The sequence below is a fragment of the Shewanella sp. DW31 genome, assembly GCF_015767295.1.
In the GTDB taxonomy this organism is placed as follows: domain Bacteria; phylum Pseudomonadota; class Gammaproteobacteria; order Enterobacterales; family Shewanellaceae; genus Shewanella; species Shewanella oncorhynchi.
This window is the reverse complement of sequence record NZ_JADWMP020000016.1, coordinates 1-57,671: the sequence shown is the minus strand read 5'-3', so window position 1 is coordinate 57,671 and position 57,671 is coordinate 1. Positions and strand designations below refer to the sequence as shown.

51 protein-coding genes, 1 other RNA gene and 1 pseudogene (1 of these 53 running past the window's edge) are annotated in these 57,671 nt (G+C 45.8%); 18 read left to right on the top strand and 35 right to left on the bottom strand.

Annotated features, from left to right (window positions below; all coding sequences use genetic code 11):
- A pseudogene (locus GWI56_RS14130) lies at window positions 1-284 on the top strand (transposase); it begins 257 nt to the left of the window's first position.
- Between the two features lie 127 nt (window positions 285-411).
- On the opposite strand, the gene GWI56_RS14125 reads toward GWI56_RS14130, so the two are convergent.
- From GWI56_RS14125 to GWI56_RS14100, 6 genes are all read right to left on the bottom strand, one after another.
- On the bottom strand, window positions 412-1,017 hold the full coding sequence (locus GWI56_RS14125; RefSeq protein WP_198573238.1) for a hypothetical protein: 606 nt from the start codon (window positions 1,015-1,017) through the stop codon (window positions 412-414).
- Window positions 1,018-1,112: 95 nt separating this feature from the next.
- Entirely contained in the window at window positions 1,113-2,150 is a 1,038-nt protein-coding gene (locus GWI56_RS14120; RefSeq protein ID WP_105250503.1) for an acyltransferase, read from the bottom strand.
- Between the two features lie 2 nt (window positions 2,151-2,152).
- Window positions 2,153-3,550: a hypothetical protein gene (locus tag GWI56_RS14115; protein WP_198573237.1), complete on the bottom strand. Its 1,398-nt coding sequence runs from the start codon at window positions 3,548-3,550 to the stop codon at window positions 2,153-2,155.
- A 193-nt stretch (window positions 3,551-3,743) separates the two neighbouring features.
- Window positions 3,744-4,094 carry a YkvA family protein gene (locus GWI56_RS14110; protein ID WP_113941434.1) on the bottom strand — a complete coding sequence of 117 codons (351 nt, stop codon included), beginning with the start codon at window positions 4,092-4,094 and terminating at the stop codon, window positions 3,744-3,746.
- A gap of 49 nt (window positions 4,095-4,143) precedes the next feature.
- A complete protein-coding gene (locus GWI56_RS14105) occupies window positions 4,144-4,902 on the bottom strand; it encodes a helix-turn-helix transcriptional regulator (RefSeq protein ID WP_198573236.1) in 759 nt (252 codons plus the stop codon).
- Between the two features lie 24 nt (window positions 4,903-4,926).
- Window positions 4,927-5,469 carry a YbhB/YbcL family Raf kinase inhibitor-like protein gene (locus tag GWI56_RS14100; protein WP_198573235.1) on the bottom strand — a complete coding sequence of 181 codons (543 nt, stop codon included), beginning with the start codon at window positions 5,467-5,469 and terminating at the stop codon, window positions 4,927-4,929.
- A gap of 908 nt (window positions 5,470-6,377) precedes the next feature.
- On the opposite strand from GWI56_RS14100, the gene speF reads away from it, so the two are divergent.
- From speF to GWI56_RS14080, 3 genes are all read left to right on the top strand, one after another.
- On the top strand, window positions 6,378-8,540 hold the full coding sequence (gene speF / locus GWI56_RS14090; protein ID WP_198573234.1) for an ornithine decarboxylase SpeF: 2,163 nt from the start codon (window positions 6,378-6,380) through the stop codon (window positions 8,538-8,540).
- A gap of 86 nt (window positions 8,541-8,626) precedes the next feature.
- Entirely contained in the window at window positions 8,627-9,946 is a 1,320-nt protein-coding gene (potE, locus tag GWI56_RS14085; protein ID WP_105250509.1) for a putrescine-ornithine antiporter, read from the top strand.
- 124 nt (window positions 9,947-10,070) lie between these two features.
- The gene (locus GWI56_RS14080; protein ID WP_198573233.1) at window positions 10,071-11,225 is read left to right on the top strand and encodes a porin; all 1,155 of its coding nucleotides are present in this window, start codon (window positions 10,071-10,073) and stop codon (window positions 11,223-11,225) included.
- A 454-nt stretch (window positions 11,226-11,679) separates the two neighbouring features.
- Here GWI56_RS14080 and GWI56_RS14075 read toward each other — a convergent pair whose 3' ends face one another.
- Window positions 11,680-12,240 carry a gluconokinase gene (locus GWI56_RS14075; protein WP_198573232.1) on the bottom strand — a complete coding sequence of 187 codons (561 nt, stop codon included), beginning with the start codon at window positions 12,238-12,240 and terminating at the stop codon, window positions 11,680-11,682.
- 85 nt (window positions 12,241-12,325) lie between these two features.
- Here GWI56_RS14075 and gntU point away from each other — a divergent pair, with 85 nt between their 5' ends.
- Window positions 12,326-13,669 carry a gluconate transporter gene (gene gntU, locus GWI56_RS14070; RefSeq protein ID WP_198573231.1) on the top strand — a complete coding sequence of 448 codons (1,344 nt, stop codon included), beginning with the start codon at window positions 12,326-12,328 and terminating at the stop codon, window positions 13,667-13,669.
- A 74-nt stretch (window positions 13,670-13,743) separates the two neighbouring features.
- Here gntU and gntR read toward each other — a convergent pair whose 3' ends face one another.
- From gntR to GWI56_RS14055, 3 genes are all read right to left on the bottom strand, one after another.
- Complete coding sequence (gene gntR, locus GWI56_RS14065; protein WP_113941439.1) at window positions 13,744-14,742, bottom strand: gluconate operon transcriptional repressor GntR; 999 nt, start codon at window positions 14,740-14,742, stop codon at window positions 13,744-13,746.
- A 221-nt stretch (window positions 14,743-14,963) separates the two neighbouring features.
- Entirely contained in the window at window positions 14,964-17,381 is a 2,418-nt protein-coding gene (locus tag GWI56_RS14060) for a YgiQ family radical SAM protein (protein ID WP_198573230.1), read from the bottom strand.
- Between the two features lie 215 nt (window positions 17,382-17,596).
- Complete coding sequence (locus GWI56_RS14055; RefSeq protein ID WP_198573229.1) at window positions 17,597-18,007, bottom strand: MAPEG family protein; 411 nt, start codon at window positions 18,005-18,007, stop codon at window positions 17,597-17,599.
- Between the two features lie 157 nt (window positions 18,008-18,164).
- Between GWI56_RS14055 and GWI56_RS14050 the strand changes: the two genes are divergently transcribed.
- Complete coding sequence (locus GWI56_RS14050) at window positions 18,165-19,385, top strand: threonine/serine exporter family protein (protein ID WP_105250515.1); 1,221 nt, start codon at window positions 18,165-18,167, stop codon at window positions 19,383-19,385.
- A 191-nt stretch (window positions 19,386-19,576) separates the two neighbouring features.
- On the top strand, window positions 19,577-21,223 hold the full coding sequence (locus GWI56_RS14045) for a hypothetical protein (protein WP_131525393.1): 1,647 nt from the start codon (window positions 19,577-19,579) through the stop codon (window positions 21,221-21,223).
- A 65-nt stretch (window positions 21,224-21,288) separates the two neighbouring features.
- Here GWI56_RS14045 and GWI56_RS14040 read toward each other — a convergent pair whose 3' ends face one another.
- Entirely contained in the window at window positions 21,289-21,993 is a 705-nt protein-coding gene (locus GWI56_RS14040; RefSeq protein WP_131525394.1) for a DJ-1/PfpI family protein, read from the bottom strand.
- A gap of 243 nt (window positions 21,994-22,236) precedes the next feature.
- Between GWI56_RS14040 and GWI56_RS14035 the strand changes: the two genes are divergently transcribed.
- Window positions 22,237-22,869 carry a TetR/AcrR family transcriptional regulator gene (locus GWI56_RS14035; protein WP_131525395.1) on the top strand — a complete coding sequence of 211 codons (633 nt, stop codon included), beginning with the start codon at window positions 22,237-22,239 and terminating at the stop codon, window positions 22,867-22,869.
- Window positions 22,870-22,897: 28 nt separating this feature from the next.
- Here GWI56_RS14035 and GWI56_RS14030 read toward each other — a convergent pair whose 3' ends face one another.
- From GWI56_RS14030 to rsmI, 5 genes are all read right to left on the bottom strand, one after another.
- Window positions 22,898-23,152: a hypothetical protein gene (locus GWI56_RS14030; protein WP_113941445.1), complete on the bottom strand. Its 255-nt coding sequence runs from the start codon at window positions 23,150-23,152 to the stop codon at window positions 22,898-22,900.
- Between the two features lie 11 nt (window positions 23,153-23,163).
- Window positions 23,164-23,667 carry a hypothetical protein gene (locus tag GWI56_RS14025; RefSeq protein ID WP_131525396.1) on the bottom strand — a complete coding sequence of 168 codons (504 nt, stop codon included), beginning with the start codon at window positions 23,665-23,667 and terminating at the stop codon, window positions 23,164-23,166.
- 9 nt (window positions 23,668-23,676) lie between these two features.
- Window positions 23,677-24,000, bottom strand: coding sequence for a DUF883 C-terminal domain-containing protein (locus GWI56_RS14020; protein ID WP_131525397.1), 324 nt, complete (start codon window positions 23,998-24,000; stop codon window positions 23,677-23,679).
- Window positions 24,001-24,361: 361 nt separating this feature from the next.
- Window positions 24,362-24,713, bottom strand: an RNA gene (gene rnpB / locus GWI56_RS14015) — RNase P RNA component class A.
- 65 nt (window positions 24,714-24,778) lie between these two features.
- Window positions 24,779-25,621 carry a 16S rRNA (cytidine(1402)-2'-O)-methyltransferase gene (rsmI, locus tag GWI56_RS14010; protein WP_105250522.1) on the bottom strand — a complete coding sequence of 281 codons (843 nt, stop codon included), beginning with the start codon at window positions 25,619-25,621 and terminating at the stop codon, window positions 24,779-24,781.
- 88 nt (window positions 25,622-25,709) lie between these two features.
- Between rsmI and GWI56_RS14005 the strand changes: the two genes are divergently transcribed.
- The 4 genes from GWI56_RS14005 to dolP all read left to right on the top strand — a co-directional run bounded on the left by GWI56_RS14005 (window position 25,710) and on the right by dolP (window position 29,193).
- Window positions 25,710-27,605: a penicillin-binding protein activator gene (locus GWI56_RS14005; protein ID WP_131525399.1), complete on the top strand. Its 1,896-nt coding sequence runs from the start codon at window positions 25,710-25,712 to the stop codon at window positions 27,603-27,605.
- On the top strand, window positions 27,602-27,928 hold the full coding sequence (locus tag GWI56_RS14000; RefSeq protein WP_105250524.1) for a YraN family protein: 327 nt from the start codon (window positions 27,602-27,604) through the stop codon (window positions 27,926-27,928). Before GWI56_RS14005 ends, GWI56_RS14000 begins: the two co-directional genes overlap by 4 nt.
- A gap of 108 nt (window positions 27,929-28,036) precedes the next feature.
- Window positions 28,037-28,630, top strand: coding sequence for a phosphoheptose isomerase (locus GWI56_RS13995; RefSeq protein ID WP_105250525.1), 594 nt, complete (start codon window positions 28,037-28,039; stop codon window positions 28,628-28,630).
- Entirely contained in the window at window positions 28,627-29,193 is a 567-nt protein-coding gene (gene dolP, locus GWI56_RS13990) for a division/outer membrane stress-associated lipid-binding lipoprotein (protein ID WP_105250526.1), read from the top strand. The genes GWI56_RS13995 and dolP overlap by 4 nt, the downstream gene beginning before the upstream one ends.
- A 72-nt stretch (window positions 29,194-29,265) precedes the next feature.
- On the opposite strand, the gene GWI56_RS13985 is transcribed toward dolP, so the two are convergent.
- Window positions 29,266-30,150, bottom strand: coding sequence for a DMT family transporter (locus GWI56_RS13985; RefSeq protein ID WP_131525400.1), 885 nt, complete (start codon window positions 30,148-30,150; stop codon window positions 29,266-29,268).
- A 119-nt stretch (window positions 30,151-30,269) separates the two neighbouring features.
- On the opposite strand from GWI56_RS13985, the gene GWI56_RS13980 reads away from it, so the two are divergent.
- The gene (locus GWI56_RS13980; RefSeq protein WP_181800902.1) at window positions 30,270-31,142 is read left to right on the top strand and encodes a LysR substrate-binding domain-containing protein; all 873 of its coding nucleotides are present in this window, start codon (window positions 30,270-30,272) and stop codon (window positions 31,140-31,142) included.
- 61 nt (window positions 31,143-31,203) lie between these two features.
- Here GWI56_RS13980 and trpS read toward each other — a convergent pair whose 3' ends face one another.
- From trpS to rpe, 3 genes are all read right to left on the bottom strand, one after another.
- Window positions 31,204-32,202, bottom strand: coding sequence for a tryptophan--tRNA ligase (trpS, locus tag GWI56_RS13975; RefSeq protein ID WP_198573228.1), 999 nt, complete (start codon window positions 32,200-32,202; stop codon window positions 31,204-31,206).
- Between the two features lie 68 nt (window positions 32,203-32,270).
- The gene (locus GWI56_RS13970; RefSeq protein WP_198573227.1) at window positions 32,271-32,948 is read right to left on the bottom strand and encodes a phosphoglycolate phosphatase; all 678 of its coding nucleotides are present in this window, start codon (window positions 32,946-32,948) and stop codon (window positions 32,271-32,273) included.
- A gap of 2 nt (window positions 32,949-32,950) precedes the next feature.
- Entirely contained in the window at window positions 32,951-33,625 is a 675-nt protein-coding gene (rpe, locus tag GWI56_RS13965; protein WP_012090481.1) for a ribulose-phosphate 3-epimerase, read from the bottom strand.
- Between the two features lie 276 nt (window positions 33,626-33,901).
- Between rpe and GWI56_RS13960 the strand changes: the two genes are divergently transcribed.
- Window positions 33,902-34,267: a hypothetical protein gene (locus tag GWI56_RS13960; RefSeq protein ID WP_198573226.1), complete on the top strand. Its 366-nt coding sequence runs from the start codon at window positions 33,902-33,904 to the stop codon at window positions 34,265-34,267.
- On the top strand, window positions 34,267-34,452 hold the full coding sequence (locus GWI56_RS13955; RefSeq protein ID WP_105250532.1) for a DUF2970 domain-containing protein: 186 nt from the start codon (window positions 34,267-34,269) through the stop codon (window positions 34,450-34,452). Before GWI56_RS13960 ends, GWI56_RS13955 begins: the two co-directional genes overlap by 1 nt.
- An 18-nt stretch (window positions 34,453-34,470) precedes the next feature.
- Here the strand turns inward: GWI56_RS13955 and GWI56_RS13950 are convergent, their stop codons facing one another.
- The 9 genes from GWI56_RS13950 to GWI56_RS13910 all read right to left on the bottom strand — a co-directional run bounded on the left by GWI56_RS13950 (window position 34,471) and on the right by GWI56_RS13910 (window position 43,491).
- Window positions 34,471-35,310 (bottom strand): Dam family site-specific DNA-(adenine-N6)-methyltransferase, encoded by an 840-nt coding sequence (locus tag GWI56_RS13950; protein ID WP_131525404.1) that lies wholly within the window; start codon window positions 35,308-35,310, stop codon window positions 34,471-34,473.
- A 48-nt stretch (window positions 35,311-35,358) separates the two neighbouring features.
- On the bottom strand, window positions 35,359-36,795 hold the full coding sequence (locus tag GWI56_RS13945; protein ID WP_173248106.1) for an AAA family ATPase: 1,437 nt from the start codon (window positions 36,793-36,795) through the stop codon (window positions 35,359-35,361).
- A gap of 18 nt (window positions 36,796-36,813) precedes the next feature.
- Window positions 36,814-37,890 (bottom strand): 3-dehydroquinate synthase, encoded by a 1,077-nt coding sequence (gene aroB, locus GWI56_RS13940; protein WP_198573225.1) that lies wholly within the window; start codon window positions 37,888-37,890, stop codon window positions 36,814-36,816.
- Window positions 37,891-37,899: 9 nt separating this feature from the next.
- Window positions 37,900-38,415: a shikimate kinase AroK gene (aroK, locus tag GWI56_RS13935; RefSeq protein WP_006083542.1), complete on the bottom strand. Its 516-nt coding sequence runs from the start codon at window positions 38,413-38,415 to the stop codon at window positions 37,900-37,902.
- A 216-nt stretch (window positions 38,416-38,631) separates the two neighbouring features.
- Window positions 38,632-40,683 carry a type IV pilus secretin PilQ family protein gene (locus GWI56_RS13930; protein WP_113941458.1) on the bottom strand — a complete coding sequence of 684 codons (2,052 nt, stop codon included), beginning with the start codon at window positions 40,681-40,683 and terminating at the stop codon, window positions 38,632-38,634.
- A 21-nt stretch (window positions 40,684-40,704) separates the two neighbouring features.
- Window positions 40,705-41,220, bottom strand: a complete 516-nt coding sequence (locus tag GWI56_RS13925; RefSeq protein WP_105250537.1) for a pilus assembly protein PilP — start codon at window positions 41,218-41,220, stop codon at window positions 40,705-40,707.
- Window positions 41,220-41,843 (bottom strand): type 4a pilus biogenesis protein PilO, encoded by a 624-nt coding sequence (locus GWI56_RS13920; protein ID WP_173496129.1) that lies wholly within the window; start codon window positions 41,841-41,843, stop codon window positions 41,220-41,222. The genes GWI56_RS13925 and GWI56_RS13920 overlap by 1 nt, the downstream gene beginning before the upstream one ends.
- Window positions 41,840-42,424, bottom strand: coding sequence for a PilN domain-containing protein (locus tag GWI56_RS13915; protein WP_105250539.1), 585 nt, complete (start codon window positions 42,422-42,424; stop codon window positions 41,840-41,842). The genes GWI56_RS13920 and GWI56_RS13915 overlap by 4 nt, the downstream gene beginning before the upstream one ends.
- Complete coding sequence (locus GWI56_RS13910; RefSeq protein ID WP_105253014.1) at window positions 42,412-43,491, bottom strand: pilus assembly protein PilM; 1,080 nt, start codon at window positions 43,489-43,491, stop codon at window positions 42,412-42,414. Before GWI56_RS13910 ends, GWI56_RS13915 begins: the two co-directional genes overlap by 13 nt.
- 188 nt (window positions 43,492-43,679) lie before the next feature.
- Here GWI56_RS13910 and GWI56_RS13905 point away from each other — a divergent pair, with 188 nt between their 5' ends.
- Entirely contained in the window at window positions 43,680-46,202 is a 2,523-nt protein-coding gene (locus GWI56_RS13905; RefSeq protein ID WP_198573224.1) for a PBP1A family penicillin-binding protein, read from the top strand.
- Window positions 46,203-46,302: 100 nt separating this feature from the next.
- Here the strand turns inward: GWI56_RS13905 and argH are convergent, their stop codons facing one another.
- The 5 genes from argH to argC all read right to left on the bottom strand — a co-directional run bounded on the left by argH (window position 46,303) and on the right by argC (window position 51,789).
- On the bottom strand, window positions 46,303-47,670 hold the full coding sequence (gene argH, locus GWI56_RS13900) for an argininosuccinate lyase (RefSeq protein WP_198573223.1): 1,368 nt from the start codon (window positions 47,668-47,670) through the stop codon (window positions 46,303-46,305).
- A 108-nt stretch (window positions 47,671-47,778) separates the two neighbouring features.
- Window positions 47,779-49,017: an argininosuccinate synthase gene (locus GWI56_RS13895; RefSeq protein ID WP_173496126.1), complete on the bottom strand. Its 1,239-nt coding sequence runs from the start codon at window positions 49,015-49,017 to the stop codon at window positions 47,779-47,781.
- Between the two features lie 59 nt (window positions 49,018-49,076).
- Window positions 49,077-49,982 carry an ornithine carbamoyltransferase gene (locus tag GWI56_RS13890; RefSeq protein ID WP_105250543.1) on the bottom strand — a complete coding sequence of 302 codons (906 nt, stop codon included), beginning with the start codon at window positions 49,980-49,982 and terminating at the stop codon, window positions 49,077-49,079.
- Window positions 49,983-49,994: 12 nt separating this feature from the next.
- On the bottom strand, window positions 49,995-50,777 hold the full coding sequence (gene argB / locus GWI56_RS13885) for an acetylglutamate kinase (protein WP_106649098.1): 783 nt from the start codon (window positions 50,775-50,777) through the stop codon (window positions 49,995-49,997).
- 31 nt (window positions 50,778-50,808) lie between these two features.
- Window positions 50,809-51,789: an N-acetyl-gamma-glutamyl-phosphate reductase gene (gene argC, locus GWI56_RS13880; RefSeq protein ID WP_198573222.1), complete on the bottom strand. Its 981-nt coding sequence runs from the start codon at window positions 51,787-51,789 to the stop codon at window positions 50,809-50,811.
- Between the two features lie 885 nt (window positions 51,790-52,674).
- Between argC and ppc the strand changes: the two genes are divergently transcribed.
- Both ppc and GWI56_RS13870 read left to right on the top strand, forming a co-directional pair.
- Window positions 52,675-55,344 (top strand): phosphoenolpyruvate carboxylase, encoded by a 2,670-nt coding sequence (ppc, locus tag GWI56_RS13875; protein ID WP_105250546.1) that lies wholly within the window; start codon window positions 52,675-52,677, stop codon window positions 55,342-55,344.
- Window positions 55,344-55,889 (top strand): DUF1439 domain-containing protein, encoded by a 546-nt coding sequence (locus tag GWI56_RS13870; RefSeq protein WP_198573221.1) that lies wholly within the window; start codon window positions 55,344-55,346, stop codon window positions 55,887-55,889. Before ppc ends, GWI56_RS13870 begins: the two co-directional genes overlap by 1 nt.
- 126 nt (window positions 55,890-56,015) lie before the next feature.
- Here GWI56_RS13870 and GWI56_RS13865 read toward each other — a convergent pair whose 3' ends face one another.
- Window positions 56,016-57,290: a CinA family nicotinamide mononucleotide deamidase-related protein gene (locus GWI56_RS13865; protein ID WP_198573220.1), complete on the bottom strand. Its 1,275-nt coding sequence runs from the start codon at window positions 57,288-57,290 to the stop codon at window positions 56,016-56,018.
- Between the last annotated feature and the right edge of the window lie 381 nt (window positions 57,291-57,671).

Sequence of the window (57,671 nt, the reverse complement as noted above, 5' to 3'; positions counted from 1 at the left end):
GCATAAGAGCATCCCAATAACTTAGCGGTCAGTAGGCAAAAGCTTCATGGCTCAAATAAGCAATAGAAGAAACTGTACAGTTATCGTCGCCGGTCATCTCAAAAAGCGCCATGTACAGGATAAAGTATCTGCGAAGTGTTACTTTGAGGATGCGAAATGATAACGCTCAGGAGGGAGAGACTTACACCATGATAAGGGCTCTGAACAAGCTTATAGTGCTGGTTATGCCTGAAACCCAGCATATCGTCCAATATTTAAACAGCCATAAAAGTTCTGTTCACTGAATCGCTTTAGGAAACAATGATTTGACTGGGTTTAATGCAAGGCTGAGCCCGCGTAGTGTCGTTATCCACATAAACGGGCAACATAAGCAGGTGATGAACACAATTTTGAGCTAGCTTAATAACAACACTAGTCGTGTCCCCAAGGTTTGGGTGGTAATGCTACTGGCTGAGTAAGATCAAAATCGACTTTGAAATCGCGATTTTCGCGTGTAAGTTGATAGCTAAACGTTGTTGGCGTAATTTCCATGTGCCACACATTCGTGATCGACTGGGTTAGCCCATTCTTAACGAAGTTATCGATAGATTCCCTATCGATTGGAAATGATTGTTTCTGTACTGTCCCATCATTCATAGTGTCGCCGCCATACATGGTTACAGCATCTTCACTTCCATCCTGATGGCGATGGTCGTGCTTCAACTTAAGTCCTTGCTGCGTTTTAGTCAGCACCCAAGTACGCGAGTGGTCATCACCCACATGGAACGGGATCTTAAGCTCAGTGTCGCTACATTCACGCACGTGCATAATTAACGACTTGCCGCTAAAGGCCGAATCGGCACTGTCACCCGATACCACTTTTCCCGCAAAGGCTTGGCCACAATGGGCCGCAATTTGTGCGAAAAAAGTATTCTGCGTCTTGGTGGATAGCGACTCAACTTGAGCGGCGATGGATGGCAACGCGATAAAAGACAAACTGATGAGCCCGAGGCTCGGTAGGGTAATGTTGGGATTCATTATGTTCTCCACTTTTTTAGATGAAAAACACCCTAACACTAGGAAATAAATTCAAACTGAATTTCACCTAGTGTTAGTGATGATAAGCCAAGTGATTACCAGCCGATATAAGTACGCGATCGATTACCCAGACGCTTTTTGATAAAGCGAGCCGTCATAATACTGCCTACCATCATGAAAATGAAAATCCCAGCGGAAAAGAGCACGCTAGTCACAGCAGAACCTGGTGGAAAGCGGAAACGCATTACGGTTGCAGCTGTGTTAAATAGCATATCGAAGAGTGGATGAATAAAGAAAATTGCAAAACTCATCTCAGCGACTTCGACTAACCAAGGCAAACGACTTCGTCCCGACAACCATTCACAGAAATTCAGTACTAATACACATAAACAAAGTTTCTGAATAAACTGCCAATCGATACCGTTGTAATCAAACGGTGCCTTATGATAGTTACCAATATGCTGCACTATGTAAGTTTGTTCGACTAAGCTCACCACTAAAAAAATCATCGCTAGTGCGGTGAAAATAGAGCCAAAGCGCGTCACAATATGTTCATCTTGCGAATATAAAATACCAATCAAGTAGAAAGGTACAAAATACACGACTGAGTGGATGAAATTGACGTTACCTATAGGTCTATGCAATAGAATCGCTACCACACAGCTCAGTACAAATAGTGTCCAACGCATCTGCTGCGAGCAACGGATAAACCATAAAAAAATCGGCGAGAATAAAAACACCGCCATGATGAAGGGAATGTACCAGTGCGGATACAGAATATAACCGTTACGCACAGTATAAAAAATACTCAGCAAGACATTATCGAGCGGCTGATGCTCCATAAATATCCAGCGCAAACACAAACAAAATAGACCAATCAATGACACAACTAAAAAAGGATAAAGTACGTTTTGTACTTTGTTCTTCATAAACTTGCTGTAGTCGAAATCCTTATAAAAAATGCGATGGAAAAAGTATCCCGAGATAAACACAAATAACGCCGTGCCACCACGCAATAGATTTTCCAGCAACAGCGGGAAACCTTCACCAGAGTTGTAAATACTGTGGCCAAGCACGATAAAGATAATCGCAATGCCACGCATGTAGGTAAATTCGAGCTGATTTTTTCTCATTATTAATTCATCGCACAGTAGAGGGTTCTTCCATCAACAACACTCGCAGAAACCCTAATAGTTCCATGGACTTCCGCTTCGTTGAATACCAGATACTGACCCTCACGCTGAAAGGGGAATGCTAAAGGTAACAGAGTTGCCGCCTCAATGCCCTCACAAAAATTTTGTACTGGAACATCGAGTAATGGACTGCCACTCACTGACAAGTTACTAAATTGCGCGCTCATCCCTAAATAAGCTTGAGTCATTTCCTCTTGATAGGGCACTACATAAAAGCCAGAACGTACGTCACCCACATCAATAAAACTGCTACTATCGCTCACGCTCGGCATAACCAATAACGGCACTTTTGGATCCTGCACATTCAACAACAATTGAGACAGTTTTGCTTGAGTGGCAGGGTAATACGCTAGCATCTCCTGCAGCTGTTTCTTTTGTTTAGTGTCTTTCTTGTCTAACGGGGATACTGGCTTTACGCGGTTCAGTAGTAAATCCACAGGCAACATACCCGACATGACCGACTCTTTCCATACATAAGGGTCTTGAGTGCTATCCAACAATATGCCCGCCAGAGCGCCAATATTTGCCGCCTCAGCCGTCCAACCAACCCACATCTTCTGCTGTTGATAATAGTCATACACATATTTTGTCAGTATTTGCTGATAACCAAGTAAAGTTTGATTTTGACTCAATACACGCGCACCAGCGACCAATTCCACATACTTAGCGCTGCCTTCAACTAGATCATTGATGTAACCGACTCTATCTTCATTCGGCGCAATTTGGCGCCATTGCTGCAACCAATAGGCTGCATAGCTAAGGTGTAATGACTGTTGCTCGGGTTGTGCCAGCGCCGCCATTAAGGCATCAAATAACTGTAAACGATAATAGCGAGCATCGAAGTTGAGCGGAAAGACCTCACCCTCATAACGCTTACCATCTTCCAATACTCGCCATTCGGATTGGGCATAAAAATGGAAGGCTTCATGCAAGCCATTGCTCGCCCAGATTAAAAAAGCTAAATCCGTAGGCTTAGTGTCGCGAGTAAATTGGATGTTCGGCACTTCGAGCTGGATCAATACGCCTGGCTGGCCATTATATTGCGGAAAGCCGAAACTCACCGATAGACCAGAGTGCAGATTGACCGACTCTAACACACTGTTATCTTGGATTATTTCGCCACCAGGCTGTCGAAGCCAGACATTACCACCATAACTAAAGAGATGTACTTTATCTTCAAGGCGAAAACCGGGCCACAAAGCTTCGCTCTGGCGACTATTCTGTGCCATAAAATCGAGGTAAAGACGGGCGAGTTGTTCCGGAGAGGCCTCATCGGCAAACGCGGGGGTAGCGGCAGAGACACCTAAAAGCCATAGGATCACTACCATAATATTTTTCATTTATCTGCCTAAACAAACACAAGGGGTTTACAAAACAGCGCTAGCATATAGCGCAATCAAGCAATAGTGAAACATTTGCAAAAAAATATTTTTACCCCAGAAAATCTCAGTCAAAACCAAATCAACGACTCCTAATGAAATCATATTTTTAGCACAATTTTGCATCACTCAGGCGATTGCGTTCGCTATAGGCTTAAGTCTTAGGTTCGCTCGGCTTATCTCCAAACCACAGTGCGAGTTTATCCGCCGCAAGGGATTTCACTTCATCATCGATATATAAGGTCACCATAGTCAGGGCAGCGGCAAGGGCACCTAAATCATCGGTAAAGCCAACTAAAGGAGTCAGATCGGGAATCGCATCTAAAGGCAAAATAAAATACGCTAACGCGCCGTAGATGACTGACTTAGCCCACTTAGGCGTATTGGGTTGTTGCGCTGCATAATAAAGCCATAGTGCCCGCTCGATGACCTCTCTACCTGCTTGACGGCTAAAGAGTTTGATCTTGTTCCAAAATCCGCTGTCAGTAAATTGCTCATCCGCCATCATATTTCTCCAATACCCTAAAGTTGTTTGGGTATACACCCATGCCACTTCACAGTGTACGACGATAAGCCGCAGGGGTCAGGCCAAATTGTTGCTTAAAACGTAAGGAAAACTTTTCCGCAGATTGATAACCACAGGCCAAAGCCACTTGTAATACTGGCTCACTCGAATTCTGCAACATGGCTAAACCATGACAAAGCCGCACTTCTACCAGTAACTGCCTAAAACTGGTGTCTTCTAAGGCCAATTTACGCCTAAGGCTTGCCGTGCTCATGTGTAACTTGTCGGCAATATCCTCCTGCTGCCATGACGCCGAAGGACTCACACTCATCAAGGCCAAGGCCGCTTGAGTCACGCTGCGTTGGGTGTGTCCATACAACCAGTTCACACTGCGTTTATCTGGCAAACTTAACAGTAATGCAGCCAAATAATGCAGTTGAACAGGATCGGCCAGAGACAAGGTCAAACTCTGTAATAGCGCATTCCAAGCTAAGTCCACAGCGCGTGATACGTTTTGGACTGGCATAGGGTCACGCCAATCGGTAGCGTTTGATAAAATACCTTGGGGTAAATCGTGGGGGAGTAATAACTGCACCGCCCGATAACGCCCAAGAAAAGGTCGATTAACAAAACTAATATGCGAACCAGCAGGAATTAACAGTAACTGCCCTTGGCCTACTAAAACAGATTCATCTTGCCAGAGCAGAGACTTTTCACCATAGATAACCCGAATAATCGACGGCTGATGTACAGGGACTTGAGATAAAGATTGTGCCTGCTTCGAATCATATTCAAACATACGGATCATGACACCAGCCTAATTATCAATGGATTATCGATTATATACCGCAGTCAACTTGGCGTTGCCGAGCGCTTGTGCCCTGAGCATAAAGCCCAATAAGGCAGGGCTAGCATCCTTTGGCAATTCTAAAGCACTGGGTAATGCCCACACAGTAAATTCATACCTGTGAACGCCATGACCTTGGGGCGGGCATGCGCCACCAAAATTTGTAGTGCCAAAATCGTTCTTCAAGGCAATAGCACCTTTTGGTAGTGCATCAACATGCGAGCCCGCACCTTGTGCGAGCGAAGTTTGCGCTACGGGTAAGTTATATACGGCCCAGTGCCACCAACCGCTGCCCGTTGGCGCATCAGGATCATAAGCTGTCACTGCAAATGCTTTAGTTCCTGTGGGCACCTCAGTCCAAGTCAGTTGCGGCGAAATATTTTCCCCTTGGCAACCAAAGCCATTAAACACTAATTGCGATGTCAGTTTATTGCCCTCGCTCATATCTTTGCTCGTTAATGTCATAGCACTTGCTTGTCCAACGAATAACCCAAGCACTAAACTCGCCCCTAACCACCCTTTATTCATGTCTATCTCCTATTCATGTTCGACCTGACTCACTTTACGTCAATCAAAAAAATAACATCTGCCCTAAAACGACAACTTTCTGCCCCAAATGCTCAAATGTGAGAAAAAAGTTATCATTTTTGCATTTTTCAAGCAGAAGGATGATTTTGTAACGAAAATATCTGCATAACAATGCAAATATGTAATGCGGTATAAATCAGAATGATGATTACAGCAGCCTTTAAATTAAGATTAGATATTTGAAATAAGATATTTTATGCAAATAATATTATTTAAATAATGCTGACAATATTTACTTTCATAATTTAGATAAAGATACTTAAGCATGATTGACTCCATTTAATATTGATAAATTAAGTTAAATTGACGTGCTAATTATTTAAAAATAAGACATAGGTCATGATTTTATTTATAACTCGCATATAAACTTCATTACGTAATAAAAACCTAACCATTTTCTCTAAGTCATAATGGAGTCGTATATGAAGAGGAAATCTAAAATTATGGCGCATATCAGGCGCACACGGCATATCATGATGCCTAGTCAACGTGACTATTTCGATCACTCCTTTATCTTCCTCCGCTAACCTTAGCGTAGGTAGTAGGCCAATTAACAGGTCTAAAGTGCTATTGCTCTAATAGGCGCAAACACTTATCGTACTGTTTTCATTTGGTTTATTATCTAACACCTTAATCAAAGCATTCTTTTATCAGTGCAGTTTTACTGCGGCTAAGCTATTCATACGCTCAATAAATATATTTCTACTTATATTTATTTCGTAACTTTGGCATAACCACATTTAATCTGCGCACGGAATAGCTATATCTAATTTTCATACCATTAATATTTTTAATTAGGTATAGGCACACTTGTATCTATTTTTTATAAAGTAAAAGGGAAATTAACTATGAAATCATTAAAAGTAGCCGCTAGCTTATCTGTTAGATCTTGTTTCGATATCGACAGAGAAGTTGTCAATGTATTAACCACAGATTTTTGCGATGTGGGCGCGGCTGTCGTCTCTGTTGATGATGTTAGAAATGGTATTGTTGAAAAGATTAAAAACACCGGATTGAAACTGCCCATTTTCGTTTCAGTTTGCTGTGAAGAAACCTTCCCTGATGATGTTTGCTCATCGATTACAGGGGTATTTGAACTCTGCGGTGATAACACTGACTTCTACGGAAAACAGGTTGAGACTGCAATAAGTAAATATGAACAAGCGCTATTGCCACCTTTCTTCGGTACTTTAAAAAAATACGTCGAAATGGGTAACTCTACCTTTGCCTGTCCTGGTCACCAAGGCGGACAATTCTTCCGTAAACACCCTGTGGGTCGCCAATTCTTCGACTTTTTTGGCGAAACAATTTTTCGCGCGGATATGTGTAATGCCGACGTGAAACTGGGTGATTTACTGATCCATGAAGGCGCTCCACTGGAAGCACAGAAATACGCTGCCAAAGTTTTTAATGCCGATAAAACCTATTTCGTACTTAACGGCACTTCGTCATCAAATAAAGTCGCGACTAATGCGCTGTTAGCGAAAGGCGACCTCGTGTTATTCGACCGCAATAACCACAAATCAAACCACCATGGCGCATTAATTCAAGCAGGTGCTACACCTGTTTATTTAGAAACGGCACGTAATCCCTTCGGATTTATTGGTGGCATTGATGCCCACTGTTTCCAAGAGTCCTATTTAAGAGAGCAAATTCGTGAAGTCGCGCCAGAAAGAGCCAATGAAAAACGCCCATTCCGCTTGGCGATAATCCAACTCGGCACCTATGACGGCACCATCTACAATGCTCGACAAGTGATTGATAAAATTGGCCATCTTTGTGACTACGTCTTATTTGACTCAGCTTGGGTGGGTTATGAACAGTTCATCCCTATGATGAATGACTGCTCACCACTCTTGCTCGAACTAACTGCTGAAGATCCAGGCATTATCGTGACTCAGTCGGTGCATAAACAGCAGGCCGGTTTCTCACAAACCTCGCAAATCCATAAAAAAGATAAACATATCAAAGGCCAAGATAGATATTGCAACCATAAACGCTTCAATAACGCCTTTATGATGCATGCCTCTACCAGTCCCTTCTATCCTTTATTTGCGGCGCTAGATGTAAACGCGAAAATGCATGAAGGCGCGAGTGGTCGTTATCTGTGGCGCGAAGCGGTAAAAGCGGGTATCGAAGCACGTAAGCTATTGCTCAAAAAGTGTAAATATATCAAACCATTCGTGCCAACAATGATCGACGGCCGCCTATGGCAAGACTATGAAACCGAACAAATGGCCGATGACTTACGCTTCTTCGAATTCGAACCTGGTCAGAAATGGCACTCCTTCGAAGGTTATGAAAAAGGCCAATACTTTGTTGACCCTTGTAAGTTCTTATTAACAACACCGGGCATAGATGCTGAAACAGGCAAATATACCGAATTTGGTATTCCAGCGACTATTCTGGCTAACTTCTTACGGGAAAATAATATTATTCCAGAGAAGTGCGACTTGAATTCGATTTTATTCCTGATGACACCTGCGGAAGATATGGCCAAGATGCAACATCTGGTATCACAAATATCTCGTTTCGAGAAATTAGTCGATGAAGATGCGCCATTATCTGAAGTATTACCTAACGTTTATAATGCCAATAAAGCCCGTTATAAAGACTATTCTATCCGTCAACTCTGCCAAGAAATGCACAATCTTTATGTCAGCCATGACGTAAAACAACTGCAGAAAGAAATGTTCCGTAAAGCACATTTCCCTACAAAAGTGATGGACCCGCAGGAAGCAAACCTAGAGTTTATTCGTGGCAAAGTAGAATTAGTTCCACTCTCGCAAATTGAAGGAAGAATTGCAGCAGAAGGCGCGCTCCCTTACCCACCAGGCGTGTTATGTATGGTGCCAGGTGAAATATGGGGCGGTTCTGTTCAGCGTTATTTCCTTGCCCTTGAAGAAGGCATCAACCTATTACCTGGATTCTCACCAGAACTGCAAGGTGTTTATCTCGAAAATACCGCAGACGGCAAAATTCAAGCAATGGGCTATGTACTAAATAAATAATGAAGACTGACTGCAGAGTTTATTAACCCCACTCTGCAGTCAAATTCATGCCTCCTATAATAAGTCACCTAAATTAGGTTATTAGTATGAGTAAATCAGAAAATAAAATTGGCGTCGTCCAATTAACTATTATCACCATAGTCAACATGATGGGTTCGGGCATTATTATGCTGCCAACCCAATTAGCTCAAGTCGGTACTATCTCCATTTTATCTTGGTTAGTAACAGCAGCAGGGTCAACGGCCCTCGCCTTCGCCTTTGCTAAGTGCGGTATGTTCAGTAAAAAATCCGGTGGTATGGGCGGTTATGCCGAGTATGCCTTCGGCCGTTCAGGCAACTTTATGGCCAACTACACCTATGCCGTCTCGCTGTTAATCGCCAACGTCGCGATTGCCATCTCTGCCGTGGGTTACGCAGCCGTGTTGCTCGAAGTTAACTTAAGCCCGATGGCAATTTGTCTTGCGACCATTGGCGTACTTTGGTTGGCAACCATTGCTAACTTCGGTGGTGCCCGCATCACGGGTCGCGTCAGTAGCGTGACTGTGTGGGGGATTATTCTGCCTGTGATTGGCGTATCTTTAATTGGTTGGTTCTGGTTTGACATCGACCTCTATAAAGGCGCATGGAACCCGCATGATATGCCATTCTTCAAAGCGTTAGGCGGTTCTATCGCTATGACTTTGTGGGCGTTCCTCGGTTTAGAATCGGCCTGTGCAAACTCAGAAGCCGTCGATAACCCAGAAAAAAACGTACCTATCGCCGTGATGGGCGGTACCTTAGGTGCTGCAGTGATTTATATCGTTTCCACTAACGTCATTGCCGGTATTGTGCCAAATGCCGAGCTTGCCATGTCAAATGCGCCATTCGGCTTAGCCTTCGCACAAATGTTTAATCCAGTAGTCGGTAAAATCGTGATGGCCTGCGCCATTATCTCCTGTACTGGATCACTCTTAGGTTGGCAGTTCACTATTGCCCAAGTGTTTAAAGCCTCTGCTGATGAAGGATTTTTTCCTAAAATATTCTCTAAAGTCAGTAAAGCCGATGCGCCAATTTGGGGCATGACTATTATCGTCTCGATCCAAACAGCATTATCGCTGATGACCATTAGCCCATCACTGAGTAAGCAGTTCGAAGCACTCGTTAACCTCGCCGTCGTCACCAACATTGTGCCTTATATCTTATCTATGGCCGCGCTTGGCATAATGCAAAGACAGCAAAAAGTGCCTATCAATAAAGCCCGCGTTGCCAACGTGATCGCCGTAATCGGTGCGTTGTATAGCTTCTATGCTCTGTACAGCTCTGGCGAAACCGCAGTGATGCTTGGCGCCATAGCCACCTTCTTCGGTTGGACTATTTTCGGCGTGATCTCAAACCAAGCGCCTGTTGCCGACACACGTCCAGCCTAAATACGACTAACGCATGATCGGAAACAATTAATACCAACATCCACATCAAGACTAACGATAACTCTGGGATCATAGGCCAAGCCTATGATCCCCTGGAGAATACTTGCTCATTATCGGGGGATTTATGAATAAGACTTGTCTCGCTTTAGTGTTACCTATGCTATTAACGGCCACCAGCAGTCAGGCGGTTGAACTCTATAAAGATCAAAAAAACACATTAAATTTAACAGGTTGGTTAGGGTTTGCAGCATTAAATGACAGCCACGATACTTCAGTTATCGACGACTCGTCACGCCTAAGATTCAGCTTCGAACGGAGCGAGAAAAATGGCTGGACCGCTTTTGCTACCACAGAATGGGGGATCAACATGGTCTCCAGCGACGATGGGCTAGTGATGCAAGGGGGCAAACTCGCCGCCGAAAAAACCGATGATTTTCTCTATAACCGCTTAGGTTATGTTGGCATGTCCCATGATACATGGGGCAACCTGAGTTTCGGTAAACAATGGGGCGCCTATTACGATGTCGCAGGCACTACAGATTTACCGAACGTATTTGCAGGTTACAGCGTTGGCGCTTACACCTTCGGTGATGGCAGCCTCACAGGTACAGGCCGTGCCGATTCCGCCTTCATTTACCGTAATAATTTAGGCCCAGTACAAATCGCCCTGCAATATGCCGCCAAAACCAATGGTGATGTCAGCCTAAAGAACGATGACGGTAGCGAGATGACCAACTCAGAACTGAGTTTTGACAGCAGCTACGGCGCCAGTATCACTTATGCGGCAACCGACAAATTCAAGCTACTCGCAGGCTTTAACCGCGGTGATTTTGAAGGCCACTTAGGTAATACCCAAGTCGATGAAACCAATGAAATCATCGGTATTGGTGCCATGTATGGTGACTACTACCACTATGCCGAAGGACGTGAGGCCAGCGGTCTCTATGTGGGCTTTAACGCTCACCAAAGTAAAAATAATGAACTGGTCAACGGCGATCTCTACGACGCCACTGGTGCCGAGTTGATGACTGCCTATCAATTCGACAACGGTTTTGTGCCTATGGTTGTACTCAGTTATTTAGATTTAGACACAGATGTAGCTACGCCTATTCAAGGTCAATGGACTCGCCAATTTGCCATGCTGGGGCTGCATTATCGCTACAGTAACGACACTGTGATGTTTGCCGAGATGAAGCTAGATTTCAGTGATATGGATGATCCTGCACTCGAAGCACAGGAAGACAACAGCTTCGCAGTGGGGATCAACTACTTTTTTTAGGACTAAAGGAGATGTTAGCTAAGATTTCTAAAGCGCTCATTCTACTTTGGCATTGCTTAGTCGCATGAAGCAGGACGATTTTGAGTAACAGTCTTTAGTGACAGTTCTAATCATATGTTGAGTTAAATCATGTTTAGCAGGATAGGCAGCTCGCGTCATCGCTCATATGCGTGAGCTTATTTGGGGCTGAGGTGCGGCGCACGTTCCGTCTACAAACGCTCGCCGTAACACTCATTGGATGGTACCGCAGGCTTACCATTATCTCTACGCCACTCCAAGTTAGTTTCTGGAGTGGCTTTTTTTCAATAATGAGCTGCTAGATCCACCTTTGCCACGATCTTCAGCGGTAATTGAAATCCCAACGACTGTCGTCCCGATTCCTCTTCGCTTTAAAAACTAATCTGCAACATCATGATAAAGCAGCCAAGCCTCGCATTAAGATCCAATGACTTACCTATGCTTCGCCATTTATCGCCTGAATACAGCGTTGTACGACTTCTTCGAAAGTGCCATCTATGCTCACTTGGATAACATCAGCTTCATCGGTCGCGGGCATTTCCAGCGTGTCGAACTGACTCTTGAGCAGCTCAATCGGCATGAAGTGGGCTTTTCTGGCAAACATGCGTTCTTTGACTAATTCAAAATCTCCGTATAGATGAATGAACACCAGCTTGCTGTTGTTCTGACGGATGAAATCACGATACTGGCGACGCAGTGCAGAGCAGACAATAACCCCCTGCTCCCCCTTTTGCTCAATGCTATACACAGCGTCGTTGATGCGCTCAAGCCAAGGAGCGCGATCGCTATCGTTGAGCGGTGAGCCAGATTTCATCTTGATAATATTGGCTCTAGGATGCAGATCATCACCATCAATAAATTTCGTCTCTAAAGCCTCTGCGACCGCGGCACCAATCGAAGATTTGCCACAACTAGAGACGCCCATGAACACATAGCTATTGCCTTTTTTTCTCTCAGTCACTTTGTTAACCTCATGCCAATTCTCGAATTTAGTCACTTCCCACTCTACCATATTACGGGTAACATGTTACCGGTAACCTACAAAAATGTGGACAACTTAACTAACAAGGAAAAGTCCTCTTATGTCTGATATGTTATTGATTCTGACAGCGCTGGGTTCAATTGCCCTGCTACTGTTCTTAGTGATGAAAGTGAGATTGCATGCAGTAGTATCACTGATACTAGTGTCGATCATTGTCGGCCTTTTCTCTGGTATGAACCCAGCTGATATTACCAATACGATTCAACAAGGTATGGGGGGAACACTGGGCTTTGTTGCGGTTGTGGTCGCTTTGGGAGCCATGTTTGGCCGGGTAATGGAAGAGACTGGCGCGCTAGATCAGATAGCCCATACACTGCTGAATAAATTTGGTAACGACAAAGCTCACTGGGCCATGACCTTTACAGGCTTTATCTGTGCATTACCTCTCTTCTTCGATGTTGCTGTGGTACTGCTGATTGGCATCGCCTTTGCCGTGGTTCGTAAAGGGGGCGGCAGCGTCGTTAAAATTGGTATTTCACTGCTCGCGGGTATTGCCACATGTCAGGCATTTCTCATCCCTGCACCAGGGCCTATTTTGGTCGCTTCCCAGCTCAATGCCGACTTTGGCTACATGATAGTCTTCGGTTTATTGGCATCGATTCCGGCGATGATTCTAGGCGGCCCACTCTTTGCCAGCCTCATCTCCCAAAAAGTCCATGTTGAGCCGCCTGCCCACGAGCAGCAGGAAAAAGGTGAACGAGAAGGCGGACCGATCCCCTCATTCGCGCTATCAATCAGTATTGTGGTGTTCCCACTGCTGCTTATCGGTTTAAAGACAGTGGTGTCACGCTTTATTGATGAAAAATCCGATCTGCATAATTGGCTCGCCTTGATAGGTCATCCATTCACCGCCATTTTGCTAGCCTGTTTAATCGCATTCTATGTACTGGGCGTTAGACGCAATATTCCCAATGAGCGCATCATGGAAATCTGTAGCAGTGCGCTCCAACCTGCTGGGATCATTATTCTCGTCACCGGTGCTGGCGGCGTGTTTAAGCAAGTGCTGATTGACTCGGGTGTCGGCGATGCATTAGGCAATATGTTGGCAGGTTCGGGATTACCGATTGTAATACTGGCATTTATTTTGTCGGCGTCGGTGCGCGTGATCCAAGGGTCGGCAACCGTGGCCATGTTAACGGCTTGCGGCCTTATCATCCCAATACTTGAACCACTAAACTTAGATGGTGCTCAATTGGCGGCAATTACGATTGCCATTGGCGGTGGTTCGATTGTGCTCTCGCACGTCAATGACTCAGGCTTCTGGCTCGCTAACCGTTTTCTTGGATTGTCAGAAAAACAAACACTGCAAACTTGGACCGTAATGGAGACCATTATCGGTACGACGGGCGGCATAGTCGCAGTCATCATCTCTGCGTTTCTCTAACGATAACCTGTGATGACAAACATTAGGCATTAGGCATTAGGCATTAGCCGTTAAGCGAAAGAACGAGGGGAAGTCTAGAGTGTTTCCCCTAAATCAATACGATAGCCCAGGTCGATAACCGATTCTGCTATCTCTTTGCCATTTAACCTGTCTAATAGCTCAGTAGCAGCAATTCGACCTATCTCCTTTCTCGGCGTAATAATGCTCGCCAATTTTGGCGTCATAGATTGGCCAATATCATGGCCATGAAACCCTGCAACACCAATTTGTTCAGGGATCTTGATGCCTTGTCTTTGACACTCAAATATCACTCCCGCCGCTAAGTCATCGTTGGTGCAAAAAAAGCTATCCACATAGGGATATTTCGCTAATGTTTGTTGCAATAACGACGCCCCCAAGGAAAACGACGATGCCTCATTTGTGGTCATCGCCAAAGGTGTAAGCTGAGCTTGCTGCATCGCTAACTCGTAGCCTCGCATCTTAAGCTGAGTACGAATATCCATGCGCGCGCCTAGGTAGGCAATGTGGCGATAGCCTTGTGCAATCATGGCCTTAACCATTTCACATGCGGCTGCTGTGTTATCGAAACCCACACACTGTTGAATCGAAGGCGACACGCTATCCATCATTTCGATGACCGGAATGCCCGCCGTTTCAATCATTCGCACGGTACGCGGCGTGTGGTAACTTTCGGACAAGAGTAAGCCATCGATATTGTAAGAGAGCAGTGATGCCACCCGCTCTTCTTCTAATTCGGCCTGATACCCGTAGTGAGCCAGCATGGTTTGATAACCGCGTTTGCCGGTCACATTCTCGATACCGCGCAGCACTTCAGCAAATACTTGGTTGGTTAACGAAGGCACTAACACGCCAATGGCGCGACTGGTTGCTTGCGCTAAAATTTCCGGCGCGCGATTAGGAATATAACCTAAGGTTTCTAGTGCGACAGCAATCTTCTCTTGAGTGCTTTGCGCCACCCTTGTTGGATTTTTTAAATAGCGACTCACCGTCATTTTGGTGACCCCAACTTGATCGGCAACGTCTTGAAGACTGGGTCTACGCTTTTTATTCATAGTATCTAATGTTAGTTAACGAACCGCGGATATGGGTGAGATGTATAGCTAAAATATCGAATATAAACAAATAGTAGACATAAACATCAGACAGGGATCTTATAATAGTTCGCCCAGCGATACCAGTTGAGGACTATTTTAGCGGAATGACCATGCTAGCTAGGCCACTCCAAACCATATCTGGAGCAGCCTTTAAACATTATTTGTGATGGAGAAAAGTGTTACTTAGCCTGTTGGCGACCCTGAGAGGGCTTTCCTGCAGATTTGCCACCCGTTTTTGATGGGTTTCCGCCTTTAGCCTGAGCGCCTCCGGCCTTAAAACCAGACTGGCCGAAGGGCGCCTTCGCTCCCGGACGGCTCGAATGAGCTCCGCTAGGTTTAGAGCCAGTTGGTTTAGATCCCGTTGGCTTAGCGCCATTCGCGGCGGGTTTTCCACCTTTAGCGGCCGGTTTTGATTCAGCACCAGCTTGCGCGCCGCCTTTAGCTGCACCTTTAGATTTGCCATCGCCCTTGCGATCATCAAACTGATTACCCGAGAAGCGAGTAAAGGCTTTTTGGCCTTGGTTGGCATCTTTCATCCACTTAGGTCCGCGCTCATTTCGGCCTTCTGGCGGAACTAACTGATGCGGACTATTACCAATCAAGTCTTCACGCCCCATGGCGGTTAAGCCTTCACGGATCAATGGCCAACCTGCAGGATCGTGATAACGCAGCAATGCCTTGTGCAAGCGACGTTGACGCCCTTTCTTCGGCACAGATACCACTTCGCTGGTGTGCTTGACGTTTTTCAGCGAGTTTAACTCGGTATGATAAATCGTGGTCGCATTCGCCATCGGTGACGGATAAAAGTTCTGTACTTGGTCGAGCTTGAACTTACGCTCCTTCAACCACAACGCTAAGTTCACCATGTCTTCGTCGGTCGTGCCTGGATGCGCCGAAATAAAGTAAGGGATCAGGAACTGCTCTTTGCCCGCTTCCTTAGAAAACTTGTCGAACAATTCTTTAAACTTATCATAGGCGCCCATGCCGGGCTTCATCATCTTGCTGAGCGGACCTTCTTCGGTATGCTCAGGGGCGATTTTTAAGTAGCCACCAACGTGATGCTGTACTAACTCTTTCACATAAGCTGGATCTTCGATCGCCAAGTCGTAACGCACGCCAGAGGCAATCAATACTTTCTTGATGCCAGGTACCGCACGCGCCGCGCGATACAAGTCGATTGTATGTTTATGATCTGTGCCTAAGTGGCCGCAAATCGATGGAAACACACAGGATAAACGACGACAGGTTTTTTCAGCCTTTTCGCTGGTACAACCTAAACGGTACATGTTGGCGGTTGGGCCGCCTAAATCGGAAATAACTCCAGTAAAGCCTGGCACTTTTTCCTGAATATCTTTGATTTCTTTAACAATCGACTCTTGTGAACGACTCTGAATGATTCGGCCTTCATGCTCGGTAATCGAGCAGAAAGAACAGCCACCAAAGCAACCACGCATGATGTTGATAGACGTCTTGATCATGTCGTAGGCAGGGATTTTTTCCTTGCCATAGATAGGATGAGGAATGCGCTGATAGGGTAAATCGAATACCGCATCCATCTCATCGGTATTGAGCGGCCATGCGGGCGGATTCACCCAAACGGCGCGGTCGCCATGGGGTTGGAATAACGCACGGGCACAACCTGGGTTTTGCTCTTGGTGTAAAATCCGTGAAGCATGGGCATATAAGTATTTGTCTTCAGAGACTTTTTCAAACGCTGGCAACAGCACATAGGTTTTATCCCATGGCTTAGGTTTAGGCGGTTGAACGCTAATAGGCTTAGGGGCTTCGTTATCGAATATCTTCACATCCGACGGGCCAGACAAGTTAGCACAACCCACATCATCGGCGCCGTAAGGATTCGGCAGCGGCTCTATCTTGTGCAGTTGGTCAATCTTGCGCGAGTCCATACCGCGCCATTCGGGCAGCGGCTCTTTACGGATAACGGCTGTGCCACGCACATCATGTAACGAGCTAATGGGTTCGCCGGCAGCTAAGCGGCGTGCCACTTCGACTAAAGGACGCTCGGCATTGCCGTACATTAAAATGTCGGCCTTGGCATCGAAAATCACACTGCGACGTACTTTATCCGACCAATAATCGTAGTGGGCGATACGGCGTAAACTGGCCTCAATCCCGCCAATGATCACAGGCACATCTTTAAAGGCTTCTTTACAACGCTGGGTGTACACAGTCACAGCGCGATCTGGGCGCTTACCGCCAATATCACCCGCGGTATAAGCATCGTCAGAACGTAAACGACGGTCAGCGGTGTAACGGTTGATCATCGAATCCATGTTGCCGGCGGTGACGCCAAAAAACAGGTTCGGACGACCCAATTGCATAAAGGCGTCTTTGCTCGACCAATCAGGTTGGGAAATAATGCCGACTCGGTAACCTTGGGCCTCTAACATACGGCCGATCACCGCCATGCCAAAGCTTGGGTGATCCACATAAGCGTCGCCTGTGACTATGATGATGTCACAGCTATCCCAACCAAGCTTATCCATCTCCTTGCGAGACATAGGTAAGAAAGGCGCAGTGCTATCGCCCGTGGCCCAATACTTGGGATGACTAAAGAGTGTGGATTCAACTTGCATGGATTGTGACCCGAAAACGTAATGTCGAATAAAGGCGCCACGAAAATAAGTTACGCCAATTTAGGGACGCGGAGTATAGCAGGGAATGGAGGATAGATGCGATTAAAAAAACACCAATCGAGGCATTTTCAGGGGTATTTGAGCCAGAAGCGTAATACCCCTAAATCCGCTATGGATATGGCTTAGGGCGGAATTGACCGCCCAAACCTGCGAGCCTAGAGACCCTTTCCTAAACCTTGAGCAAAATGCAACAAATTCACCAACGCCAAACTGATAATCACTATCCAAGTGAGCAATACGCCCCAAAAACGACCAAAATGGTAACCACCTTGGCCTTGAGTTAAGCCAATAGCATGGAGTAAGCGCGCCACTATCCACACGGTCCCAAAACAGTGTAAATAAAATGCAGGCAAGCCACCCGCTTCGGCCACCAGCATTAAAATCAATACGATAGGCGCATTTTCGATCAGGTTAACATGCACTCGATTAGCCAAAGTTAAGGCGCTGTTACCACCATCCCCTAGGCCGATTTTCTGACCTCGCCTTAATTTCACTACTCGATAAGCCAAAGCGACAATTAATAGCCCTGTGAGGCTAGCGTAAAGACCCGTTACCATCAAAGACATGCCTATTTCCCCCTATCAAAAAGCTGACTATAGCCCGAGCTGCAAAAAATCAGCAATTTATTTGTATTAAGGTTAAAAGCCATTAACCTTTTATAGACAAGATAGGTTAATATGCGCGCGTCATTCCCTACAACTTTTTATACAGTGAATACCCCGATTGGATAACGACGAGTTTATCGAAAAACGCAGATTTATCATAAAGCTAGGTAAAGCCTTGCATAAGTTTGGCACACCCGCTTATCGTCTAGAAACCCACTTACAAACCGTTGCTCGCACCTTAGGTATCGAAGGCTATTTCCTTATTTCTCCGACGTCGATGACCTTCGTTTTGCAACATGATACCGATCAAGAATATAACCATGCCGCTCGAGTTAAGCCTGGTGAACTCGATTTAGGCTCACTCGCCCGTACCGATGAATTGGTCGATGAGTTAACCTCGGGTAAACGTACTTTGGCCGAGGCATTAGATCGCTTAGAAGAAATTGCCAATAAACCCAATCCCTATGGCCCTGTATTAACTTGCTTTTCTTTTGGAACTTCTGCCGCCGCTTTCGCTATGCTGATGGGCACGGGTTGGAACGATGTATTTTGGTCAGGATTATTAGGCTTATTCGTCTATGGCTTGGTATACCGTGCCGAACGCTCGGCCCGCATGGCCGAAGTGCTCGAACCCTTCGCCACAATCCTTTGCGCCATCGCAGCCTGTGGCATAGCGCGTATCGATCCTAATATTAATATCCCAGTAGTGATCCTCTCCTCCATTATTATTTTTATTCCCGGCTTAGCCTTAACCTTAGGTTTAGCTGAACTCGCCGCACGGGATTTAATTTCTGGCACGGCGCGCATCATGGATGCGAGCATGCAATTATTTAAGCTGTACTTTGGCGCAGTGCTCGGCATGGCAATCGGTAAAGCTATGTTCGGCGAAGCGATTCACATAGAACCTGAGGGTTTACCTCGCTGGGCAATTTGGTCGGCGGTTCCGATTCTATCTATGGCGCTGGTTTTTATCTTCAAAGCACGGATGCAAGATTCGCCTTGGGGCGTATTGGCTGGGATAGTGGCGTTTTTCTCAGCCATGCTCGGCGGACATTATTTTGGTGATTCGGTGGGGATCTTCTTTGGTGCCTTGGCAGTAGGAATTTATTCTAACCTCTTCGCCCGCTGGATGAAGGCGCCTGCCTCCATCGCCCTGTTACAGGGAATAGTGATCTTAGTCCCCGGCAGTAAAACCTATATCGGACTCAATGCACTGATCTCAGGTGAGACCATGCTCAATCAGTCGCACATAGGCTCGCAAATCTTTTTGATTTTTATGTCACTAATTGCGGGGCTCATCTTTGCTAACGTCGCTGTCCCACCTAGGCGTACACTGTAACAATCGCTAATCCGGCTGGAGCCCGCGCCCAGCCGCTACCTCAAGATAATCTTAAGCTAACCTTAAGTAAAATAAGAAACTTATTAAAATGTTTCCTTGACTAACACTCGTTTTCCATGTGTTATTAAATTGTGAATTGCAACGTGAAATTGTTTTCGCTGCAGTCGTCGATTTCATGGGAGTGGCCTTTTATGCAGAAATTTTTTCAGTATGCATGCATCCTATCTTGTTGTGTTGGCAACCTAATCAGGATTGCCCAAGCAGAAGAGGCTAAGCTCGCCGATCCCGCAAACCAAGATCAAACAAAACAAAAAGTCAGCAAGATTGTGGTGGTCAATAACCCCATTTTTGATGAGTCAGATCCCGATGCTTTTTTCATTCACCGCTGGGCTAACGCCCTGCATATCAATACCAAAGAATATGTGGTTCTCGATAATCTAACCTTCAGCGAAAATGATACTGTTACACAAAAAGATCTCGACGAATCCCAACGACTTTTGCGGGCAATGCCTTACATTCGCGATGCGAAAATTTATGTCGCCGAAAAAGATCCCCAAGCCGATGTCGATCCATCCGTTGAGTCCGTGGTGGTGGAGACCTGGGATAACTGGTCATTATTACCGACAGCGAGTTTAAGTAGTTCAGGTGGCGACACCCGTTACTCCTTCGGGCTCAAAGAAGACAACTTGCTTGGAACGGGGATCCGCACTCGACTTAAATATCAATCTAATGAATCCCGGAATGGCTATAAATTTGCTTTCGAAGCGCCGCTCAGCATTATTGAGCACGGCACAGTTGCCGCTGAGTTCTACGACAATAGCGACGGCCAAGCTAAACACGTTTATGTGAGTAAGCCCTTCTATTCCCTCAATACGAGTACCATGTATTCGGCGGAGTTTTTAGACGATAACCGTACAGATACCCTCAGACAAAATGGGCAAGAGGTGAATGAGTTTACACACACAGTCGACTATCTCAATCTACAATATGGCTGGTTAATTAATAAAAACAGTCAGCACCTTTCTCGCTTTATTACTGGTGTCACCCAAGACAAGCACGAGTTTGCCCATTCTGAGCGCTATCCTACTTCCATGCTCCCTCAAGACAGGGACTTTATGTACCCTTGGGTCGCCTACGAGTTTATCGAAGATGATTTCCACGTACTGAATAATGTTCACCTGATCACCAACAATGAAGACTTTAACTTAGGTTGGCATCACTATTTTCAATTCGGCATAGAAACCAATGACATAGGTGATAACAATCCCTTAGGCTACCACGTTAACTGGCAAAGCACTGGCGGGTATAAGTTTAACGATCAACTATGGCTGTTAGAAATGGGGGGAACAAGCACTATCGGTACCACCCAAAAAGATACTTATAAGGTTGATATTCAAGCCGAATACTTCTATCAAATCCATCCTAAGTGGACGGCTTATGGCAAAGCTTGGGCTAGCCTTTCACAGAACACTTATCTGGATCTAACGAAAGGATTAGGGGATGAAACTGGCGTGCGCGGTTATCCAAACGAATACCAACAAGGGGATAATCAGTGGTTACTGACCGCCGAGATACGCAACTACCCCAATATCAACTTATACCAACTGGCTGAATTAGGCTGGGCAGTCTTTGCCGATCTGGGTCAAGCCTCCGGCGGCCAACTCGCCGAGAATAACGAAGTCAGCGGTCCACTGGGTAGCATAGGCATAGGCGCGCGGATTTATTCCTCTCGATCCAGCTATGGCAACGTAGCCCATATCGATTTTTCACTCCCTTATACGGGCGGCGAGTCAGTAAACAGCTGGGAATGGCGATTCCTAGTGAAAAGCAGTTTTTAAACCTAAGGTACATAATAATCGTATGAACTATGTACTTTTTAAGACAATCTTTGGCGCCTTGTGGCCTAAAATAATCCTGACGCTATCAGCCTTACCTCCTGCTCAACCCTCTGTACCAGAGAAGCGTCTGCCAATATGGGAGAACCGCTATTAAAGGGCGGTTTAGGATCATATTCAAACAATAACTGCAGTGTTTTAGCCTGTTGTTCACCCTCTATATTGGCAATGAGTGCCAAAGCAAAATCGAGCCCTGCAGTAATACCGCCGCCACTGATCCTATTACGGTCAATCACAATACGTTTATTTTCAAAGGTAATTTGAGGATATTTTGCCAATACTGAAGCATAAGCCCAGTGAGTGGTCGTGCGATAACCATTAAGTAAACCTGTTGCCGCAAGAATCAAGGCTCCAGTGCATACAGATGTAATGTATTGCGCTTGCTCCCCCTTGCGTTTTAAGAAAGAAATGACTTGCTCATCCTGTATTTGCGCCAAAGGATTTGCGCTCCCAGGCACTAACAGGATATCTATCGGCGGACAATTATCGAAATCGTAATTAGGTTGTAAGTTAACGCCCGCATCACAGGGTAATAGCATGCTGGTTTTCGCAAAAGTGAAGGTTTCAAAAGATGGCACAAAGGCTAAAAACTGTAGTGGCCCATAGGCATCGAGCATCGTCATGCCGGGATAAAGAAAAATACCTACTCTTAATTTGTGTTTGATTGGATTATTTGTTTTATCACTTTGGGCCGTTTCAATATTTTCACTCATCACAGATTCTCCATCGGTAGTGACAATTTCATATTTCAGGTAACACTGTCGTTGCAGTTAACCCTATGATCATCACTATAAAGCCCATTATTCCTAACCATCAGGCACAAACTCGCCCGAATGTTTCAAATGGTACACCTGAGCCTATCTGTTCCACTTAAGCAAAAATCACAACACAAGAGCCATTGAGGCTAAGGTATAATCACACGCCTAAACTGAGTTGAATTTAAAGCGGGATCCAATATGCACACAAAGCACTGCATGCACATAGCGAAAAGCCCGCGAGCGATGCTCAAGGTTCTCCACGTCTTCAAGGAAATGCTTAAACAACAAGATTATCGTGATATTGCAGTGGCAGATATTGCGCACAAAGCCGATGTCGGGCGCACGACGTTTTATCGCTACTTCAAACGCAAGTTGGATATTCTTATTGCACTACATCAAAATATTTTTGAAAATATCTTTGAAGATCTACGGTCAACCGAAGACTGGCTTTCAACTAACACACCACCCTCATTGGAAAATCTGCTTATTACTTTTAGCCGAAACAGCATGTTTCGCCGTTCCATGTCATTTAGACTAGGTAGCGACCTCGATGCAGCAACTAAACAATTACAAACTAAACTTGTGCAACATATCGAAAATAAATTGATCAACACCTTCAACACTGACGAATTTATTATTCCAAGCTACACATTAGCCCATAGCATAGCAGCTCTTTATTTAAGCCAAATTCAACAACTTATCGCCAGTCCCACACCTTGTCCTATACAACAAGCAAAATACTTACACTTACTGACTCGAGGCATGATTGTAGCGGCATTGACGACAACTAATAGCAGCGAACCCCATACCCGCACCAATGGAAATCATTAAGGTAAAAATCACGGCATTTACATCATTCTCAAGCGATGAGTTTGGTAATCCAACGCAAGCCAAAAGTGCTACGCAGTAGTTTTACAGTGCTGTTGTGGCGCATTTGAAACAGGCAGCCAAGGCTAAAACTGACGATTAAACCTGGCGTCGATCCTATAAAATCACGACTGCTTTGCGCTAATTGTCGTTTCCTCATCAGTAACAAATCATGCTGCAACTGGCCTTGTTCCGTCAGCACAGTCAGCTTCAACTGCTGTTTTTTAAGTAACTGTTGAATTAGCATAGTCGCACCTCCTATTTTTGATGTTCCGACTCTCGAGTCGAGAGCAAAAGCTGTAATTGCTGCCAAGTCTTCGAAAAGCCAGTTTGTGACAGCACATAGCCAAGACTTCGCCAACACCAAAGCAATAAAACAAACTGTAGCACCACCAAAGCGCTCACAGTGGCCAATAACGAACCGCTCAATTGAAACAGCATATAGCCCAACAGCAATAAAATACTGCCCCAGAATAACGTAATGCCAGTACCAAAACAGACGACTAAAGCCGCAGCAATAATCAGGCTACGCCCTGTTAACCGCCATTCTGCCGTTGCTATTTTCCCAGCCAACTTCAACTGCTCGAGATAGGCTTGCTTCACTGAACTGCTAAGAACAGCTATTTCAGCCAGTTGCTCCATTGCCTGATCAATAACTTTATGCTGGGCAGCAGCTGATGCTGTCTGCCCAGTTTTGGCGGTTTGTGCACTATGCTGGACGGGCCTTTGTTCTGGCGCCTCTGACCTTGCACGGTTTTGCATAAATCCACCTTAGCGACGGCGCAATAAAGCCGTTAATACCACACCAGCGGCAAAGGCAATCCCAGCTGTGGCCAATGGATTTTGCGCTGCCAACTCACGGGTTTTGCTATAAGAACTTTGCAGTTGTAATTTGATTTCCTCCTGCTTGAGCGCCAGTGTTTCTTGCGAGCTGGCGGCGGTTTTACGCAAAGTATCCTCTGCAACAGCAGCTTTCTCTGCCACAGCGTCAACGGCATGATGCGTCACTTCAGTTGCTTTCGCTGTTGTGGGTGAATTTAATGCGCCGTTATCTTTACTGTTAGTTTGTTCTGTTACACTTTTTGAACTGGCCATTAGCAGACTCCTTGGTGAACATTGTGCAATGCAACAAAATGCTGCACTTTGCGTACAAACCAATGCAATGGCTAAGCCAATCGATATAAGTAAACAAAAACAAAGATTTAGATTGAAATGCTTCATATCCTTGCCCTCAGTTAACGGTAGATGTTACCTACATAGGGTAATTTTTACCTGCAGCGAAGGATGATAAAGAGAGCGACAGAACAGAGAGCTAAATAGGATATAGATTGGATACGAACGTGGAATTCAACACTTTGATTTTTAATGATTTAAAAAGTAACGGTCACTTAAAACTGCAACAGTTAAAAAACAAAAAGCCCGTTTGTCATTACGACAAACGGGCTTTTTATTGAATGAGGTGAGTTGGCCGATAAGCCGGGTCCTGTCTTGGACAGTCATTCATCTAGGCCTGCAATCGCTCACAGGCTCAAGCGACCTACCCGGTTCCAACGCGAGCCACGCCATACGGAACCCTATTTGGTCTTGCTCCGGGTGGAGTTTACCTTGCTACGAACTATTGCTAGCCGCACGGTGCGCTCTTACCGCACCCTTTCACCCTTACCGACCTGATAAATCAGGCAGGCGGTCTACTCTCTGTTGCACTTGTCGTCGGTTCGCACCGCCCAGGCGTTACCTGGCACCCCGCTCTTTGGAGCCCGGACTTTCCTCCCCGTTCTTGCGAACGCGGCGACTGTCTGGCCAACTCGGCGCGGATTATAGCCTAAGCCACCCTGATGCACCACAGATAATCCGCTCGTAACAGTTTTAGTGCTTATAAATCAGACTCTAGGCCGTATTTATACAGAGCATTCTTTTTAAGCCCATGAATTTGCGCGGCAATTGCTGCGGCTTTCTTCAATGGTAATTCTTCACATAAGAGTTTAAGCGTATTAATAGCGACGGTGGGAATCGCTTCGTCATCACTCAAATGGTAGCCATGCACCATAAGCACGATTTCACCCTTCTGCTGATTCGGGTCAGTACTAACAGTGGCAAGCACTTCTGAGACTGGGCCAGATAAAAAAGTTTCGAAGGTTTTGGTTACTTCACGCGCCATGACGACATGGCGTTCGCCACCAAGCACTTCAACCATAGTCGTTAGACTGTGCTCGATGCGGTGGGGTGATTCATAAAATATCAGCGTGCGCGGATCTTCTTTCAGTGCCAATAACTTATCAGCGCGGGCTTTTTCTTTAGACGGCAGAAAACCTTCGAAAGAAAAACGGTCCGATGGCAAACCCGAGGCGCTCAGGGCGGTAATTGCCGCGCAAGGGCCGGGTAAGGGGATCACATTAAACCCAGATTGACGCACATGGGAAACCAAGTGATAACCCGGATCGGAAATCAACGGGGTACCCGCATCTGAAATTAATGCTATCGACAGTCCAGCCGCAAGCTGATCGACAATCCACTGAGCACGAGCGCGCTCGTTATGATCATGCAGCGCCGTAGTTTTTGTAGTAATACCAAAGTGGCTCAATAACTTACCGCTGTGGCGAGTATCTTCACAGGCGATCAATGAAACCTGATTCAGCACCTCTATTGCCCGTGAGCTCATATCGCCCAAATTACCTATGGGAGTAGGAACTATGTAGAGTGCGACGCTTTGGTCCATATATACCTCTGTAATGACAGTGCCAAGACTTTCGTCAAGCGCGAGAGAAGGTTAAACTAGAGGCTGCATCTTACCAGAGTGAAGCCCAGTGTTAAAAAGCCTGAATACAACTAAGTTCGTTTCCGTGGCCATTTTATCGGTAATCTTGGCGGGTTGTGGCACTTCAACGCCCACCTCGACCGGAACTGCACCCACAGTGGCCACCTCTTTAGCATCCGCACCTTTGTCGGCCAATGTGTATTTGGCACAAGCCGCCAATAGCAAAGATCCGCAGCAGCGCGATACTAATCTGCTGCTCGCAGCCCATGCCTACATCAATGCCAACGACTACGCAGCGGCGCAGAAGCTACTAAAATCGATACAGCCAAGCTTGAATCAGAGCCCAACATTTTTGGCCGAACATAAATACTTGACCGCGCGCGTGCTTGAACACACGTCCACCTATAGTGATGCACTTAAAGTTCTCAATTATCCAAGCAATTGGAGTTTGCCAAGCTGGCAGATGACGGCTTATCACCAATTCAAGGCACATTTATATCAATTGAATAAACAGCCTATTGAGCAAGTGCGTGAACTAAGTTTACTGACGACTTACTTGCCCCCCGCCCAAGCCAACGAGGTGAATAACGCGATTTGGCAAGTACTGCAGCCAATGCACGAACAAACCTTAAAAGCCTTTACCCAAGATGCTAAGACTCCTGTGTTTACGGGTTGGTTACAACTGGCTTATATCGCGAAGCATTATGCTGTCGATCCGACACAGTTAGTACGCTACTTAGGCGAATGGCAGAAACAAAATCCTTATCATCCTGCAGCGGCTAAGCTGCCCGCCGATCTTGACAGAGCCTTAAACGCTAAGCCATTTACGCCAAAAAACATTGCTGTGCTGTTGCCGCTGACAGGCTCAAGAGCTAACGCTGCCAATGCAATTCGCCAAGGCATATTAGCCAGTTACATGGCCAAGCAAAATGACCAAGTCGCAGTCAACTTTTATGACACGGCAAACGATGCTGCCAGCGCTTACCAACAGGCGCTAACTGCGGGAGCCGAATTTATTATTGGCCCATTATTGCCTACGGAAATTGAACAACTGCAAGTGATCAATGCAGCAAACACTGCCGCCACTAATGCGGTGACTAATACTGCTAACCCAGACAAAACGGCCAATACAGCACCTGCTACGCCTGTGCCACAACTGTTTTTAAATCAAGTAGATAAGTTCACCCCCGATCCGAATAAGTTCTACTTTGCATTATCTCCCGCACAAGAGGCGGCCGATGCGGCGGAGCATTTATATCAAGATGGCGTAACTATGCCGTTACTGCTGGCCAGTAACGATGCCCTTGGCAAACGCATGGCCGAAAGCTTTATTCAAGCATGGAAAAAGAAGAGCGATAACCCTGTCGAAGTTCACTACTTCGATGGCGGTGATAAAATGCGCACCACAGTACAAGATGCCCTTGGCGTGCGCGATAGCCAAGAGCGGATCGCCCGTATTAAAGAGTTGTTAGGCAATTCAGTACAAGCCGACTTCCGCTCGCGCCAAGATATTGATGCCATTTATATGATTTCAACGCCACAGGATCTAACCCTGCTCAAGGCCTTTATCGACGTAAACTTTAGCGTTTTCACACAACCTGTGCCTTTATATACCTCAAGCCGCAGCCGAGTTGAAAATGAAAGCACACAAACGGCGCAGGATTTAAATAACCTGACCCTAAGCGACGCACCTTGGCTAATGCAAAACGGCGAAGAAAATCTGATGGTCAACACACTATTTTCGGGCTGGAATAACAGTCAGAAACGTTTGTTTGTTATGGGTTATGATGCAATGGATTTGATCGGCCGTTTAGCGCAAATGCGCTCATTCACAGGTTATCAATTCAATGGTCGCAGTGGTGCTTTATCTGTCAGTCCAGATGGAATAGTCAACCGCCAATTAAGCTGGGGACGTTATGAAAGAGGTAGCTTCCGCCAGTTATGACACTCGGACAGCAGGCAGAATCGCACGCCCAACGTTACCTTGAACAACAAGGCTTAACTTTTGTCGAACGTAATGTCCGCTATCCGTTTGGGGAAATTGATTTAATCATGCGCCATAAAAACCATTGGGTATTTGTCGAAGTGAAGTATCGTTCGGCAAATCAATATGGCGGCGCATTACAGGCCCTAAGCAGCGCGCAGATTTCGCGAATTCGCAAAGCGGCTAGCCACTATTTACAACTCAATAGACTCGATGTGCCCTGTCGTTTCGATGTCATCGCCATGGAAGCCGATCAAATTCATTGGCTGGTCGATGCCTTTTAAGCGCCAATAGTGAAAGAGTGACTACACAAATTATTTTAACGTCTGTGCCTCAACACGCTTGTGGAAATATGGCATGATAGCAACACTTTATCCTGAAAGGATTTATCCATGTTAGAACGCATTAAAGACAGCTTTACTGAATCTATCCAGACAAAAATCGATGCAGCCGAAGCACTGCCAGAATCCATCGCCAAAGCGGCCGAGATGATGGTGCACTGTCTTTTGGGTGGCAATAAAATCCTTGCTTGCGGTAACGGCGGCAGTGCTGGCGATGCGCAACATTTTTCAGCAGAATTGCTAAACCGCTACGAGATTGAGCGTCCACCATTACCGGCCATCGCTCTGTCTACCGATACTTCAACCATCACAGCTATCGCCAACGACTATAGCTATGATGAGATTTTCTCAAAACAGATTTTTGCCTTAGGTCAACCGGGCGACATTCTGCTAGCAATCTCGACCAGTGGTAACTCAGGTAACGTGATTAAAGCCATTGAAGCCGCATTAAGCCGCGACATGACTATCGTAGCGCTAACAGGTAAAGATGGCGGCGCTATGGCTGGCCTACTGAGCGTGAACGATGTGGAAATCCGCGTGCCTTCAAATGTCACTGCACGTATCCAAGAAGTGCACTTACTGGTGATCCATTGCCTGTGTGACAATATTGACCGCACCCTCTTCCCACAGGACGAGCAGCAATGAGACACGCTGCCCCGCTGTTAATGGTTTGCTTGCTGCTTCAAGGCTGCGCCGGTGCCGTTATGGTGGGCGCAGTCAGTGGCGCTATGATGGCCAACGACGAACGTACTGTTAAGACTCAGCTTGATGATACCAATACTGATTTTAAGATCACCAGCGCACTGCTAGAGCAAGAAGATCTTAAAAAACAAACGAATATCACAGGTGTATCCGTCAATGGCAATGTACTTATGATAGGCCAAGCCCCTAACTCTACGTTAAGGGATAAAGCCATCAAGGTCGTACAAGATCTTAAGCTCGGCGGCAAAATACATAATCAAATCCGCATTGGCAATCCAACCTCTTTCACCACCCGCAGCAATGACACTTGGGTTACGACCAAAGTGAAGGGCCGCATGCTGAACGAAAAAGATTTGGATGTGACTCGCATTAAAGTCATCACTGAAAATGGTGAAGTCTTCCTGCTGGGGGTTATTCATCGCTCACAAGCAGACTTAGCTGTTGATATCGCCCGTAATACTGCTGGCGTGCGTAAAGTGGTGAAAGTATTTGAGTATGCTAAATAATTTTGCAGTTTACCTATTTAAAACTTGAGCCTAAGTGAGCCAACTCGCCCACTTAGGCTTAAACCCTCGCAGCTATTTTCCCGTGAGCGTATCCGCTATCTTAGGTGCCGATTTTGATAGGAGCGATCCTAGCCAAGGTAAAAACAACGAAGGTAATACGATTAAGGCGGCACCGAGCCAACTTAAGTTATCCAACCATTCATCAAACAACAACCAGCCTAAAAAGACAATAAACAATAAGCCTGTGTATTCCGCAATCGCGATATCACTCGCCTGTGCCTTGCGGTAAGCCAGCACACAAAACCAATGATAAACCAATAAAAATGCGTTGCTCAGCAAGGCCACGCCCACCAGCTCCCAACTCAAACCCTCAATCCCCTGAAACGCTGCAATCACTAACGTTGCCGGAATACCCAGCAAGTTATATAGCATTAGCGTTAGCACGGGATGCTCAGCATGGGGCACTTTTTTAAGTGCTAACTGATTCACTGCAAAGGTAAAAGCAGAAAACAGCACAGCAATGCCGTACCAGTTCATTTCGCTCGGTCGCAGGATAATCAAGATGCCGACAAAACCTAAGCCAGTACAGATTGTCTGAGCAGCGGTGATCCTCTCGCTCAGGAAGAAATACCCCATCAAAATAATCATTAGCGGTGCAGAGTAAAACAATGAGCTAACTGTCGCGAGCGGCAATGCCATTAAGCCAATAATTAAAAAAAGCGCGCCAACTGAGCCTATGTTGGCACGCCAAAGGTGAACTGAGATATGTGTCGTCATCGGACGCTGCGAATACAGCCACACTGGCAACAACATAAATACTGAAGAGATTTGCCTGACAAGGAGAAAAGTCGAGGCACTCGCATCGTCCGGTAACCACTTGATCGACACATCATAGAAGGCACTGAATAGGTTACCTACTATCAATAAAATCAAACCAATAACAACTGGGCGTTGCATTTTTAACATCCATAAATCTCAATGGCGGCATGATAATCCTCGCAAAACTTAAGCTGAAATGATGCTTTCTCATGCTAGATGAATTAAATTCATACTAAAGCCTTTAGATATTGAAAATCATGAGAAAGCTCCCGCCATTACGCGCTCTACAAGTGTTTGAAGCTGCCGCCAGACAGCAGCATTTTTCTAAGGCCGCCGATGAACTGTGCATCACCCAAAGTGCAGTGTCGCACCAAGTGCGAGTATTAGAAGAGTATTTTGGCGAGCAACTGTTCGACCGTCAGGGGCGTAAACTGCAGTTAACGCCTAAGGGGCACGGACTATTTTTAGAGTTAGAGCGGATATTCAACGAGTTAAGCGACCTCAACTTGAAAGTACGCGATACGCCAAATCAACAGCTCTGCCTAGCCGTTTACAGCTCATTCTCAGTAAAATGGTTGATCCCAAGACTCGCCGATTTTCGCCGCCAATATCCGAGCGTGAAAATCCGCCTCGAGATGATCACCCAAGATCCTGACCTAAGCACCAGCACCGCGGATATCTTCATCGCCGGTAAGCTAAATCAACGTGGCTATTGGCAACAGTTACTGCACAAAGAGCGTTTAATTCCTGTATGCAGCCCCAGTTTTTACCTTAAATGGCGCGACATAAGCCTGAGTAATTTCCAGCAACAAGCTCTACTGGTGGTTGATGAAGGCCCGCTCGGACTCGACTGGCATAAGTGGTCATCGGCGCACCGAATACCACTCGATAACGAACAACAGCATGTATTTAGTCATATTGTAATGGCGATTGAAGCGGCGATTGCTGGCCAAGGCTTAGCCCTAGCGCCGGACTTTATGGTGGCTGGTGATATCACCACGGGGCGTTTAGTCGCCTTGAATCTGCCCGATGTGCATACCGGATTTGAATTTACCTTCTTTTGTAAGCAACGCCGTTTATCAGAACCTGCGATTGCCGCTTTCTCATCTTGGCTAAAATCACAGGCTTAGGATGAATTTACAGGCACAAAAAAGCCGACGCGAACGTCGGCTTAATTTATCGATCGATTAATTACACTAACAAACCAATCTTCTCATACACTTTCTTCAGGGTCACTTCGGCGCGCGCCTGCGCACTCTGTGCACCAGCTTTCATCACTTGGTCTAAGTAAGCGCGATCGCTACGAATCGCGCGGTAACGCTCTTGCAGTGGCTCTAACATACTCACAACCGCTTCACCTGCTGCACCTTTCAAATGGCCATACATCTTGCCTTCAAACTCGGCTTCTAGGCTCGCAATGCTTTGCCCTGTCACACCCGACATGAGACTCAGCAGGTTAGAAACACCCGGTTTATTATCCACATCAAAACGCACAACTGGCGGCTCATCACTGTCTGTCATGGCTTTTTTCAGCTTATTCAGCACTGATTTCGGATCTTCTAGCAGGCCGATAACGTTATTACGGTTATCGTCTGACTTAGACATCTTCTTTAGCGGCTCCTGCAGTGACATGACTTTAGCGCCAAGCTCAGGAATAAACGGCTCAGGAATGGTGAAAGTATCACCATAGGCATTGTTAAAACGAGTAGCGATATCACGTGTTAACTCAAGGTGTTGTTTCTGATCTTGGCCAACAGGGATTTCGTTCGCTTGATAAATCAGAATATCCGCCGCCATCAACACTGGGTAGCCAAATAAACCCACGTTGATGTTGTTAGCGTGCTTTTGTGATTTATCTTTAAACTGAGTCATGCGGCTCAACTCGCCCATTTGGGTATAGCAGTTTAATGCCCAACCCAATTGCGTATGTTGTGGCACCTGTGACTGGATAAACACTGTACTCTTTTTAGGATCTACGCCACAGGCCAAATACAGGGCTAAGGTATCTAAACACGCTTCACGCAATGCTTTAGGATCTTGGCGCACGGTAATGGCATGCAAATCAACGACACAATACAGGCAGTCGTGGCTATCTTGCATCGCAACCCATTGACGCAATGCACCCATGTAGTTACCTATGGTTAATTCGCCGGACGGCTGCGCACCGCTGAGTACTATGGGTTTGGTCATTACGTCATTGCTCCACTATCTATATATAAAAAGACTAAAAAATCGACTAAAGAACAGGTAACCCCCCATTACTTGGTAGGTTTTACCCAGTTCAGAATCTCACTAAATTGCTCACATACGGCATCTGGGCCACTGAGCCCAATATCTTCACCGTAGTTGTAGCCGTAGGTCAAGCCGATTGACGCTATCCCAGCCGCTTTCGCCGCTAAAATGTCGTTTTTAGAATCGCCGACCATCAATAACTCAGTTTTATCCAATTGCCACTCATGCAATAAATGCTGCAGCGGCAAAGGGTCGGGCTTCATCTTAGCTAAGGTATCGCCACCTAACACTAAGCTGAAAAAGTCGTTAATCCCAAAGGCATTGAGTAATGGCATGGTAAAACGATAGGGTTTATTGGTGACAACCGCTAACTTAAAGCCTGCATCAAACAAAGTTTGCAGCACTTGATGCACGTCGCTATACAGCGCACTGTGCTTTTCAAGATTTTCTTGATAATGATGCATAAAAATCGGCATAGCCGCATCAAGGGTTGTTTGCTCAACATCCGTTCCCAAAGCATGACTCATAGCACGGCGCATCAACATCTCTGCACCGTTACCGACCCAAGTACGAACTTGCGCCTCAGAGCAGCTCTTCAAACCTAACTCAGTCAAGGCTTCCTGCGTAGCAACGGTTAGGTCCGGCACACTGTCAATCAGCGTGCCATCTAGATCAAACGCAATCGCTTTAATCTTATCCCACATGGCTATGCCCCAACTTTAGCAAGTTCGGCACGCATCTCATCAACAACGGCCTTATAATCGGGCTTGCCGAAAATAGCCGAGCCCGCAACAAACATGTCCGCACCGGCGGCCGCGATTTCGGCGATATTGTCGACCTTAACGCCGCCATCGACTTCTAAACGAATATCAAAACCACTGGCATCAATACGCGCACGCACTTGGCGCAGCTTATCTAAGGTTGATGGAATAAAGGATTGACCACCAAAACCAGGATTCACTGACATCAATAGGATCACGTCGAGCTTATCCATCACATGGTCAAGATAATGCAGTGGTGTCGCAGGATTAAACACGAGACCCGCCTTGCAACCGCACTCTTTGATGAGCTGAAGAGTGCGATCGACGTGCTCAGAGGCTTCAGGGTGGAAAGTAATAATAGACGCGCCCGCTTTAGCAAAATCAGGCACGATACGATCAACTGGCTTAACCATCAAATGCACATCAATATCAGCGGTAATACCATAGTTACGCAGTGCTTGGCACACCATAGGGCCAATCGTTAAGTTAGGAACATAGTGATTATCCATCACATCAAAATGTACTACGTCGGTTCCCGCATCTAACACAGCTTTTACATCGTCACCCAAACGGGCAAAATCGGCAGATAAAATTGATGGAGCAATCAAGAATGGACGCATAAAACACTCGCTGCTATTTGGATAAAAAGTGCCTTATTTTACCCTGAGCCAAGCTAAGCCTCTATAGCTAAAGCCACATTTCTGGCAATTGATCCGCTATGCCTATGTCAGTAAAGCAGCACACTCTGCAGCTATAGCAGTAAATTGGGGCTTAGATTCGGTAAAATAAGCTAATATTTCCGAGCATTTTGGCTGGAATTGATAATTTTTTGTTCATAAACTAAGCGAGTTTGTTATACTCGAGGCGCAGTGCTGGTTCATTCCAAAGGAAGCGTTATGATGGAGCGGTTTAGTCAGTTTTCACACTATGTTAGGTCGGTGACATTTAAGTCATCTATGATGTTGGCATTTACTGCAGTTGTAGTGGCCACGCTAGCTTTTGGCGTTGAAAAACTTACGGAAAATACCGAAACTGCATCTTGCGCTTGTAGCAATGACACTCGTTACAACAATGCACTGCCCAGTAGCCACCCTAATAATCGCTGCGCCGATCAAGCACAAACCTTAAGCTGGAAAACGTGGCTTACAGGTAAAAACCGTTCGAGTCAGTTCCACTTTGTCGATCTACTTGAACTATTACATGGTCATCAAGATAAACCTATAGATGATCTCAAGCCCACTACGTCGCATCTCGCCTATTAATGCTTAGCCGCATTTGGCAAGTATTCCACAGTACCGTTGCCGCCTTTTTCGGGGTACAAACTAGCGAAAATCGTAAAAAAGATTTTCAAACCAGTTCCCCATTGCCCTACATAGTGATGGGCATAGTATTAGCTGTCATCCTAGTGGCAAGTCTGATGTTTCTCGTAGGACAAGTGCTTAGCTAAACGTTATTTATGTTGAAACTAGTCGTCTTTTGGATCGTAGTTTTCATCATATAGCGCCATCAACTCATCCACTTTGTTACGACCACTGCCATTTTGGCTAATGTTGCGTTGCACTTGAATTTTCGCTAAATGCGCGCCGCGATATAACTCGCGAGTTAATGGAATATCGTGATTACTAATCAATACCGGAATACCACGCTCTAACGCGGTATGGCGTGAATGACGAGCCAGCAGTGCTTGATCGTCTAAACTAAAACCTGCACCAACATATGTCGTGAAACTGGATGTAGTAGATAACGGTGCGTAAGGTGGATCGCAATAGATAACATCGCCACTGCGTGTCTGCTCAAAGGCTTTTTCGTAACCAATGCATTTAAACTCAGCACGTTGCGCTTTTTCAGAAAAGGCCCAGATTTCCTTTTCGGGGAAATAAGGTTTTTTATAGGAGCCAAAGGGCACATTGAAGCCACCCTTACGGTTATAACGGCATAAGCCATTAAAACCATGGCGATTTAAATAAAGAAAATACACAGAACGCTGGAAAGGGTCGCGACATTTATTAAAGTCGGTACGCACCTGATAGTAAGCTTCCTTTTGATTCATCTCATCGACAAACAATGCTTTAGCTGCGGCAATGTATGCTTCCGGTTGATGCTTCACTATCTGATATAACTCGATCAAGTCCTGATTAATGTCACAGAGCAGGTAGCTAGGATAATCCGTATTCAAGAAAACGGATCCTGCACCCACAAACGGCTCGACCAAACGGTCTCCTGCGGGTAAATAACTGGCTAAATCATCCACCAATTTAAATTTACCGCCAGCCCACTTAAGGAAGGCTCTGTGTTTTTTTATCATTTAACTTGATGAATGCCGACAAAAATAAAGGCCATGATTGTACTCTGTTTATTCTGAAATTTCACGATTTGAGAGACTTTCTTCTACTTGATAATCTTTCAAATCGGCCCATTTTCTGACCCAAGGTTGCTCAAAACGATACTCCTTAACCAATTGCGCCGCCGCATTCGAAGCCAATTTGCTACTGCTATAGTGACCAACGAGGACAACCCATCGCTGTTTATACTTTGCGACTCGAACGCCCTCGACATTCTCAAGACTCTTTAATGTCGAACGCAGGGTATCTAGCTGAGCAACACTCGCTATTTGTACGGTATAACCTTTGAGTGGCTTTTGCGGTTCCAAAACTGTTTTATCAACCTTTGCCACCTCTGGCGCTGGGGACTGAACACCTACCGTTTTAGCTTGAGGCTCTGCATCCACAGTTGGCTCATCACCACCAAAAGACTTGCTACTCACTTCACCAACACTCACTAAGGCTGCATCATCAGGCTCAGGATGTGGTGCCTCACCATGGAATTCACTTAATGGATCGACAGCCGGTTCTGTTTTGGCTTTGGATGTTTCTATTTCGTTAACTGTCACGGGTACGGCGGCAAACTTTAATTGATCAGCGCGCAGAGCAAAATAGGGGGCTAAGATTTTTTGCCCATAGGACAAGAAAACGGGGGAATCTATCGCAGGAAAAGTCGCAGTCTCTAGGGCTTGCTCTTCAGAAAATGGTTGAGTAACACCAAGCCAAATACCTAGCGCTAACAACATGCTCACAGCTGTCACCATCACAGCTTTATATTTCATCCAAGAAGATGTTTTCTCTTGCGGGCTATGCAAGGCTTTATCTAACAGATTGACCACTTCTTGCGGCGTACCCGTTTGCTTCTCAAGCTGACTGCGTACGATTTCCCTTGGCGTAAAAGGGTTTTGATCGCTGTATCTCAGCAATGTTTGATACAAAGCTTCACGCTCTGGCATGGTTAACGGCTCAATACTGATAGGCAATATTTGCCGCCGCAATGGCTCGGGTAATTGTGGCAATAGGTCCGCTAAGAATGCCGGTGGAACCGTGAGCGTGACGGCAATATTCTTACCCGCACACTGGATCTGATTGAGAATAATACACTCAGCCCAGAGCGCCTTAGGTAATAAATGCGCATCATCGATAATAATATGTAAAGGTTTAGTTTGCGTACTCGCAAGCCGCAACAGCGTATCGGCGAGGGGAATGTCGTCGTCAAAAATAGGGGATGAAATTAGCTGGACTAGAATTTTGCGGCGTATCTCAGCGTTATCGGCATGCATAGGACAAATCACAAATGCCGCATTTGACTCGTCAAAATCGGTCGCTAATCCGGTAACTAAGGTCGTTTTTCCTGAACCGCTGACACCAGAAAGCACCAGCAGCTGATCGCTATAACTGGCAACATGATGCATTCTTTGTATGAGGGCTTCCTGAGAAGGAAGCAAGACAGAACCCTGAAACGTCACTCGCCCACCACACAGTTTTTATGCGCAGCGAATAACCTGTTCAAGGGTAGATTCTGTGACTTGACTAAACACATCCGCGCGGCCTATTGCCGTTGGGAGCACCAGTCGAATCTGACCGCCTAAAACTTTTTTATCGCGTCGCATATGTTGAATGAAACTGTCGAAATCCATAGATTCCGGCGCACTCACTGGAAGATCAAAAGCTTGTAGTAACTGTATGATACGACAAACGATTGACTCATCGATAAGCCCCAGTGCCTTAGCTGTTTTAGCAGCAAGGACTGTGCCAGCTGACACGGCTTCACCATGTAGCCAATTACCGTAGCCCATTTCTGCTTCAATCGCGTGACCAAAGGTATGACCCAGATTCAACAAAGCACGCACGCCCTGCTCAGTTTCATCTTGGCTAACCACATCGGCTTTAATCTCACAGCAACGAGAGATAGCATAAACTAATGCTTCGGTATCTAAGGTTTTTAGCGCCGTTACATTATCTTCAAGCCATTGAAAAAAATCAGCATCCCACATGATGCCATACTTGATGACTTCCGCCATTCCCGCCGCAAACTCGCGCGCTGGAAGCGTATGTAAACATAAAGTATCGATAAGCACGATTTGTGGCTGATAAAAGGCCCCAATCATGTTTTTACCAAGAGGATGGTTAACAGCCGTTTTACCGCCGACGGAAGAATCCACCTGCGACAATAAAGTTGTCGGAATTTGAATAAAATCGATCCCACGTTGATAACATGCCGCGGCAAAGCCCGTCATATCACCAATCACGCCACCACCCAAAGCCACCAGCACAGAATCTCGACCATAGTTTTGCTGCAGCAATGCAGTAAAAATAGTATCTAGATGTGCTAAGTCTTTGAATTGTTCGCCATCAGGAAGGATAACACTCTCTACCTCACCAAACGAAGCCATCGTCTCTTGTATCTGTTTAAGATACAAAGGCGCGACAGTTTCATTGGTGACGATAAGAATACGTTTTTTAAGCAGGTAGCGAGACAAGGTCTCGCCATCACTCATCAAATTCTGGCCAATGTAAATGGGATAACTACGTACACCTAAATCAACCTGAATTTGCTTCATAAATTCTGCCTAAAAACCTAATTGCTCAATGATCTGATTTGCGACGATCTTTGCGCTTTGATCATCGGTTTTGACAATCACATCGGCAATTTCTTCGTACAATGGATTACGGATCTCTGCAAGATTCTCCAACACTTCTCGAGGATCATCCACTTGCAATAATGGGCGTCGCTTGTCTCTTTGAGTACGAGCAACCTGTTTGTCGATAGTGGTTTCCAGGTAAACCACAATGCCACGAGCAGACAGATGATTACGGATATCTTTGCTTTGTACTGAACCACCACCGGTGGCAAGGACGATACCTTGTTTCTCAGACAAATCAGCAATAACCTGAGCTTCACGACGACGGAAGCCTTCTTCACCTTCGACGTCAAACACCCAAGCAATATCAGCGCCTGTGCGTTGTTCAATCTCTTGATCCGAATCGTGGAATTCTAAATGCAGCATTTGCGCCAGATGGCGACCAATTGTGCTTTTACCTGCGCCCATAGGGCCTACCAGAAAAATATTACGTTTTTCAGCCATTTCTTGTACGTCTGAATCTTATTGAAAAGTATGCCTATATCGACTCAACATCAAGCCGACCTATATGTTACCTTGCTCTTATGAGACTTGACCGAGGATTATCTCAGCTTAGGGTCTACTATGGCAAGCCATGTGCGCTATTTATGCAAAGAATTGTATTCCAGTAATAATAAAGCCAGCAATCACTGCTGGCTTTAGTCGATACATAGCAAGTGCTTAGATCTTCTCACCGACTATTTTTGGGGTTACGAAAATAAGTAGCTCTTGACGCTCATTTTTGTCTGTTGTGTTCCTAAACAGGAAACCGACTAAGGGAATGTCGCCGAGAATAGGGACTTTACTCACACGGCTGATCAAGTTTTGCTGATAAATACCACCAAGGACTATGGTTTCACCGTTATCAACGAGCACTTGAGTGCCAATACGTTGAGTATCGATGGCGACAGCGGGACCCGTTGGTGTGTCAACCGTCTTGCCCTGAGAGTCTTGGGTGATTTCCAAATCTAAAATAACGCGGTTATCTGGTGTAATTTGTGGTGTAACTCGTAGGGACAACACGGCTTTCTTAAAAGTGACCGAGGTTGCACCGCTTGAAGTCGACTGCACATAAGGTATCTCCACACCCTGCTCAATATAAGCCGCCTTTTGGTTAGAGGTAGTAATACGAGGGCTGGCGATAATTTCACCTTTATTTTCTTGCTCTAACGCACTCAATTCCAAATCAAGAATAGTACCATCTGCCAACTTAGCAACGTGGAATGCGATACTTGTTGGATTGGTCACTGCCGCAGGCAAATTAACGTTCAAACGTTGGTCAGGAGTTGGAATGATGCCGTTGGCAATACTCTGAGCACCTTCTAATGTACCTGAGGTTCCCTTACTGCCCTGCTGATCCGTTACGCCCCAACGTATGCCTAAGTCTTCAGAGACATCATCTTTAACCGTTACCATACGTGACTCGATCAGTACTTGACGAATAGGGATATCGAGTACTTCGACTAAACGATGGATGTTCTCAATCGTTTCTGCCGTATCTTTCACAAGTACAGTGTTGGTACGTTCATCGACCGCGACTGAGCCGCGTGGCGATAGTAAGCTAGAATCTGCGCTTTTCAGCAGCTCAGCAATGTCGATCGCTTTGGCATAGTTAATTTGCAAGTACTCAGAATACAAAGGTGCTAACTCTTTAACTTCTTGCCTATTTTTGAGATTTTGGCTTTCACGAATAGCCAACTCTTCGCTCGGTGCCACCATTAAGATGTTGCCTTCGATACGTTTATCTAGGCCTTTGGTTTGTAGAATCAAATCTAATGCTTGGTCCCAGGGCACATCATCCAATCTCAAGGTGATGTTGCCTTCAACAGTATCACTCGTGACTAAGTTAAAATTGTTATAGTCAGCAATGATCTGCAAAACAGTACGTACAGGGATATTTTGAAAGTTAAGCGACAAAGTACGGCCATTGTATTTTTTAACATCTTTCTTGGCGGCAACTCTCTCAACTTTATTCATAGAGAGTCTAAAGAGATTATCCTCTTGCTTATAACTGAACTCATATTCCCCAGCAATATCAACTAAAATGCGCGTTGTTAGATCTTCTTTAAATGTCTCGAAGCTTTTTACTGGTGTTGAAAAATCTTTCACATCCATAACATAAAGCAGATCACTATTAATATCAGTGTTATATAACTTAACTTCGAGTTTAGCACCCACTTGCTCAACGTTAACGGCAACCGAGCGGTTATTCAAATAGACTAATAACTCACCGCCACCATTTTCATTACGACGAAAATCGATATTTTTAATGCTGTTAACGAAGGGATTTTCTGCCTGAGTCTGAGCGCCTGCAACCTCATCATTAATAGTGAGTCGATATGAGTTGCCCATGACTGAACCTTGGTAAGGTTTCACTTTGGACATACCTAAGGTGACTTTAAGACGAGTATCTTGCTGCTCAGTCATCATGTCAGTTACACCGACTTGATTAATGGGTAAGCGATCCTTAGATAAACCAGAAATACTATTATCAAAGGTTAATACGAGCTCTGCAGGCGAGGCATTAGAGTCAATAACTGGCGGAGTGACCGCTTCTTCAAATACCAACTCTAGCTCTAACTGATGGTCAACCAAGGCATGGTACTTAACATCCATTAATCGGTTTGCAGCATAACTCGATGGCAAAATTCCAAATACCAATGCGATCCCAATAACAGACTTGATTAAGCCTGAAGAAATTAACGGGACTTTTATCGCGGCAGAAGATTTCATTATTCCCTCATCCTTCGCTCGTTATTCTCCAGAAAGTTCTAAATTGCTCGTCCTTTCGGACCAACAACCTGAACCATCTGGAATTAATTCTACTACTTCGACATTTTGTGAAGTAACTTTAGAAATGCGTCCATTAAACAGACCTAAATACTCACCAACGCCCATCCGATAAACACTGCCGTCATTTGTTTCAACTAACGCCCAAGTTGTATCGGCTTCACTTAAGGTGCCACGCATTTTTAAATTATCTAAAGGATAAGTTTCTAATCGTCCTTTTCGACGCTTTAAGTCCGGTTGTAAACAATCTTTGCTGGTATCAACAACTTCTTCCGTTAACTCACGTGAAGGTGGTACAAAAGGGCTACGCATTAACTCGGCTTGATAGGCAAAGTGCTCAAATCTTGGCGGCTCTTTCAAGGGCGGGATATGAGCAACGTGTTGCGCTTTGGTTGTAGTAACAAATAGCTCTAAATCACTACGATCGCCAACACAACCCATTAAAAAAAGACTCAAGGCTAACAAAGGTAAGAATTTCATTATTTCTTCCCCTTATTAGCAGGTTTTTCAGGCGGTAATTCAGCCCCTTCTTTAAAGCGATATGTCTTGGCTAAGATATCCATTGCTAAGTTGCCGGCTTCATCTCGCTTAATGGTAAAATCATGGAGGCTAACGATACGCGGCAGCTTAGCGACACCACTCACCATACTACCTAGCTGATGGTAATCTCCCGTCACAGACATTTTAATTGGAAACTCAATATAGAAATCCCGCTGGATTTCGGCCTCCCAATTCAAACTATTAATTTTGAGTCCTGCATCCGTTGCCACAAAAGTTAAATCGTCTAGCAAACCTGGCATTTCATTTTCAGATGGCAGCATCTTCAGTAACTCTGCAAACTGTACTTCCATCGTCGCTAGCTGCTCTCGGTAGAGTTTTAAATTTGCCGCAAGTTGATACTTATTCTTGAAATCATCTCTGAGCTGCACTTCTTTATCTTGCTCTGCGGTATAAATATCTACTGAATCGGAGACGACCAAAAAATATCCCGCAGCAAAAACACAGAGTGCTAAAAGGATCGCGAAAAAAGTTTTAACTTGATTTGGCCAACCACCAATATTTTCAAAGTCGATATCATTAAATTGACTTAGATCGAGTTTCATTTACTCGCTCCTTTTGTCATTTTCTCAGGCTCATCTACACTCGCGCCTTTAATAGTGACTCTCAAACTAAAACGCTGTAGTTGCCGTAACTCTTCATTTTGGGTCACGATCGATTGCATATTAGGATCGGTTAACCATTCGGATGTTTTCACTTTTCGCATCATGTTGGCGACGTTATTGTTCGATTCACTTCGCCCTTCAATCAGCAACAAACTGCCCTTTTTCTCTAGACTAGACAGATATATTCCTGGAGGTACAATTCGAACAAGCTCATCTAACACGTGAGTAGGCAAATTACGGGATTGCTGTAGATTAAGAATAATTTCTGTACGCCGCTCAATGTCTTTCTTACGTTCTGTAATTTTCTTGATCTCAGAAATTTGTGTTTCAAGCAGACTGATTTCCGATTGCAAATAAGCGTTACGTGCTTTTTGCTCATCTGTCATAACATCTAATAAAGATACTGCGACATAGACTAAAATCGCCGACGCTAAAAATACTGCCGCTAAAATACCAATATAGTCGCGCTTTTGTTTTTCTCTCGCCTCTTCTCGCCAAGGGAGTAGGTTTATGTTCGCCATTGACCGTAACTCCTCAATGCTAAGCCACAAGCAACCATATATTTGCTGATTGTAGGTTGCAGCGCACTTTTAACAGACTCATCGGCATGCAAACACCCTTGAAAAGGATCGGCGATAATAGTGTGAACACCCAATTCATTCGTCAGTAAATTAGCCATACCTTCTAATTTAGATGTCCCACCGCATAATACGAGGTAGTCGACTTTATCTTTACCGCTGGAAGTGCAATAAATCTGCAACGTACGTTTTATTTGTTGTAATAGCTGAGTTTGAAAAGGTGACAAAACTTCAAACATATAATTTCGTGGTAAGTCGCCTTCAATCTTTGCTTTCTCAGCTTGATCATAAGACATGCCATAGAAGGATAATATTGACTGAGTAAATTGCTCACCACCGAAAGCTTGCTCACGAATAAAAGTCGTCTCACCCGACTCAACCACAGAGAAAGTCGTCATATTCGCGCCGATATCAACCATAGCGACGGCTTTATGTTTCGCTCCTTCTGGAAGCTGAGCCAGAATTAACTCGGCAGCTCGACCTAAAGCGTAACCTTCAACATCCACCACTTTAGCCTCAAGTTCCACGCTATCCAGCGCATCGACTCTGACATCAATATTGTCAGTGCGGCATGCGCTCAACAGCACATCAACTTTAGTAGGATCGGTACTGTTTACGTTTAGCGTTTCAAAATCTATGCTAACTTCATCGAGTGAATACGGAATAAGATTATCGGCTTCAATTTCTATCTGTGCCTCCATTTCTTCCTCACTAAGGGAGGCATCCATGTAGATCACTTTCGTCATCACAGCAGAACCCGAAACAGAAACAGCGGCATATTTAACGGATTTAGGCAGGCTACGTTTTATTTGCTTAAGGCATTCAACAACGGCATCAGCATCACGAATATCATGATCGTTAACGGCCCCCTTCTTAATGGGTACCGCGGCATGACTCAATATTTTGTATCCGTCAGCAGTCTTACTCAACAAAATGGCCTTAACTTCATGGGAACCGATATCGATTCCCACCATCTGCGGAGCCTGACGCTTCCATAAATTTGAAAGCATATCCATTGTCACTTTTTTATTTATATTTCAGTAAAAGAGATTAGCACAAAATCAACTTGTTATACTTACTTGTATCGAATGTTTCATCATTTTACAAATGCTATTTTGTGAGTCTCACGTTTTTACTTCACCAAGACGTGTGCGCCTTATATACTGTCGCACTTAACAGAACATTAGGATAAATTTTGGTGAAGTGGTTAAAACGTATTGTTATAGCACTATTCAGTCTAGCCCTTTTGGGCGTAGGCGCCATTGTGGCAGCATACTTTTATGTTTTGCCGGATTTACCGGATGTTTCAACACTAAAAAATGTGCAACTTCAAACACCTTTACGTATTTACAGTAGTGACGGCAAACTTATTTCTCAATTCGGTGAGAAACGTCGCATTCCACTAACGTTAGACGAAGTGCCAAAACCTCTGCTACAGGCGTTTATCGCAACCGAAGATGCCCGCTTTTATGAACATGGTGGTATAGACCCTGTTGGCGTGCTTCGCGCCGCATTAGTAATGTTGACCACTGGTGAGAAAAAGCAAGGTGCGAGTACGATTACCATGCAGGTCGCACGTAACTTCTTCTTAACCCGCGATAAGACTATTATTCGTAAAGTGAAGGAGATTTTTATCTCCTATCATATTGAAGAGTTGCTCACCAAAGATGAAATTTTAGAGCTCTACGTAAACCGCATTTACTTAGGCCAACGGGCCTACGGGGTTGGGGCTGCTGCGCAAGTGTATTTCGGTAAAAACGTGCAGGAACTCAGCTTATCTGAACTGGCCGTTATTGCAGGCCTACCCAAGGCGCCCTCTACACTCAATCCAATCACGTCACCTTCGCGTGCATTAGCTCGCCGTAATGTCGTCCTCATGCGGATGAATGAAGTCGGCTACATCAGCCAAACCGAATACCAAGCGGCACTACAAGAGCCATTGGTGGCCAGATATCATGGCGCTGAAATTGATCTCTATGCCCCTTATATTTCTGAAATGGCTCGGGATTACATGGTACAGAAGTACGGTGAAGAAGAAGCCTATACCAATGGCTACAACGTCTATACGACTATCTCATCGGATCTACAACTTAAAGCTCAACAGGCACTGCGTAATAACGTCTATGCCTATGATGAACGCCATGGCTACCGCGGTCCTGCTGCCGTGTTGTGGACGGACGAAAAACCTGAACCTGCTCAAATCAAAACTGAACTAGCCAAGATTGCTTCAGTACAAGAATTGCAACCCGCCGCAGTCATCAGCATTGCAGATCAGCAAGCCAGCATAATGACCGCCAAAGGCGAAACTAAAGTCATTACTTGGGATGGATTGAAGTGGGCACGTAAATTTATTACTGATAAGCGTCAAGGCAGTGTACCGAAATCAGCTTCTGACATACTCAAGGTCGGCGAGCGTATTTGGATCCGTGATAACGGCCAATATTTGCAACTATCGCAAGTACCAGAAGTCGCCAGCGCAACAGTATCACTCGACCCCAAAAATGGTGCTATTCGCACTTTAGTTGGTGGTTATAGCTTTAGCCAAAGCCAATACAACCGAGTGACTCAAGCGAAACGTCAATTAGGTTCGAATATTAAACCTTTCATCTATGCCGCAGCATTAGAGAAAGGCTTTACCTTAGCGACCCTCATAGACAATGCGCCAATTAATAAACCCGATATCAGCCAAGGCACTGCATGGCGCCCTAAAAACTCACCCGATATCTATGGCGGCCCCACTCGTTTACGTGTGGGTTTAGCGCAATCTATTAACGTTATGTCTGTGCGTGCAATGCGACATGTCGGACTCGACGAAACCATTGCTCAACTCGTTGAATTTGGTTTTGATCCTAACGACTTACCTCGCAACGAATCGATTGCATTAGGTTCGTCTTCCGTCACGCCATTGCAAGTAGTTACTGCATTTAACGTATTTGCTAACGGCGGTTTCTTACTCGAACCTTTCTATATTGATCGCGTAGAAGATGCTTACGGCAATGTTATCGAAAAAGCGAACCCTACATTGGCCTGTAAGCCTAGCCAACCAGTTACACCGAGCGACTCTATAGCGTTCAGCGTAAGTGGAGACTCTGGTGCTGAGCCTAGTGCCCCCGTTGCCCAGTGTTTCAATCAAACCGGTCGCTACGCTCCGCAAATTATTTCAGAGCAAACGGCATTCCTCATTACCGAAGCACTGAAGAGCGTGATCTGGGGTGGGGGCGATTGGAGTAAAGGCACGGGTTGGCAAGGTACGGCTTGGCGCGCAGCAAAATTGATTAAGCGCCATGATATTGCAGGTAAAACGGGTACTACCAACGAATCGCGCGACACTTGGTTCAGTGGTTTTAGCCCAGTCATCACCAGTACGTTCTGGGTCGGTTTCGACGATCACGGTCGCCAACTGGGCAGAACCGCATGGAATGCAAACGGCGAAAAAGATCAGATAACTGGCGCCGAAGCGGGTGCGAAAACAGCAGGTCCGGGCTGGAACGAGTTTATGAACAGTGTCTTACAAGGCACACCTGAGACAACCTCGATTCCGCCAGAAGGCATAGTTTCGGTACGCATCGATTTAGCGACGGGTAAACTTACCCGTAAAACCGACTATACCAGTGCGTTCGAGTACTTTATTTCAGGTACAGAGCCGAAGGAATACATCAGCGAAACTCAGGATGAAAATAACCTCTTCATCGATGCGCCAACTGACGACTTATTCCAATAAACAAATGCTAAAAAGTCATTACCACTAATTGTGGCCCAATAAAAAACGCGACCTAATGTCGCGTTTTTTATTGGCTTGAATTGTGGATTTGAATAACTCGCTAACGTACTTTCTTGGCCGCAATCGCCTTCTGAATTCGTGGCAATGCAGTACCACCGAGCACGTCACGTTTCGCTAAACAAGCTTCAATAGTCAGATTTGGATAGACATCATCTTCAATGATAGCGGCAAAAGTTTTTAATTCGGCCAAAGAGAATTCCTCCAGCGGAATTTGCTTCGCTATCGCAGCAACCACGACTTCACCCACAACATGGTGCGCCTCACGGAAAGGCATACCTTTAGACACGAGATAATCCGCAAGCTCAGTTGAATTTGCATAACCTTGCTGCGCAGCTAACAGCGCATTAGGACGATTAACTTTCAGACCCGATAACACTAACGCCGCCATATCGAGGCAAATTGCCCAGCTATCGACCACGTCAAACAGGCCTTCTTTATCTTCCTGCATATCTTTGTTGTACGCCAAAGGCAGTGCTTTCATCGTAGTGAGAATGCCCACTAAGCTGCCATAAACCCGGCCAGTTTTGCCACGGATAAGCTCTAATGCGTCTGGATTTTTCTTCTGTGGCATCAGGGATGAACCCGAAGTTACTTCATCACTCAGGGAAATAAAGTTCGCTTCACCTGAGTTAAAGAAAATCAAATCTTCAGCCATACGGCTTAAGTGCATCATGCTGATCGATGCGGTTGAACAAAGCTCTACCACGTGATCTCTGTCTGATACGCTATCTAAGCTATTCAGCGTTGGCGAGGCAAAATTCAGCGCCGCGGCCAGAGCATGTCGATCCATCTTATAAGCTGTGCCTGCTAATGCTCCAGAACCTAAAGGACAGGTATTAGCGCGGGTTAACGCATCGGCTAAACGGCTGATATCCCGCTCAGTCATTTCCACATACGCTAAACACCAGTGGCCAAATGTCACAGGTTGCGCGCGCTGCAAGTGAGTATAGCCTGGCATTACCGCATCAAATTCACGCTCAGCCAACGCCAGTAATTCAGCATGTAAGCATTGAAGACGCGCGAGTAATGCTTTGCCTTCGGATTGACACCAAAGCTTTAAATCGGTGGCAACTTGATCGTTACGGCTACGACCAGTGTGCAATTTCTTACCGAGATCGCCCACTTTGGCAATCAAAGCCGACTCGACGAAACTGTGAATATCTTCGGCGCCCGAGGCGAGAATAATCACCGGATCGCCCTGCACTTCCACCAGCAAGTCATTAAGCGCTTTTTTCAAGTCGCGGCATTCAGTTGCCGAGATAATTCCCACGCTGGCAATCGCATCCGCCCAAGCAATGGAGCCGACTACATCCTGTTCGAACAAGCGATAATCCACAGGCAACGAATCGTTGAATAATTTGAATAGCGCGCTCGTTTCGCCCTGAAATCTTCCACCCCATAAAGCCATGCTAACTCCCCTTACTCACTGCTTATTTGAAATCGACTCATCTGAATCAAAAACTAAATCAAAACCTAAAAACAAAAAAGGGCGCTAGGCGCCCTTTGAAACGACCTATTACTTAGACTTTACATCGTTAGCGTTGAGTGCGCGGATGCGGCTCGCCAATGAGTACAGGCGGATAAAGCCTTCGGCATGTTTTTGATCGTACACTTGATCTTCACCGAAGGTGGCAAACGCTTCAGAGTACAAGCTGTTAGGTGAACGCTTCTTCACCGCCGTCGCTTGGCCTTTGTAGAGTTTAACCACGACTTCACCGTTCACTGACTCAGCCAATGACTCAGATGCTGCCAACAGTGACTTGCACAGTGGCGTGAACCAACGGCCGTCATACACTAAATGCGCCATTTGTGCGGCAACTTGCTCACGCCAGTTACGGCTGGTTTTGTCGAGTACAAGTTCTTCAATCGCACGTAGTGCTGCGAACATCACAGTGCCGCCGGGTGTTTCGTAACAGCCACGGGACTTCATGCCGACTAAACGGTTTTCGGTAATGTCGATACGACCCACACCGTGTGGCGCAGCAATGGCGTTTAATGTCATCAGTGCAGCATAAGGCGTTAGGGCTTCACCATTCACTTTAGTGATACGGCCATGTTCTACTTCTAGCGACACATATTCAGGCTTGTTCGGTGCATCTTCAGGATCAGCAGTCAGTGTCCATACGCCTTTGCTTGGCTCGTTCCATGGATCTTCTAACTCACCACCTTCATGGGAAATATGGAAAGCGTTGGCATCACGGCTATAGATTTTAGTCGCTGACGCTGACGTCTTGATGTCACGTTCAGCTAAATAGGCCAGCAGATCTTCACGGCTCTGCATAGTCCATTCACGCCATGGTGCAATCACTTTTAAATCAGGCGCTAATGCAGCGAAGCAACCTTCGAAACGCACTTGATCGTTCCCTTTACCGGTACAACCGTGACACAGAGCATCGGCGCCCACTTTACGAGCCACTTCAACCTGCGCTTTGGCAATAATAGGACGCGCCATTGACGTACCGAGTAAATAAGTGCCTTCGTAAATCGCACCGCTCGCAATCGTTGGGTAGATATAGTCTTTAACGAATTCTTCTTTTAGATCGACGATATGACATTCAGAAGCACCTGAAGCTAAGGCTTTTTCAGTCAAGCCAACCAGCTCTTCTTCGCCTTGGCCAACGTCGGCGCAGAATGCGATGATTTCACAGTTATCGTAGTTTTCTTTTAACCAAGGAATAATGGCCGAGGTATCTAGACCACCTGAATAGGCTAAAACCACTTTTTTCACGCCAGTATTTTTTATCTCGATAGACATCTTAAATTCCTATGACTCGTTTCTCTCAAGGAGAAAACAGGCTGCTAAACAGGGTTAATTTAACTAAATAAGGTTACCAGTACCGCATTTTGGGCATGCATCCGATTTTCGGCTTGTTGCAGAATTAAGGAGCCTGCACCGTCCATCACTTCATCTGTTACTTCTACACCACGGTGGGCAGGCAAACAATGCATAAAGAAGTTAGCGCCCGCTTTCGCCATCAAAGCTTTGTTTACTTGGTATGGTGCAAACTTCGCTTTGATATCCGACAAAGGCGTTGGATCGCCCATTGAAATCCAAGTATCAGTATAAATAGCGTCGTGACCTTCAATCGCATCGATATCTGAAGTCAGCACTATCTTGCCGCCATATCGTTTGGCGAGCTCTTGCACTTCTGCCACTACGTAGCCATCAGGAAAGTGACCCGCAGGGCAGATCACTGTCATGGTGGCACCGAGAATAGCCGCACAGTACATCAGCGAGTTAGTGACATTATTACCATCACCAACATAAGCTAATTTAGCTTTACTGACATCCTCAAACTGCTCTGCCAGAGTTAAAAAGTCAGCTAAGGCTTGGCAAGGATGATAAAGATCCGACAGCGCATTGATCACGGGCACTGAGCCGAACTCGGCTAATTGTTCGATAGTGGTGTGTGAATAGGTTCTCGCCACAATTGCGTCGGCCCAACAGGACAGGTTAGAAGCAAAGTCAGCAACCGATTCCCGTTTTCCCAGTTCACCATTTTGCTGGTCTAGGTATAAACAGTGGCCACCGAGCTTATTAATACCGATATCAAAGCTAACGCGTGTTCTGAGTGAGGGCTTTTCAAATAACATCACCACACTCTTGCCATCCAGCGCATGACGATACTCAGCCGGATTGGCTTTAATCGTTTTTGCCAAGGCAATTAGATCCTGTAACTGCTGCTGGGTTAAGTCTTTTATCGATAGTAAATGCTTCATAACCTACTCCACTTATGGTTGGATTTGTGTTCCTACGGCTTCACCTTTTGCTAATGCGATTAATTGGCTTGCATCACGCCACGAGGCAACTTGTACCGCCTGCCCCATCCACTGTGCGACTTCGAGCGCAGCTTCAACTTTGACCTTCATTCCTTTTTCGATCACACCTTGCTTAACAAGGTCTGCTATCTGCTTGCCATTTAAACTGTGGATGAGCTGGCCTTTACCATCGAGCACCCCAGAAACATCCGACAGTAGCACTAACTTGCCGCCCACTAATTTGGCTAATGCCGTTGCCGCTTGGTCTGCATTGACATTAAGCATTTGTCCATCGTCCATCATGGCGATGGAGCTACAAATCGGCATCCAACCTTGGGCGAGGATAAACTTAAGATAAGTGCCATCGTTTGGTGTGACTTCGCCCACTAAGCCTAAACGCTCATCTTTAATCTTAGCCGAAACAGTATTGCCATCGGCAAGGCTCATGCCCACACTCACAATGCCAGCCTTAGTCGCTGCGCCTTGAAGGATTTTGTTCGAAGTGCCCGCAAGTGCGCCGGCAATAATCGGCATTTGCTCTGGCGGAGTCACACGTAAACCTTCTAACTTGACGGTCTCCATACCATTAGCCGCTAACTGCTCATCCACCAGACAGCCGCCGCCATGTACCATCAACACTTGCTGACCATTGGCTAACATAGCCGCAGCCGTATCCATCAATCGCGCCATCCCCATTTCACATTGCAGCAGCGCGCCGCCCACTTTAAGCACTAATACTGAGTTGTTTGTAGACATCTTGACGACTCTCTTAAATAAGGATGAAAAATTAAAGGTTAAAATGAATCTTTATGCATTGCAGCGCTTGGCTGGCAGCACCTTTCATCAAGTTATCGATGGCACTGGCTACCACTAAGTAACCGCTATTCTCATCAAACTTCCACCCTAAATGGCAGTTAGGTGTCAGCACCACGTCATCCACTTTCGGGAACTGATTGTGCTTCACGGTGACCAATGGCGCCTTGTCATACACGCTATAGGCCGCTGCCACATCGGCAGTCGTAGTGCCTGGTTTTAGCTGCACGGTAATAGTCGCTAAAATGCCACGCTTAAAGTTGCCAAGGTGCGGGGTAAATATCACTTCTTGACCAAGCTGAGTGGCGATCTCGGGTTGATGTCTGTGGCCTAATACGCCGTAAGGTGTCAGGCTCACTTCACAAAAACTGGTGTGTAACTGCGCTTTGCGCCCCGCACCCGTTACGCCGCTCACGGCATTGATCACCGGATAAGCCGATGTCAGTAAACTCGCCAGCGGTTTTAACGCTGTAAGTGATGCGGTTGGATAACAACCTGGCACTGCAATCATCTTAGTTGCCGCAATTTCTTTAGCATTCCATTCGGCAAGTCCGTACACGGCTTTAGCTAAAACTTCAGGATATTCATGCTCAAAGCCATACCACTTAGGATATTGCGCCACATCGCTAAAACGATAAGCACCGCTTAAATCGAATACCGCTAACCCTTGGCTATAAAACCAAGCGGCTAAATGTAAGCTCACTGAATGCTCAGTCGCTAATACCACGGCATCGGCTTCGGCAACGATTTTTGCCTTAGCGTCTTCGGACAATGGCGACAGCGTTAATGCGATATGGCTATAGCTAGGATACAAATCCGCTAAAGGCTTACCTTTATCTAAACTGTTTTCAGAAACATACAACCCTTGAATCGTCAGTTCTGCTTCTGCATGGATTAAAGCGGTCAGTTGCGCGCCTGTGTAACCACTGGCACCAATAATGGCGATATTTTTCATGTTTTTTGTCTTATTAACCGAATCAAAGAAACTTAAAGAGTAGATGAATAGCTTACACGCAACCGCGCATATCTATGATGACAAGACTATCGTCGCAGGAAATCGTAATAGGTTGTTATTTTATTCACTGTCAGGCTAATACTGTACATCATGATATTCACTCTACAGGTCACAGGGGGTGACTCATCTCAACTGATGGCTAGACTACCACAAAGATCTAATTATGCAATATATGTGAATATATATTTTTAATTTATTTTCATATTTTAAGCTCAAACTGGAATATCGAAGACACGCCTCCCATTCAGCTAACTCGTTAATAACACAGTTATCCAGGGTCAACATGAGTCAAAATCAGTCCTTTTCATTAACAGCTAAGATACATGTCTGCAAAGCATAAAATGATGCACTTCATATTCACTTGCACTAATCATCAAAAAATATTGCGTGACTTCGCATTTCTATTGAATATTCTTCATCAAATACCGTGATTGGTTGCATATCGGATAAGCCAGTCGTATAAGTTATAAGTTCTGCTGTTGACCATAGCCCCAAGTGATAGGTATTGTGCTAACGGGCTATATACCCAAGCTACCTGAAGATACGAGTTTCAGAGCGCCTAGGGTGCTTCAATTCAAGGCGCATCAATGAAAGAATGTCGGCCACCTTTTAAATTGATGCAACACGGAAGTGGAGTGCCCTAGGTGCTCCGTCCCGGCGGGTTTTAACGCACTTTATGCTGCGTTGGTTATTTTTAACTTAGCCCGCTAGGCCTGCAAATAACTGCCTTGCCTAAAGTGCGTTAAACTCCCGCTGAATCCTGCATCTTCAGGTTGTTTGGGTATATACAAAGCGAATTTTCATGTTTTTCTATTCGGAGTAACTATGTCAGTAACCATGGCAGACAATATGACAGATATGTATGCGTCATTAAGATCGAACGTGAGTATGTTAGGCCAAATCCTTGGCGATACTATGCGTACCCATCTTGGGGACTCTTTTCTTGAGAAGGTTGAACAGATCCGTAAGCTTGCCAAAGACTCACGCCGAGGCGATCAAGCCGCCAGAGAGCAAATGCTCGAGTTACTGACAGCTTTGCCAGACGAAGAATTAGTCCCTTTTGCAAAAGCTTTTAACCAATTTCTTAACTTAGCTAACTTATCCGAGCAATTTCATACTATCAGTCGTAATTGCGACGAACTTGTCTGCGTACCAGACCCAGTGGAACAACTCCTAGGCCGCATGCTCAATGGTCGTGTCGACCAAGCTAAAATGCTCGACTGTCTAAAAACACTGGATATCGATCTGGTGCTAACAGCGCACCCCACTGAAATTTCCCGTCGTACCCTGATCCAAAAATACGCCGCCATTGTCGACTGCTTAACAGAGCAAGAAAACGACCAACTGTCGGATAGAGAACGTCAACAGATCAATCTGCGCCTACGCCAATTAATCGCACAAATATGGCACACCAATGAGATCCGCCGCGAGCGCCCCACCCCAGTGGATGAAGCCCGCTGGGGATTATCCACCATTGAAGAGTCACTCTGGCATGCGGTGCCTGACTTCTTAAGACAACTTAACGATCGAGTGCAGCAACGCACAGGGCAGCAATTACCGATTGATATCGCGCCAGTGCGCTTTTCAAGCTGGATGGGCGGCGATCGCGATGGCAACCCGTTTGTTACCGCAAAAGTCACCCAAGAGGTGCTCGATCGTAACCGCCATGCCGCCGCCAGATTATTCTTAAAAGATATCGTGCTGCTGGTCGGTGAACTGTCGATGGAAGAAGCCAATGATGAGTTAAAGGCTTATACCAATAACAGCTGCGAACCTTACCGCCACGTGCTGCGATCTATTCGTCAAAGACTGCGTGACACCATAGATTATTTGAATGCTCGTATCGAAGGCCACAATCCTGAAGTCGATAAGTCGAGCCTGATTTGGCAAGAAAGTGATCTCAAAGCGCCGCTAGAAATGCTCTATAAGAGTTTAACCGACTGCGGTATGCGCTTAATCGCCAACGGTTTATTGCTCGACATTCTCCGCCGTCTCGCCTGCTTTGGCATTCATATGCTCAGGCTCGACATTCGCCAAGACGCCAGCCGTCACAGCGATGTGCTCGCCGAGTTAACTCGCTATCTCGGCATGGGTGATTTCAACCATTGGGACGAGACTGAGAAGCAAGCCTTCTTATTACGCGAACTCAGCAACCGTCGTCCACTGATCCCAAGTAACTGGCAACCCTCGGCCGATGTGGCCGAAGTGCTTAATACCTGTCGTTTGATTGCTAAACATCCGGCAAAAGCACTCGGATCCTATGTGATTTCGATGGCAGGTAAACCATCGGATGTCTTAACGGTTTTACTGTTACTCAAAGAAACGGGCTGTTCGCACCCAATGCGTGTGGTACCGCTGTTTGAAACCTTAAGTGACTTAAACAACGCCGCGGCCTGTATTACCGATTTGCTCGATATCGACTGGTATCGTGGTTACACCAAAGGCATGCAAGAAGTCATGATTGGTTACTCTGACTCTGCTAAAGATGCCGGTGTCATGGCGGCGGCTTGGGCTCAGTATTACGCCCAAGAGCAGTTAGTGGCGGTCTGTAAACAAGCAGGCGTCAAGCTTACGCTATTCCATGGCCGTGGTGGCAGCATTGGTCGCGGGGGTGGTCCTGCACACAAAGCAATCCTATCGCAACCACCAGGTTCGGTAGATGGCCGCATTCGTGTCACTGAGCAGGGCGAAATGATCCGCTTCAAGTTTGGCTTGCCAAAACTCGCGGTTCAAAGCTTGGCCCTGTATACCTCGGCCGTATTGGAAGCAACCCTACTACCACCGCCAGAGCCTAAACAAGAATGGCGCAATTGCATGCAACGTATCGCTGAAGAATCAGTGGGTGCATACCGTGGCATAGTGCGTGATGAACCTGATTTTGTGGCTTATTTCCGCGCGGCAACGCCAGAAGTGGAATTAGGAAAACTGCCACTCGGCAGCCGCCCAGCTAAACGTCGTGTCGATGGCGGGATTGAAAGCCTACGGGCAATTCCGTGGATTTTTGCTTGGTCGCAAAACCGCTTGATGTTACCTGCATGGCTTGGCGCCGGTGAAGCACTTCAAGCCGCCTGTGAACGCGGTGAAATGGGCTTACTGCAAGAGATGGAACGGGAATGGCCTTTCTTCAGCACTCGCATTTCAATGCTAGAAATGGTCTACGCCAAGGCGGAACCTAATTTGGCCCGCTACTACGAAACCTGTTTAGTACCTAAGGACTTACATCACTTAGGCGAAACCTTGCGCCAACGCTTAGATCTGGGCATTAAAGTCGTGCTTGAGCTGACAAAATCGGATAGTTTAATGGCGCATACACCGTGGAATCGCGAATCAGTTAAACTGCGAAATCCGTATATCGATCCATTAAACTTCTTACAAACCGAGCTATTAGCGCGGACACGTAAGGAAACAACCGAAACTCCTGCGTCTGAACATGTGCAATTAGCGCTAATGCTGACTATTGCAGGTGTGGCCGCGGGTATGAGAAACACTGGTTAATGAAAAAACTTTCCCACACGATTTGCTTGGGAGTAACTGTACTGCTTGGCGGCTGCGTCTCGCAGTACAGTATCAGCGAGCACGAAATGGAGCAGTACCTCAGTAAAGAGATCCATTTTGAGATTAAACAAGGCAATCAATTAGTTGGCGCAGAAGTACGCATTAACGACATCAGTGTCAAGCTAGGTGCAAAACCTGACACTATGAGCGTAAGTGCCGCAACTCAAGTATCAATTAAGAATCCGATCTTTCCATTGAGTGCCAAACTCACGACGACTTTCGAAGCCAAGCCTTGGTATGACAGCGCAACGCACAGTGTCTATCTGCGCCAGCTCGAATTAGTCAAAGTAGAGTCAACACCAAAAGATATTGAAAAGGCGATCAGCAGTGCCACACCGCAGGTGATGGGTTATCTAAGACAATTCTTAGAAAACCAGCCTGTGTATGTACTGGATACCAAGGACAGTAACCAAGCACTGATGGCAAAAATGACTGAAAGCATTCAAGTTGCCCCAGGCAAATTAGTGCTTAAGTTCACTAAATAACTGATTTTTTTGTGGATCATCCACCATAAAAAATGCTCCCTCGGGAGCATTTTTTGTTAATACGTTTAAACAGGCGTAAACCAATAAATCTTTAAGCTTGTATAATCTTCAAGCTTGTATAAAAAGTTACTTGCTGAATCGCCCAATAGACTGATAATCGACAATCACGGCTTCAGCTAAAAGCTCACGTCTTAGCATATCGTAAGCCACAGCAGCACTTAAACTGCGCACCAGATCCCGCGAACGTCGTGGCAGTTTAATCATCTGGCTATAAACACCACCGCGAGTCGCTAAGGCAATCGCCACAGTGCCCACAGGCTTGTCGTCTGTGCCACCATCGGGTCCCGCAATACCACTGGTTGCCAGCGCATAGTCACTATCCAATATTTGCCTTGCCCCCTTTGCCATTTCTTCCACAGTCGCAATGGAGACAGCGCCATGATCATCTAAGGTTGAAGGATTAACACCTAACACGCGAACTTTAGATTCATTACTGTAAGTCACTAATCCGTGCTGTAAGTAAGATGAACTACCAGGGAAATCAACTAACTGACTGGTGATCATGCCGCCAGTGCAAGACTCGGCAACGCTTAAGGTCAAGCCGGAGTTGAGTAACTTATAATGAATTTCTTCGGCAAGAGTGGCTTTGTCTTCCGCGACTACCGCAGTGCCCAGCACCATTTTGATGTGCCCAGCGACTCGAGGTAATACCGCTATCGCCTTCTCGCCACGGGCAAAAATCTTAATCTCAATATGCGGCATAGAAGAACGGTAACCAATAGTAATGCCTTCTGGCAGCTCTAATGGCTCTAACTTATCCGCCAAAGCGGACTCACCTTGGCCTATGGTCAATAGTTTCTTTAAGGCGACCTTAGCATCAAGGTTAAACTCTTCGCGAATAAAGGGCACAAACTGCTCTGTAACCATGTGCTTCAGCTCAAAAGGCACACCAGGCGTAAAGAATAACCAAGCGCGATTAAGTTTAACTCTAAAACCACAAGCGGTTCCCACTGGGTTATCAATCATCACAGCTGACGCTGGCAGCATAGCTTGCTTGAGATTACTTAAAGGCATTTCACGGTTATTACGGGTAAACCACTCCTCTAAACGCTCACGCCACTCCGCATTCTCAACCAATGGTTCGCCCTTCGCCTTCGCCATCGCTAAAGCAGACATATCATCACTCGTCGGCCCGAGACCACCATTAACGAGAATCACATCGGCATGTAAGCTACGTTCTTGGAAAACTGCAATCAAATCCTCGAGGCGATCACCTACGGTTACTCGACGCTGGATCTCGACACCATGCTCCATCATAGTACTGGCAAACCAAGCGGCGTTGGTATCAACAATCTGTCCCGCCAACACCTCTTCCCCAGTGCAAATCATCTCTAACTTCATCTCAGATCCTTATCTACCCCAATAAATTAAAACATAAGGTAAGTAACCGCTTAACTAATAGCAATAGCTAGGCTCGATCGAGAACTAAGATCGCTGTAGCAAAATCGGAGCATTGACAAAATAATCGAACAAATAATCGACAACCATTACTTATTATTGATGTCATGAAGAGTGAAAGAGAGTGTTAAGGAGAGAAAAATAGGAGGAAAACTGACTAATTAAATAGAAACTAGGCTGGATTTCACAAATTACAGACGCAAAAAAGCCAGCTTATTCAGCTGGCTTGGTTACATCTCAATGAGATAATTAGGCGCTTGGCGATGACCTACTCTCACATGGGGAGACCCCACACTACCATCGGCGCGTTTGCGTTTCACTTCT

Bases quoted from the DNA above. Each gene is read 5' to 3' on its own strand.
- GWI56_RS14125 (WP_198573238.1), bottom strand. From the start codon at position 1,017: ATGAATCCCAACATTACCCTACCGAGCCTCGGGCTCATCAGTTTGTCT.
- GWI56_RS14120 (WP_105250503.1), bottom strand. From the start codon at position 2,150: ATGAGAAAAAATCAGCTCGAATTTACCTACATGCGTGGCATTGCGATT.
- GWI56_RS14115 (WP_198573237.1), bottom strand. From the start codon at position 3,550: ATGAAAAATATTATGGTAGTGATCCTATGGCTTTTAGGTGTCTCTGCC.
- GWI56_RS14110 (WP_113941434.1), bottom strand. From the start codon at position 4,094: ATGGCGGATGAGCAATTTACTGACAGCGGATTTTGGAACAAGATCAAA.
- GWI56_RS14105 (WP_198573236.1), bottom strand. From the start codon at position 4,902: ATGATCCGTATGTTTGAATATGATTCGAAGCAGGCACAATCTTTATCT.
- GWI56_RS14100 (WP_198573235.1), bottom strand. From the start codon at position 5,469: ATGAATAAAGGGTGGTTAGGGGCGAGTTTAGTGCTTGGGTTATTCGTT.
- speF (WP_198573234.1), top strand. From the start codon at position 6,378: ATGAAATCATTAAAAGTAGCCGCTAGCTTATCTGTTAGATCTTGTTTC.
- potE (WP_105250509.1), top strand. From the start codon at position 8,627: ATGAGTAAATCAGAAAATAAAATTGGCGTCGTCCAATTAACTATTATC.
- GWI56_RS14080 (WP_198573233.1), top strand. From the start codon at position 10,071: ATGAATAAGACTTGTCTCGCTTTAGTGTTACCTATGCTATTAACGGCC.
- gntU (WP_198573231.1), top strand. From the start codon at position 12,326: ATGTCTGATATGTTATTGATTCTGACAGCGCTGGGTTCAATTGCCCTG.
- gntR (WP_113941439.1), bottom strand. From the start codon at position 14,742: ATGAATAAAAAGCGTAGACCCAGTCTTCAAGACGTTGCCGATCAAGTT.
- GWI56_RS14060 (WP_198573230.1), bottom strand. From the start codon at position 17,381: ATGCAAGTTGAATCCACACTCTTTAGTCATCCCAAGTATTGGGCCACG.
- GWI56_RS14055 (WP_198573229.1), bottom strand. From the start codon at position 18,007: ATGTCTTTGATGGTAACGGGTCTTTACGCTAGCCTCACAGGGCTATTA.
- GWI56_RS14045 (WP_131525393.1), top strand. From the start codon at position 19,577: ATGCAGAAATTTTTTCAGTATGCATGCATCCTATCTTGTTGTGTTGGC.
- GWI56_RS14040 (WP_131525394.1), bottom strand. From the start codon at position 21,993: ATGAGTGAAAATATTGAAACGGCCCAAAGTGATAAAACAAATAATCCA.
- GWI56_RS14035 (WP_131525395.1), top strand. From the start codon at position 22,237: ATGCACACAAAGCACTGCATGCACATAGCGAAAAGCCCGCGAGCGATG.
- GWI56_RS14030 (WP_113941445.1), bottom strand. From the start codon at position 23,152: ATGCTAATTCAACAGTTACTTAAAAAACAGCAGTTGAAGCTGACTGTG.
- GWI56_RS14025 (WP_131525396.1), bottom strand. From the start codon at position 23,667: ATGCAAAACCGTGCAAGGTCAGAGGCGCCAGAACAAAGGCCCGTCCAG.
- GWI56_RS14020 (WP_131525397.1), bottom strand. From the start codon at position 24,000: ATGGCCAGTTCAAAAAGTGTAACAGAACAAACTAACAGTAAAGATAAC.
- rsmI (WP_105250522.1), bottom strand. From the start codon at position 25,621: ATGGACCAAAGCGTCGCACTCTACATAGTTCCTACTCCCATAGGTAAT.
- GWI56_RS14000 (WP_105250524.1), top strand. From the start codon at position 27,602: ATGACACTCGGACAGCAGGCAGAATCGCACGCCCAACGTTACCTTGAA.
- GWI56_RS13995 (WP_105250525.1), top strand. From the start codon at position 28,037: ATGTTAGAACGCATTAAAGACAGCTTTACTGAATCTATCCAGACAAAA.
- dolP (WP_105250526.1), top strand. From the start codon at position 28,627: ATGAGACACGCTGCCCCGCTGTTAATGGTTTGCTTGCTGCTTCAAGGC.
- GWI56_RS13985 (WP_131525400.1), bottom strand. From the start codon at position 30,150: ATGCAACGCCCAGTTGTTATTGGTTTGATTTTATTGATAGTAGGTAAC.
- GWI56_RS13980 (WP_181800902.1), top strand. From the start codon at position 30,270: ATGAGAAAGCTCCCGCCATTACGCGCTCTACAAGTGTTTGAAGCTGCC.
- trpS (WP_198573228.1), bottom strand. From the start codon at position 32,202: ATGACCAAACCCATAGTACTCAGCGGTGCGCAGCCGTCCGGCGAATTA.
- GWI56_RS13970 (WP_198573227.1), bottom strand. From the start codon at position 32,948: ATGTGGGATAAGATTAAAGCGATTGCGTTTGATCTAGATGGCACGCTG.
- rpe (WP_012090481.1), bottom strand. From the start codon at position 33,625: ATGCGTCCATTCTTGATTGCTCCATCAATTTTATCTGCCGATTTTGCC.
- GWI56_RS13960 (WP_198573226.1), top strand. From the start codon at position 33,902: ATGATGGAGCGGTTTAGTCAGTTTTCACACTATGTTAGGTCGGTGACA.
- GWI56_RS13955 (WP_105250532.1), top strand. From the start codon at position 34,267: ATGCTTAGCCGCATTTGGCAAGTATTCCACAGTACCGTTGCCGCCTTT.
- GWI56_RS13950 (WP_131525404.1), bottom strand. From the start codon at position 35,310: ATGATAAAAAAACACAGAGCCTTCCTTAAGTGGGCTGGCGGTAAATTT.
- aroB (WP_198573225.1), bottom strand. From the start codon at position 37,890: ATGAAGCAAATTCAGGTTGATTTAGGTGTACGTAGTTATCCCATTTAC.
- aroK (WP_006083542.1), bottom strand. From the start codon at position 38,415: ATGGCTGAAAAACGTAATATTTTTCTGGTAGGCCCTATGGGCGCAGGT.
- GWI56_RS13930 (WP_113941458.1), bottom strand. From the start codon at position 40,683: ATGAAATCTTCTGCCGCGATAAAAGTCCCGTTAATTTCTTCAGGCTTA.
- GWI56_RS13925 (WP_105250537.1), bottom strand. From the start codon at position 41,220: ATGAAATTCTTACCTTTGTTAGCCTTGAGTCTTTTTTTAATGGGTTGT.
- GWI56_RS13920 (WP_173496129.1), bottom strand. From the start codon at position 41,843: ATGAAACTCGATCTAAGTCAATTTAATGATATCGACTTTGAAAATATT.
- GWI56_RS13915 (WP_105250539.1), bottom strand. From the start codon at position 42,424: ATGGCGAACATAAACCTACTCCCTTGGCGAGAAGAGGCGAGAGAAAAA.
- GWI56_RS13910 (WP_105253014.1), bottom strand. From the start codon at position 43,491: ATGCTTTCAAATTTATGGAAGCGTCAGGCTCCGCAGATGGTGGGAATC.
- argH (WP_198573223.1), bottom strand. From the start codon at position 47,670: ATGGCTTTATGGGGTGGAAGATTTCAGGGCGAAACGAGCGCGCTATTC.
- GWI56_RS13895 (WP_173496126.1), bottom strand. From the start codon at position 49,017: ATGTCTATCGAGATAAAAAATACTGGCGTGAAAAAAGTGGTTTTAGCC.
- GWI56_RS13890 (WP_105250543.1), bottom strand. From the start codon at position 49,982: ATGAAGCATTTACTATCGATAAAAGACTTAACCCAGCAGCAGTTACAG.
- argB (WP_106649098.1), bottom strand. From the start codon at position 50,777: ATGTCTACAAACAACTCAGTATTAGTGCTTAAAGTGGGCGGCGCGCTG.
- argC (WP_198573222.1), bottom strand. From the start codon at position 51,789: ATGAAAAATATCGCCATTATTGGTGCCAGTGGTTACACAGGCGCGCAA.
- ppc (WP_105250546.1), top strand. From the start codon at position 52,675: ATGTCAGTAACCATGGCAGACAATATGACAGATATGTATGCGTCATTA.
- GWI56_RS13870 (WP_198573221.1), top strand. From the start codon at position 55,344: ATGAAAAAACTTTCCCACACGATTTGCTTGGGAGTAACTGTACTGCTT.
- GWI56_RS13865 (WP_198573220.1), bottom strand. From the start codon at position 57,290: ATGAAGTTAGAGATGATTTGCACTGGGGAAGAGGTGTTGGCGGGACAG.